The following is a 55,726-nucleotide window of genomic DNA, read 5'->3' on the forward strand; positions in this document are numbered from 1 at the left end:
CTCGGGGCTCCGCCCCGGACCCCGCTGCTCAATCGCCGCAGGGGCTTGAAATACCAAGCCCCGCGGGGAGTTGGTCTATCAAGCCCCGCCGGCGTTTGAGGCGCGGGGTCCGGGGCGGAGCCCCGAGGCGTTCAGAACTGTGGGCGCAACAGGTCCGCCAGCAAAGAGAGCTGCGCCGGGTCCTCCAACGCGGAGCCCACCGCGACGACCCCCGCCCCGGCCTCCAAATACTCCGCCGCGTTCCTCGCCGACATCCCCCCCGTGGCAACGAACGGCACCTCCGGAAACGGCCCCCGCATCGCCCGGAACCACTCCACCCCCAGCACACTCGCCGGAAACGCCTTCAACCACGTGAGCCCGCTCGCCCGCGCCGCCTGCACATCCGTGGCCGTGGCCACACCCGGCAGGTGCGGCAGCCCCGCCGCCACGCTGGCCCGCGCCACCGACACGTCCAACCCAGGGGCCACCGTGAACGCGGCGCCCGCGTCCACCGCCCACCCGAGCCGCTCACCGGAGGTGACCGTGCCCGCGCCGACCGGCTTCCCGCGCTCGGCCCCCGCGGCGACGACGGCGCCAAGGACCCGCGCCGCCTCCTCCGTCTGCACGGGAACCTCGACGCACTCGATGCCCAGGTCCCATGCGCGTACGGCCAGTTCGACGGACTTGTCGGCCGGCAGGCCGCGCAGGATCGCCATCACCGGCACCCCGGCGAACAGCTCATCGAACGTTACGGGCGCCATCCCAGCTCCTTGGAGATCGTGTCGGCGGTGGTCATGAGGTCGGGCAGCACGTCGGATTCGAGCGCGCCCAGGTCCGCCTTGGCCTTGAGCGCGGTCACGGACACCGCGGCGACGACCTCGCCGCTGCTGTCCCGTACGGGTACGGCGACGCAGTTCACGTAGTCCTCGTACTCGCCGTCGTCGACGGCCCAGCCGCGGGCCCTGGTCGTATCGAGGGCCTTGCGGTAGGCGCGGGCGGAGGTGATCGTCGTGCCGGTGTGCGGAGCGAAGCCGCAGTCGGCGAGCAGCGTGTCGGCCCGTTCGCGCGGTACGTGCGCGAGGATCGCCTTGGCGACTCCGGCGGTGTGCAGGGTGACCGGGCGGCCGATCTGCGAGTAGAGGCGCACCCCGTCGACGGGGTCGACCTTGTCGACGTACACGATCCCCTCGCGCTCCAGGGCGGCGAGGTGCACGGTGTGCCCGCAGCGCTCGCCGAGCAGCCGCAGATGTTCGTCCGCGACGTCCTTCAGACCGAACTGTTCCAGCGCGAGATGGGCGAGCCCGGCCAGCCGGTGCCCGACCGCGTACCGGCCGTCGGGGAGCCGGCGGGCGAGGCCGCCGTCGGTCAGGGACTCCAGGATGCGCAGCGCGGTCGAGCGGTGCACGCCGAGGTGCTCGCCGACCTCGGTCTGGGTGCGCGGGCGGCGGGCGATGAACTCAAGGATGTCGATGGCGCGCCGGACGGTCTGTGACATGGGATCAGCGCCCTTCGCCGGTCGTGTCGGGGCGGGTGCCGGGGTCGGTGGCGGGGACGTAGTCCTCGATGCTGCGCAGCGTCCGCCCGGCGAGCCGGTGACCGAGCGCGAGCCGCTCGGCCGGGGCGACTCCGCCCAGCAGCCCGCTCAGGTATCCGGCAGCGAAGGCGTCACCGGCACCGACGGCCTCGACGACGTCGACGGCGGGCGCCGCCACGAACTCGCTTCCCCCATCGGCGAATTCGGTCGCCCCCACGTCCCCGTCCTTGACCACGAGGATGCCGCGCGACGTTCGCGTCGCTCGTGGCGCTCGTGGCGTTCGCGTCGCTCGCGGCGCGAGGTGGTCCCGTACGTCCTCGGCGGTGGCGGTGTCCCACAGCGTCTCGGCCTCGTCGCGCCCGACGAGCACGACGTCGGCGCGGCGGGCGAGTGCCAGCAGTGCATCTGCCGCCGCCTCACGCGAACTCCACAGCGCGGGACGGTAGTTGACGTCGAACGACACCAGCGTCCCGCCGGCCGCGGCCCGCTGCACGAGGGTGTCCACGAGCGCGGCGCAGCTGTCCGACAGGGCCGGGGTGATCCCGGTGAGGTGCAGCAGCCGTACGTCCGTCAGGTCGACGCGGTCCGCGTCGGCCGACGTCATCCGGGACGCGGCCGAGCCCGCCCGGTAGTAGTGCACGCGCGTGCCGTCGGGGCCCGGATCCTTGAAGTACACGCCGGTGGGGGCGGCCGGATCGGCGCGCACCCCGTCGACGCGTACGCCGCGCGAGGCGACCGCCGCGACGATCCGCCGCCCGAACGGATCGTCCCCGACCCGGCTCACCCAGGCGGTCTCGTGCCCGAGGTCCGCGAGGTATTGCGCCACGGTCGACTCGGCACCGGCGACCGTGAGCCGCAGCTCGCGGCTCCGCTCGAGTCCTTCGCCGTCGGCGGGGGTGACCTGCGCCATCGTCTCGCCGAGGCAGACAGTCTTGCCGGACATTCGCCGCCCTTCCCATGACGTTCGTTGGCACCCCACTGGGGCCACGAGGAACAGTAACAGCAGCTACGCAACAGACGTGCATATGCTGCAACACCTGCCCTGCCTGTGCCCATGGCATGGGAATCCAGATGCACGACACATCCGGATCCGGTCATGATGCGGACCATGCCCTTCGACACCAAACCCGCCATCGAGCCCGGCTCCCTGTCCTCGGCCCCACAACCGACGCTCCACTCATCCGACGGCGAACTTCGCCTCCGCACCGCGGAGTTCGGCGACGCCCGGGCCGTCCACGACGCCTTCCAGGACCCGGCCCTGCGCTACTGGCACAGCCGCAGCATGGAGTCCCTGGAGGAAGCGCGCGACTGGATCGGGGCGACGCACACGGGCTGGCGGGAGGAGAAGACGGCCCAGTGGATCGTGGCGCGGGCCAGCGACGACGCCCCGCTCGGCCGGATGGCGCTGCGCGAGCTCAACTTCCTGGACGGGGTGGCCGAGGTCGCCTACTGGGTGATGCCCGAGGCCCGTGGTGTGTCCGTGGCGCCCAGGGCCCTGGAAGCGCTCACGGACTGGGCGTTCGCCCTGGGCTTCCACCGCCTCGACCTCCAGCACTCCACCCGCAACGAACCCTCGTGCCGGGTGGCACTCAAGTCCGGTTACCCGCTGGAGGGCACCCGCCGCAGCTCGGCGCTGCACACGGACGGCTGGCACGACATGCATGTGCACGTCCGGATCAACTCGTAGACCAAATCCCCATGTTGAGTGCCCGAACTGCCCGAAGGACTCTTGACAGCGTGCGTACTGTTTCGCGACCTTTGAGCCCCATGGGGGAAGAGGGGGGCCCATGAGCTGCATGCTCGCGTATCAACGCACCTGTCCGGTTACCGGTCCGAGCGCCGGCCCATGCACCTGCGGCGAAGGGCGGTCGAACCGACGTTGAACATCACGACGTACAGAGCCGATGAGCTCAGCACGTCCCTGCGTACGGCCTGGCACGAGACGATGGAGCACGCTCCGGACTTCCAGAACCCGTTCCTGTCACCGGAGTTCGCGGCGGGCGTCGCCAGGTTCAGGGGCCGCGCGCACGTGGCGGTGTTGCGCGAGGGCACCGAACCCGTCGGCTTCTTCCCGTACGAGAAGGGGCCCGCGGGCATCGGCCGTGCCATCGGCATGGGCCTGTCCGACTGCCAGGCCCTGGTGCACCGGCCCGGGGTCACCTGGGACACGCGGCAACTCCTGCGCGCCTGCGGCCTGTCGGTCTTCGAGTTCGACCACCTCGTCGAGGAACAGAGACCCTTCGGCCGCTACGTCACAGGAACCTTCGCCTCTCCCGTCCTCGACCTGAAGGACGGCAGCCACGAGACGTACGAGGAATGGCTGAAGGCGACGTACCCGGGCCAGGCCAAGACGACGCTCAAGAAGGAACGCCGCCTGACCCGCAACGTCGGGGAGATGCGTTTCGTCTACGACGAGCGCGACCCGGCGGTCCTGCGCCAGCTGATGCGCTGGAAATCGGCCCAGTACCGCCGCACCGGCCGCATGGACCGGTTCGCCCGCCCGTGGATCGTGCACCTGACCGACCACCTGTTCAAGGTCCGCGAGGACCACTTCACCGGCGTCCTCTCGGTGATCTACGCGGGTGACCGCCCGGTGGCGGCCCACTTCGGCCCGACGTCCAAGACCGTCTTCGCGGCCTGGTTCACCGCGTATGACCCGGAGTTCAGCTACTACTCGCCCGGCCTCCTCATGCATCTGCGGATGGTCGAGGCGGCGGGCCGCCAGGGGATCCGGCTGATGGACTGGGGCCGCGGCGAGAAGGAGTACAAGGACTGGCTCAAGACCCGCGAACTCCGGGTCTCCGAGGGCTTCGCGACCCGCCCCCACCCGGCCGCGACCGCCCACCGCCTCTGGCGCCGCCCGGTCCGCGGCCTCCGCAACACGGTGCTCGCCCACCCGGAACTCCGGGAACGGGCGGACCGCCTGCTACGGACGGTGGGCTCACTGCGACAGAGGCCGTAGGCGGGTGTTCCGGCTGGGGGCTGCTTCTTGCCTCGGCTACTTCTTGCTGAGCTGCAGCGCGCCAGGGCCCTGTACGAACAGGTCGGGTGCACTCCCAATCCGGTGGCTGTGTACTTCCGGCGGCCGTAGCTCCGGCTCGTTGGAAGAGTGGGGGTGGACACCTGAGGAGGGGGAGCTTGCGTGACTGATTCCTGCGTCATTCTCGATATCGGCGGCGTACTGGAAATCACTCCGGAGACGGGGTGGGCGCAACGGTGGGAACAGCGGCTGGAGTTGCCGCAGGGCACTGTTCATGAGCGGATGCGCGACGTGTGGCGGGCCGGGAATGTCGGGAGCATCGGCGAGCGAGAGGTGCACCAGCAGGTGTCGGCTCGCTTGGGGCTCGACGCCTCGCTGGGCGAAGCCTTCATGGCGGATTTCTGGGCGGAGTATCTGGGGACGTCGAACGATGAGCTCATCAATTATGTGCGAGGGCTGCGTGGAACCTGCAGGCTCGGCATCCTGAGCAACAGCTTCGTCGGCGCCCGGGAACGGGAGACGGCGCTCTACCACTTCGACGAACTGGTGGAACAGATCGTCTACTCACACGAGATCGGCATCGAGAAGCCCGACTCGCGAGCGTTCGAGACCGCATGTGCCGACTTGGCCGTGCGCCCGGAGAACTGTCTGTTCATCGACGATCTCGCAGTCAATGTCGACGCGGCCCGGGCCGCCGGTATGCAGGCGCATCTGTTCGAGGACAACACACGGACCGTCGCGCGCATCGCAGCTCACCTGGGCGCCGGGCCCGTGGCCCCCGACCGACACCCGCTCGGATGACGTCGGCCCGGGCGATCTTTTGGTGGGCGTACCAACGGCGCCTGGTCGAGCAGGCCTTGCCTGTGCTCAACGGGCCTACGGGTCCTCGCGGAAGGCGTCCGGCGAGATGTCAGGGGCAGTGCGTGACATGGCCGCGAACTCGGCACGGGGAACGAAGCGGCGACGGCTACGGAGCGGGATCAGCTCGCCGACACGATGCCCGTCGCGGGTGACGGTGAACGCCTGTCCTCCCTGGACGGCGTCCATGATCTCTTTGGAGCGAGTGCGCAGATCGCGCTGAGTGACCTCGGGCTGCGCCGGCATTCTGACCACGATAGCGAGGTGTGCTGCGAGGTGCTACGTGGTTCTCCGAGCGTGGTTGCCGACGAGGCCGAGCCCATGACGCGGCTGAGCGCTTGCGGCACAGCTCCGAGGAGACCTCCCGACCTCGGGAAGTGCGTGGCAATATCGCGTGATGGCGAACGAGTACGTGCGGTTTCAGTCGGCCTTGCCCGACGAGCGGAATCAGTTCAAGGGCGTGTTCGGGCTGGTCAACAACCTTGCCCGCGACGGACGACTGACGGCTGACCAGGAACGGTTCCGAAGCGAGAGCAACGCTTGGTACGACGCCGCGTACACGGACCCGTCCACCGTCGACCCGAGCGTGTACGACCCAGCTGTGAATCCCGGGGCCACGGCCTGGTTCAAGCCCTCGGCGGCTCATCTCGTGGAGCGTGTGGCGGGTTACCTGGAGATTCTGGCCACGCATGACGTGGAGTGTCACGAGGTGAAGTCGACCGACCCGGGGCGCGTGATCTACGAAGACGATGTCCAGATCGTGGTCGTCCCTCACACGCGCTGACCCGCGGGCCACCCCGATGCGACCACCCCGGCCCCGGGCCGGCGGATCCCCCGCAGCACAGGAGCTCCGGCGCGGGAGTGGCCGTCGCCTTTGGAAGCGAGGACTCCCAGCTCAGGCTGTGGACCACTCACAAGGAGCCGCGCTGCCATCGGCCCGAGTGGCCGGGCCCGAGCGTCACATCTCGTCGAGTCGCCGCGTAGTACGCCTCGCGTGACGCGCGCTGGTTTCCGACAAGAGCCGACCATGCGATCGGATCGTGGGTCCGGTCTCGGACAAACCGCTCCATCGTGGCGACTGTCTCTGCCCAGGCACGGCCCGCTTCCACTACCTCCAGGGAGCCGAGTAACAGCATCTCCTCCCAGGCCAGGTCGCGGGCCTCCGAGGCGTCGCCCAGTCGATGACCCGCTTCCTGCGGTGACAGCGGATTGGGGTTGCTGTCGTTGCCGACGTGGGCAGCGACTCTGAACAGGAGACTGACGGTCATCTTCACCGACCGGGCGTAAGCCTGATACGTGGCAAGGCGTCGGTCCTCCCAACGGATGGTGCGCTCACGGCGGAACCGCACCCGCTCGCCGTGCATGACCGCCGCGTACGAACCCAGGGCTCCGATCACCACGCCGATCAGCGCGGGCAATTGCTTCGTGAACTCAGGCACGCCGCACCGTATCGGCTCGGACTCAGATGGCGCTCAGAGTGTTGCGGAAGCTTCACGAGCCCGCGACCTTGACGTTCGATACGCACGGCCATCTGTTCCCGGACCGTATGGACGAGGTCGCGCGGGCCACCGACGAGGGGGCTGACCTGGAAGGCTCCGCAGCGTGACGTGTGCCTTACCCGTACCCGACTGCCGAGACACGGTTGACGCTTGGTGTCACGTCGTCGCGCGGACGAGCATCGTGCCGACGTTCTGCCCCTCGGGGGGTTCGATGATCTCGGCCTGAACGTCCCGGAACCCGTAGTCGTGCAGCAACCCGGTCCACTCGTCGGCTGTGTGGTCGTGACGCATACCCGCTTTGCCCGGCTCGAGTTCCTGGCCGGCGGCCGGAAGGTGGGAGAAGGCGAGCGCGTCGCCGTCATTGAGGCGGGCCCGTACGAGGGGCAGCAGCTCGTCGGGGTCCATGAACCAGACCGCGCCGAAGATGGACAGCACAACGTCGAACGTGGCGGCCTCGGCCGTCACGGGCCGCCCCCATTGAGTCGCTCGGGTTCGCGCTCGCCGTGCAGTCCTCCCGCGTCCACGAGGACGGCGCAGGCGGCCACGACATGGAAGCCGGGGCGTCCGGTGTCGCGGAGGCGTCCGGAGCGCCCGAGACGGCGCCGGATGCTCAGGAGGTGGACTACTCGGGGATCTGGCTGAGCCGCTAGGAGTTCTACTCGTCGGGCCGTGACACCACGTACGAGGGCCAACACCACGTCCTCGTCGTACACCGGGGCAACCGGCTCACGGCGGAGTCGCTGCCAGGTGCGTCCAGCAACCCCGACAGCCCTCTGCACCTCGACCTCACGACGGACCGGAACATCGTCACCGGGTCCTGGATCGAGCAGACGGCCACCGATGGCTACTACCGGGGCGCCCGCTACCACGGAGCGATCCAAATGCTCATCGAGCCGACCGGGCGCCGGATGGCCGGCAAGTGGGTCGGCTTCGGCAAGGACTTCGACGTGAACACGGGCCCGTGGGAACTGCGGCTGCTCGACACGTCGACGGCAAGGGCCGTGGTGGAGCGCTACTCCCGGCCACCGAAGTAGGCGGCCATCGGTCGCAACAACGGGGATTCTGGGCGCTGGGATCGTCGGCATGGTTGTCGCTCCGAACCCTGCTGAATGCCGGATTCCCCCTGTACGCATGTGGATCGACTGGCGAGCCGGACGTTCCGGCGTCCGTGCAAGGAGGGCTTTCATGCGTACTCGCACCGCCGTGGCCTCTGCCGTTCTGGTCCTGTGCGCCGTGTTGGGCTCGGCGGGCTGCTCAGCGTCCTCCGAGAGCGCTCCGTCGACCGGAAGCTCGACACCGGCCGAGGAGAATTCGAGTCAGCACCCGTCGGGCAGGGCCAAGCCCGAGGTCGATCCGTCGAAGTGCGCGACCTCCGCCGACAAGATGCCCAAGGGGTGCGAGGTCGACATCCATGTCTCGGAAATCTCTGAGGGCACGCCTGCCACGGAGGCTCCGTCGACCAAATGACGTTCCGTGGAGGGGCCTGTAGGAGCGGGCTGTGGTCAGAGCGAAGGGCCGGGTCGGAGGGGGATTGCCCCTGTGGCCCGGCCCTTGGCGTTGTGCCCCGGCAGATTCGAACCTGCGACACCCGCTTCAGGAGACAGCATCTGTTCCGTAGCTCTATGTGGTGCCCATACCGTTCACTGCTGTCCGCCCGGTTCTGAAATCGAGCCGGTAGGCGGCCACCCCACGATGCCGTCGAGGACCGGTGGCTGATAGCTGGGGCCTTTGAGTACCTTGCCGTCGGCTCGGCGAAGGACCCGGCCATCCGCGTCCAGCTTGCTCATGTTGGACCGATGGACTTCTGTGAAGACGGACGGCAGATCGATCTTCAGCGCATCAGCGGCGCCATAAGTGACGTAGAGGACGTCTGCCAGTTCCTTGGCCACCGCCTGGTACGCAGTGAGCGGGTCATCGTCGGTCTGCAGAGCCTCAGCAAGGTTGGCGAGGGCCTCGGCGGCTTCGTGTGCTTCTTCGACCAGCAACGTCCTTCGGTGTGCCGGCAGTTCGGGGCTTTCGGCCTTGGCCTCACCGTCGAACACTTCGCGGAATTCGGCGACCTGCCGCATCGGGTCATGATCCATGCCTTGACCCTAGAGCGCCCAACGGGTGAGGGAGCCCGACTCACGCTCCAAGCCTGGGAAACGCAGTTGATCTAGGGGGAGTTGGGAGTCTGACCTGCGAGAGAGCGTCTTAACGGCTCCTCGATGTGGCCGACTTCGTACCTACTGTTCCCCGTGGCCCCTCGTCCATCCGGCACGGATGTGGCACGGCTGATCCGAGTAGGGGCAGGCGGAGGGGTCGCATACTGGCGTCATGCCCTCGCCGCAGAGGTTTCGAGACGCCCGGCACACGAAGTACCACTTCATTGATCATATTCTCGTGCGCTGTCCGAAGTGCACTGGAATTGCTCATGTTGCCCCGGTGGTGCCAGCGGCGCAGGACGCGGGTATTTCGGTGTTCGCGCGTCGACGCTTTGTCTGTCGGTCGTGCGGTCTGTCGCGAGATGCGGCCGGAGGTGGGTTCAGTCTCTATCGGGGGCGAGGTGAAGCGACAGATCCCTACTTCCGCTTGCCGCTGTGGTTGCAGGCGGAGACGCGACATGGCCGGCTGTGGGCTTATGGCCCGGAGCACCTGGAGTTGATCCGGCAGTTCGTGCAGGCGCCGTTGCGGGAGCGAGCCCCTTGGGATGCGCAAGTCAAGAAGATGACGCTCGTCGCTCGGCTACCAACCTGGATCAAGAGTGCGAAGAACAGGAATGAGGTTCTGCGTGTCATCGGCCGGATCCGGTCGTCGCTTGCCTGACCATCGCGACCACCCGCGGACCCGCACCCGACAGAGTCGACGTCGGTCATGTGCTTGACCGCCCCGTGGGGGCGTCAGCCGCTCCACGGCTGACACTCAGGGGGACGCTGCGTCGGTGAGGTCAGGTCTGGATGTGATGTCAGAAGGGCCCCACCTCCGGAAATCCGGAGGTGGGGCCCTTCTGAACTGGTGCCCCCGGCAGGATTCGAACCTGCGACACCCGCTTTAGGAGAGCGGTGCTCTATCCCCTGAGCTACGAAGGCGCGTGAACAGCGTAGCGGATCGGGTTCGGGGCGTGGGTCACGCCAATGGGGGACGTAGGGCGGCCGGGGGCGGCTGGGGCTGTTAAGCCGGAGGGACGCAGGAAAACGAGGGGGGACACGTCTCGTCGGGCGCGGCCTCGCGGCGTCCGGCCCCACGAGTGGAGGTCCACTCATGATCCAGAATCTCAGTTCTCCGGACGGCGCAAGCATCCTGGCCGTCAACTTCACTCAAGGGCTGAACGACGCGTGGTCGAAGGTCGCCCAGTTCGTACCGAAGCTGCTCGGCTTCATCGTCGTCATGGTCATCGGCTGGTTCGTGGCCAAGATGATCACCAAGCTCCTCGACCGGGGCCTTCGGAAGATCGGGTCGGAGAAGCTCGCCGAACGGGCCGGTTCGGCGAAGATGCTCGAAGGGTCGAAGTACGACACGACCGCGATCCTCTGCAAGGTCGTCTACGTCGCCCTGATGCTGATCGTGCTCCAGCTCGGCTTCGGGGTCTTCGGCCCCAACCCCGTGTCGGACATGATCAACGCCATCGTCGCCTGGTTGCCGCGCGGCATCGTCGCGGTGGTCCTGATCGTGGTGGCCATGGCCGTCGCCAACCTGGTGCGCGACATCATCACCAACGCCCTGTCCTCCGTCTCGTACGGGAAGACCATCGGCACCATCGTGTGGGCCTGCATCGTGGTCCTGGGCGCCTTCGCCGCGCTCGGGCAGGCGGGTATCGCCACGACCGTCACGCAGCCGGTGCTCATCGCCGCTCTCGCGGCCGCGGCCGGGATCCTGGTCGTCGGTGTCGGCGGCGGGCTCATCGGGCCGATGCGACAGCGCTGGGAGCGGTGGCTGAACACGGCCGAGGAGGAGACCGCCAAGGCGAAGGGGAAGGTCGGGAACGGTGGCGCGGGCGCAACCGCTTATCAGGCGGGGCGTGAGGATGCCTTGACCCATCAGCCCGTGCAGGAGCGGGAGCGGTTCGACAATCAGTGAGCCCGTGAGCCCGTGAGCCCGTGAGCCCGTGAGCCCGTGAGCCCGTGAGCCCGTGAGCTACACCAGGTCCAGCAGGTCGTGCCGTCTCACCAGCCAGCTGATGGCGGTGAGGCGGCACACCGCGTAGTCGTGGCCCACGGGTTCGAGCCAGCCGGTCTCGGAGAGCGCGTCGATGAAGCCGAGCGCGTAGTCGCCGAGGGCCTCGGCGTCGGGTGCCGGCGGGTGCAGCGCGGCCGAGCCGGCCTCCAGGCGGTCGCGGACCTCCGCCACATGCTGGTCCACCGCGGCCAGGAAGGCGGGCTCGAAGGCGAATTCGGCGAAGCGCGGACCGTACGCCTCGCTCACCCGGGCAAGAGGGGACATCCGTCCAACGTATGGGCGAAGGCGGGCGATTGGCGGTGACTGGTGGGTGCTGTTGCTCACAAGCGCCCTGTTTGTGGTGACTTGTTCGTCACACCCCTCGTCGCATCGGTGGGGTCTACGTGATCGGTGAGACTGGGGGCATGGAGTTTTCCGCGTCCGGCAGGCCGCAGCCCGAGAATCCCGCTTCGGGCGGGGGCCCCACGTTGGCGCAGGTCGTCGACGTCGTTGGGCGGGACATCGTCCAGGTCGTACGGGCGCCGTGCGGGACGGACCTGACCGTGGGCGGGGTCGGGGTGTTCGACGCGGGGGAGAGCCTGCAGGAGCGGGGGCGGGTGCTTATCGCGGTGGGGGTCGATACGTCCGATCCGGCTGCTGCTGAGGTGTTGCGGGCCGCCGACCGGGCGGGGGCCGCGGCGCTCGTGGTGCGGCGGGGGGCCGAAGGGGTCGCGCCGCTGCTCGGGGAAGTGGCCGACGGTGTGTCCACCGCGCTGCTCGCCCGTGCCCCCTGGGTCGACTGGGGCGAGCTGATCGGGTTGCTGCGGGCCGCGCTCGCGGCCGGTGGGGCGCGGGTGCCGGAGCCCGGGGTCGACGTGGGGCTCGGGGATCTGCCGGCCCTGGCGTCCGCGCTCGCCGCGCTCGTCGGGGGTGCGATCACCGTCGAGGACCCCGAGTCCAACGTGCTGGCGTACTCGCCGACCGCCGATACCGCCGATCCGCTGCGGCGGCTCACCATCCTCGGGCGGCGGGTGCCGCGGTGGCGGGTCGCCGAGCTCGCGGAGAGCGGGTTCCTCGCCGCGTTGTGGGCGGGGGACGTTGTGCATCGGCCGGCTGATGGGCGGTTTCCTGAGCGGCTGGCTGTTGCCGTACGGGCAGGGGAGGAGGTTCTCGGGTCGCTGTGGGCCGCCGCCGACGGGGAGCCGTTGCCGGAGGGGGCGCGGGAGGCGTTGCGGCAGGCCGCCACCATTGCGGTGCCGCATCTGCTGCATCACCGGTTGCGGTCGCGGTCCGCGGAGGGGCGGCGTCGGCATGCGGTGCGGGCGTTGTTCGAGGACGGGGCGCCTGATGTGGGTGCGGCGGCTGCCGCGCTTGGTGTGGATCCGGGTCGGCCGTGTGCGGTGCTTGCCGTGGGGGTTGTGGGGGTTGTGGCGGCGGAGGTGCGGGAGAGGGCGGTGCGGGCGGGGGTGTTGCGGGTTGCTGCGGCTGGCGTGCCCGCGTTTGCCTACCGGGTGGAGGGTGGTTTGGCCCAGGCGCGTGGGGCGGCAGCCCGTGCCCAGGACGCGGGGCTCCGCCCCGGACCCCGCTCCTCAATCGCCGGAGGGGCTGGAAATGCGAACGTCGGCGGGGCTGGAGATGCAGGCGTCGGTGGGGCGGCAGCCCGTGCCCAGGACGCGGGGCTCCGCCCCGGACCCCGCGCCTCAATCGCCGGCGGGGCTGGAAATGCGAGCGTCGGCGGGGCTGGAGATGCGAGCGCCGGCGGGGCTGAATTTGGTGACCGGTTCGACGTGTTGATTGCTGACACCCGGTCCGACGCCGCCGAGCGGCTCGGTCGGGATCTCGCGGCCGTATTGCGGGGCGCCGGGGTCGAGCCGTTGGTCGCGGTGGGGCCGGTCGTCGGTGGCCTGAAGGACGTGGTGGACTCCCGGGTCGGGGCCGTCGAGGTGTTGCGGGTGCTGTGCGAGCGCGGGGAGCCCGAGGTGGCGGGCGCCGACGACGTGCGGTTCGCGTTGGACGCGCTGCGGGTGTCGGACGCCGTCGCCGCGCAGGTGCCCTCGGTCGGGGACGCCGTGGCGGCGCTCCTCGCGCACGACGAGCGGCACGGGACGGATCTGCCGCGCACCGTGGCCGCGCATCTGGCGTTCTTCGGGGACGCCGGGGCCACCGCCCGGTATCTGGGGATCCACGTGAATACGTTGCGGTACCGGTTGCGCAGGGCCCGCGAGTTGGGCGGATTCGACCTGGCGGACCCCGACGTACGTCTCGTCGTCGAGCTCGGGCTGCGGCGGGCCGGGCTGATTCCGCTGCGGTGACCTGACGGTGGGTGGTGCGCCGCCACCATGTCGGGCGGGTGGTCTTCGTGCGTACGCACTACGCGGGCGCCGTCGCCTGCCGCTCCTTGTGCCTGGCCACAGCGTCCACCCGCCGTACTTCGTGTCGGCGCACGCAGACACGCCGCCCCGCCGCGCTGCACAGTGACGAGTGCACGAGTGCCCCGCGCACCACCCCGTACGAAGCCATACGAAGCCAAAGGCAGGACACCCCCCGATGCCGCAGCCCGCCGCCTCCGCCCACGTCTCCGCCGCCCGCCGCGACGCCGCCCTGCGGGCCGCCGTCGGGCAGGGGCTCGTCGGGCCCGACGCCCCCGTGCTCGGGCTGCTCGACGTTGCCGGGGTCCGGGAGGCGGCGCGTGCGCTCAAGGCGGCGTTCGAGGGGGTCGACGCGCGGCACACCTTCGCCGTGAAGGCGGCCTCGCTCGTCCCCGTGCTCGCGCTCCTGAACGAGGAGGGCATCGGCGCGGAGGTCGCGAGCCCCGGTGAGCTGGCGCTCGCGCGGGCGGCCGGGGTGCCCGCGGAGCGGATCGTCTTCGACTCGCCCGCCAAGACGGTCGGGGAGCTGCGGGACGCGCTCGCGGCAGGCATCGCCGTGAACGCCGACAACCCGCAGGAGCTGGACCGGATCGACGAGATCGTCGCCGAGTTCGCGGCGAACCCCACCGCCTCGCCCGTCGGGCTGCGCGTGAACCCGCAGGTCGGCAGCGGGTCGATCGGCGCGATGAGCACCGCGACCGCCACCTCGAAGTTCGGTGTCGCCCTGCGTGACGAGGGCGCGGAGCAGTGGGTCCTCGGCGCGTACAAGGCGCGGCCGTGGATGACCCGCCTGCACACCCACACCGGTTCCCAGGGCGTCGCCCTGGAGCTGATGGCCGAGGGGGTACGGGCCGCGTACGACCTGGCCGAGAAGATCAACGCGCATGTCGGGCGGCAGCAGATCGACACCCTCGACATCGGCGGCGGACTGCCGGTGAACTTCGAGTCGGACGACGTCACACCCGGCTTCGAGGAGTACGCGAGCATCCTGCGCCGAACCGTTCCCGGGCTCTTCGACGGCCGGTACACGCTCGTCACCGAGTTCGGGCGCTCGCTCCTCGCCAAGCAGGGGTTCATCGCCGCGCACGTCGAGTACACCAAGACCTCCGGCGGCCGCCGGATCGCCGTGACGCACGCGGGCGCGCAGGTGGCGACCCGTACCGTCTTCGCGCCCGAGTCGTGGCCGCTGCGGGTCGGGGCGTACGACGCCGAGGGCCGGCCGCGGACGGGCGCGCCGCTGGTGCAGGACGTGGCCGGGCCCTGCTGCTTCGCGGGCGACCTCGTGGCGCGCGGCCGGGAGCTGCCCGAGCTGGCGCCCGGCGATCTCGTCGCGCTGTACGACACCGGCGCGTACTACTTCTCAACTCACTTCCACTACAACAGCCTTCCTCGTCCCGCTGTGTATGGATATGTCCGAGATGAGGGTGGGGCGGAAGCGGGCGATGTGACCTTCGCCCCCGTGCGGTCCGCGCAGTCCCTCGACGAGGTGCTGGCCGAGTCCGGTGCCCAGTACGCCGGTTCGCTGCTCGGGCTCGGCTCGGAGCTCGACTCGGGCCTCGTGGATTAGTTGCCCCCGCGAACGGTTTAAGGTGGCGTGTCGTCGCGCGTTACTGCCGCGGCACACTCCACCGGGATCCGTTCCGATCTCGGTGTTCGCCGGATCCGGCGGACCAGTCCTGTCCAACAGGTACGTCGCACACGCCTGCGCGTCTTCGCGCTCGCGTGTGTGCGGCATGCCGTTTTGCACGTACGTCGGAGAACCATGGAGCACACAGCAGAAGCCGAGTCGGAGACGACTCGGCCCGCGACCGCCCCTGCGGCTGCGACCGAGGGCAGTGTGACCACGGGCGGCAAGGCCACGACGGGAGCCCTCCGTGAGGGGGGTTACTCGGCCGGCCTGCGCAACCGTCAGGTCCAGATGATCGCGGTCGGCGGCGCCATCGGCACCGGCCTCTTCCTCGGTGCGGGGGAGCGGCTGCACACCGCGGGCCCGTCCCTGGTGATCATCTTCGCCATCACGGGACTGTTCGCCTTCTTCATCGCGCGCGCCATGGGCGAGCTGGTGATGCACCGGCCGAGCTCGGGCTCGTTCGTCTCGTACTCGCGTGAGTTCCTCGGTGAGAAGGCCGCGTACACGGCGGGTTGGGTCTACTTCCTGCACTGGGTGTGCAGCGGCATCGCGGAGATCACCGCGGTGGCGATGTACCTGCACTACTGGGCCGCCTTCCGCGACATCCCCCAGTGGACGCTCGCCCTGGTGGCGCTGCTCGTGGTGCTCGGCGCCAACCTGATCTCGGTGCGCTGGTTCGGCGAGTTCGAGTTCTGGTTCTCGATCATCAAGGTCGCCGCGATCCTCGGCTTCCTCGCCATCGGCTGCTGGTTGCTCGCGAGCCGCCACCCCGTCGACGGCCACAGCACGGGCCCGCAGCTGATCACCGACCACGGCGGCATGCTGCCGAACGGGCTGCTCCCGGCGATCGTCCTGATCCAGGGTGTCGTCTTCGCGTACGCGGCGATCGAGATGGTCGGCATCGCCGCCGGCGAGACCGAGAATCCGCGCAAGGTGATCCCGCGCGCCATCAACTCCGTGTCGTGGCGCATCGTGCTGTTCTACGTCGGGTCGGTGCTGCTGCTCGTGCTGCTGCTGCCGTGGAGCGCGTACAAGGCCGGCGAGTCGCCGTTCGTGACGCTGCTCGGCAAGCTGGGCGTGCCCGGCATCAGCGGCATCATGAACTTCGTGATCCTCACGGCCGCCCTGTCCAGCTGCAACTCCGGCCTCTACTCGACCGGTCGCGTGCTGCGCTCGATGGGCCTTGCGGGATCCGCGCCCGCGTTCACCACGAAGATGAACAAGAGGGGCGTGCCCTACGGTGGCGTGCTGCTGACGGCGACCTGCTACATCGCGGGCATCATCCTCAACTACATCGTGCCCGAGCGGGCGTTCTCGATCGTCATCAACTTCTCCGCGATCACCATGATCGGCACTTGGGCCATGATCATGGTCTGCCAGATGGTGCTGCGCCGTAAGGCCCTGCGCGGCGAGGTGGAGCGCCCCGCGTTCCGGCTGCCGGGCGCGCCCTTCACGAGCTGGCTGACGATGGTCTTCCTGGTCGCGGTCGTGGTGTTGATGGTGGTCGGCGGCGGTGACTCGGCGGTCTCGGTGTACTGCTCGCCGCTGATCGTGGTCGGCCTTGTGATCGGCTGGTTCCTGACCCGTAAGCGGGTGGCGGAGCACGCGAAGGCCGCGGAGTAGCCGCGGAGTCGCGTTCCGTCGCGTTGTGCGGGTGCCCTGTCCGGCCGTTGGCCGGTGCACGTACCTTGACGGGGGTCGGTCCGACGGACGTACCGTCCGACCATGGACGCTGATGCCGTGGATTCCGTGGAAGCGCTGCTGACCGCTCCGGGCGCCCCCTTCGCCGTCGTACGCGGCGAGGACGGGCGCCTTTCCTATGCCGACGGGCCCCGTACGCTGCGCGAGTTCTGCGAGACGACGTGGGCGTTCGGCGACACCCCCTTCGTCATCTCCGAGAACGGGCGCATGACCTACGGGGAGTTCTTCGCGGCGGCGTGCGCGCTGGCCCGCCGCTTCGCCGACGACGAGAGCGCGGGCGGCTACGGGCTGCGGCCGGGCGACCGCGCCGTCATCGCGATGCGCAACCACCCGGAGTGGCAGGTCGCCTTCTGGGCCGCGCAGTTGGCGGGCCTGGTGGCGGTGCCGCTGAACGCGTGGTGGACCGCCGACGAGTTCGCGTTCGCCCTCGACGACTGCGGGCCCGCGGTGCTGGTCGTCGACGGGGAGCGTTACGAGCGGGTCCTGCCGTGGCTGTCCGAGGCGCGGGAGCCCCGCCCCTGGACCCTGGTCTGCCACGAGGAGGGCCGGGAGGCGAGCGGTGACCGGGTCGAGCGGTACGCGGATCTGCCCACGCCCGACCCCCAACTCGGCCCGCCCGACGTGGACATCGACCCGTCCGCCGATGCCACGATCCTCTACACCTCCGGTACGACGGGCCGCCCCAAGGGCGCCGTCGCCACCCACCACGCCCACATGGGCGCCGTCACGGGACCCCGCTACGCCGCGGCCCGCACGGCGCTGGCCCGCGGCATCGTGCCCGGCCAGGGTCCGACCCCCATCGGCCTCCTGACCTTCCCCTTCTTCCACGTCGCGGCGTTCACCGGCTTCTACGCGGCGATGGGGGTGGGCGGCACGATCGTGGTGCTGCGCAAGTGGGACCCGGACGTCGCGCTCGCCATGATCCGTGAACACGGCATCACCAGCTTCGGCGGCGTTCCGGCCACGGCCCTCCAACTCCTGGAACGCGCAAAGGAGTTGGGTGACGAACTCCCCTCTCTTACGGGGTTCAGCACGGGCGGCGCCGCGGCCCCTCCCGGCATCGTCGCCCGCCTCACCGACCGGTACGGCGAGCGCATCGAGCCCCGCAACGGGTACGGGCTCACCGAGACGCTCGGCGGGGTGCTCTCCAACGCCGGTGAGGAGTACCGGAGTTGGCCGGGGAGCGTGGGCCGTCCGGCGCCCGCCGTGGAGGTACGGATCGCGGATCCGCTCGGCGAGCCGTTGCCCGACGGGGAGGTGGGCGAGCTCTGTCTGCGGGGCCAGCCGATGATCCGTGGTTACTGGAACGCTCCGGAGGCCACCGGGGCGGTGTTCACGGCGGACGGGTGGTTCCGGACGGGGGACCTGGCGGTGTGCTCCGAGGGGCGGGTCAGTGTGGTCGACCGGATCAAGGATCTGGTGATCCGGGGTGGCGAGAACGTCCACTGTGTCGAGGTGGAGGCGATCCTCCACGACCACCCCGACGTCCTGGAGGCGGCGGTCGTCGGCGTCCCGCACCCTGTCCTCGGCGAGGAGGTCGCGGCGGTCCTGCGCACCCGCCCCGGCTCCACGGTCACCCCGGACGACATCCGCACCTTCACGGCGAAGTCCCTGGCGGCCTTCAAGGTCCCGGCACACGTGCTCCTCCAGGAATCCGAACTCCCCCGCAACGCGACGGGAAAGGTCCTGAAGCGAGAGCTGCGCGCAACGTTCCCCGGCGGGTCGTAAAAGACCGGGGCTCCGCCAGCGGGGTCCGGGGCGGAGCCCCGTGGCGTCAACTGCGGGTGACGTAGACCTGGTAGGCGCCGGAACCACTGATCCCGCCAACCGTCACCCGCACACCCGCGGATTTGTCGCGGAAGACGTCACCCGACTGGTACGCCGCATCGGAGAGCTCCGCATGGACGTTGGGCTGCCGCGTGCACCCCCCACTGTCCGGCGTCGCATCCTCGACCTTGATGGGCCCCTGACCCGTGTCCACATCCGCGTCGACCTTGTAGACCAGCACCCCGGCCCGGCACACCGCCTCGTCGTTGCCCTCCTGCGTACGCACCTCGATCGCGTACCCCGTCTTCCGGGTCAGGGGCACGAACACCAGCTTCGACCCGCCGTCGTTCCGGGCCAGCGGCGACAGCCGGTACTCGGTCGTGCCGGGCTGCGCGGCGCAGCCGACCTGACTGTCGTCGAGCCACCCGAGCTTCCACTTGTGCCAGCCCAGCAGGTCGTTCCCGGCCCCCCAGTCCTCGCTCATGATGTCCCAGTGCCCGGCGGCCGCACCGCCGTCCTGCGTGTAGAGGTCAGGCAGCCCGAACACGTGCCCGTTCTCGTGCGGCAGCACCCGGTATCCGGTCTTCGCGTACGACCCGGAGCCGTCGTCCTGCCGCGAGTACACGAACGAGGCGTTGGAGAGCGGCACCCCGTCCGCGACCGGCGCCTCGTGGTTGCCCGCGAACGTCACGGACAGCACCGTGTCCAGCGCGGAGGGCCCCGCGTTCGGGGTGACCAGGATGTTCACCACGTCGTACCGGCGGAAGTCCACTTCGGGGTCGGCCGCCGCCGCGATGTCGTCGGCGAGCTTGCGGTAGCCGGGGTCGAAGGGGGCGCCGCGGTCTATCCCGTACGCGGTGAACGGCTTGGGCATCCGCAGCCAGTGGTCGACCGGGGCCTCGGGAACGTAGTCGAGCTTTCCGTAACTGCCGGTGCGGAACCAGTTCTGCGTCTGCGGGAAGAACTCGCCGAGCCGGTCCTTCGCGGAGCCCTGGCCCGGCGCGTCCGGGAAGTCGACCATGAGGTTGAGGGCCCGCACGGTGCCGGTGGAGCGGGCGTAGCCGGGGGCGGTGGGCAGGCCCTCCGACATCTGGACGCCGAACGAGCCGCGGATCATGCAGGGGGCCAGGGAGGTCGTACGCGAGACGGCGACGGGACCGGCCGCGGTCGTCGAGTCGTCGAGGAGCCTGCCGGTGCTCGCGGTCATCGTCACGGTGAGCGCCACGGCCGTGCTCGCGGCGAGCAGCACACCCCGCCGGCCCCTGCCTATCCGACGCACTCGCATCCGCACCGCCTCACGCTCGGATCCCTTTCGATCACCCTGTGTCGAGGCGTGGCGGGCCGCTCGCTGGGTGCGCCGATCGTGGGTTTCCGAGGTCAGGGGCGTGTGAGGCAGGTCACATGGGGGCTGGGAAATAACCGGGGATGGTCTCCCCGTTTAGACCCGTGTCCGCACGAACCGGGGACCAGCTCCCCGCTTCACCCGGAGCCCGTGCACACAGACCCGTTGCACACAGTCCCGTTGCACACAGACCCGTGAAGGAGACCGCCGTGACCACCGCGACCGAGAAGCCGCAGCGCCGCGTCCCGCGCCCGCGGGCCGACGCTGTGCGCAACCGGGAGCGGATCGTCGCCGCCGCGCGCGAGCTGCTCGTGGAGCACGGCCCGGTCCTGCCGCTCGACGAGGTCGCGCGCCGGGCCGGCGTCGGCAACGCCACGCTGTACCGGAACTTCAAGGACCGCGGTGAGCTCATGCACCACGTGGTCCTCACGGTCACCGACACCATCACGGGGCACGCGGAACGGGGCCTCGCCGCCGAGGACGCCGGCGAGGCGACCGCTTTCGGCGCGCTGCGGACGTTCGTGCACGCCGCGGCCGAGGAGCGGATCGGCGCGCTGTGCCCGATGCTCAATGCCACCTTCGACCAGGACCATCCGGAGCTGATCGCCTCCCGCGACCGGCTCACCGGGGCCGTCGAGCAGCTCACCGAACGGGCCCGTACGGCCGGTGAGTTGCGCCCCGACGTCGGCGTCGGGGACCTGATGATCGCCCTCTCCCAGCTCACCCGTCCGCTGCCCGGCACCGGCTGTCTGGACTTCGACCGGTACGTCCACCGTCATCTGCAGCTGTTCCTCGACGGTCTGATGGCACCCGCCCGCTCGGAACTCCCGGGCGCGCCCGCGACCTTGGAGGACCTCCGCCAGGACTGACGTCCGGCCCCCTCCACCTCTTCGTAGAACACCCAGCTTCGTACCAACCCGATTTCTCACGCTTATTCACGACTTGGAGTCCCGCTGTGGGTACCCCCTTGCCGAATACGGCACCTGATTCACGGCGCTGGAAGGCACTCGCCTTCATCGCGCTCGCCCAGCTGATGGTGGTCCTCGACGCCACCATCGTGAACATCGCCCTGCCCGCCGCACAGCAGGACCTCGGCATATCCGACGGCAACAAGCAGTGGGTCATCACGGCCTACGCGCTCGCCTTCGGTGGCCTGCTGCTCTTCGGCGGACGCATCGCGGACCTCTGGGGCCGAAAGCGCACCTTCGTCACCGGCCTGATCGGCTTCGCCCTCGCCTCGGCGCTCGGCGGCGCGGCCGGGGGCGAGGCCATGATGTTCGGCGCCCGTGCGCTGCAGGGCCTGTTCGGCGCGCTGCTGGCGCCCGCCGCCCTGTCGCTGCTTGCCGTCATGTTCACCGACGCCAAGGAGCGCGCCAAGGCGTTCGGCATCTACGGTGCGATCGCCGGTGGCGGTGGCGCCGTCGGCCTGATCCTCGGCGGCTTCCTCACCGAGTACCTGAACTGGCGCTGGACGTTCTTCGTGAACATCCCGTTCGCGATCATCGCCGCCGCCGGCGCGTACTTCGTCATCCGTGAGCCGGCCGGTGGCCGCAACCGCTCGCCGCTCGACGTTCCCGGCGTGCTGCTTTCCACGCTCGGCCTGGTCTCGCTCGTCTACGGCTTCACGCGCGCCGAGACCAACGGCTGGTCGGACGCCACCACCCTCGGCATGTTCGTCGCCGCGGCCGTCCTGCTGGTCTCCTTCGTCGTCGTCGAGGCCAGGGTCAAGCACCCGCTGCTGCCGCTGCGCGTCGTCGCCGACCGCAACCGCGGCGGTGTCTACGCCTCGCTCGGCCTCGCCGTGATCGGCATGTTCGGCCTGTTCCTCTTCCTGACCTACTACCTGCAGATCGTGAAGGGGTACTCGCCGGTCAAGACCGGCTTCGCGTTCCTGCCGATGATCGCGGGCATGATCACGGGCTCCACGCAGATCGGCGCCCGCCTGATGACCCGCGTACGTCCCCGGCTGCTGATGGGCCCCGGCTTCCTGCTCGCGGCGCTCGGCATGCTGCTCCTGACGCAGCTCTCGGTGGACACCTCGTACGCCGGCCTGATCCTGCCCGCCGAACTGCTGCTCGGCCTTGGCATGGGTACGGCGTTCATGCCTGCCATGTCGCTCGCGACGCTCGGCGTCGAGGCGCGGGACGCGGGCGTCGCCTCCGCGATGGTCAACACCTCGCAGCAGGTCGGCGGCGCCATCGGCACGGCCCTCCTGAACACGATCGCGGCCTCGGCCACGACCGCGTACCTGACGGACCACGCGGCCGGCGCCACGAACCAGCGGCTGCTCCAGGCGCAGGCCATGGTCAGCGGCTACAGCCACGCCATCTGGTGGGCCGTCGGCATCCTGGCCGTCGCGTCCCTGATCGCCTTCACGCTCGTCAACACCGCCGCCCCGGGCACGGGACCGGCCGCGGCCTCCGGCGACACGGAGGGCGCGGAGGACGAGCTGCTGGTGCCGGTGGTCGCGCACTGACCACCGCGTACGGGACGGATCTCACCTGAGCCAGGGGAGGTCCGCCCCGGCCTCCTTCGGCTGAAGTCCCTCGGCGACGATCATCATGATCTCGCCGAGGGACTTCTGCTGTTCGGGGGTGAGCCGCGAGAAGAGCGCCTGGCGGACGGTCTCGACATGCCCGGGCGCGGTCCTCTTCAGGACCTCCAGGCCTTCGTCCGTGAGGATCGCGAACTGCCCGCGCTTGTCGGAGGGGCAGTCCTCGCGCCGCACCCACCCGCTCTTCTCCAGGCGCGCGATCGCGTGCGAGAGCCGGGAGCGGGTGATCTTCGTTTCCCGCGCCAGCTCGGTCATCCGCAGCCGGCGCCGGGGCGACTCGCTCAGCTTGACCAGGAGCCCGAAGTAGACGTGCGGCATCTTCGCGTCGCGCTGGAGTTGCCGGTCGAGGTGGTCCTCCAGGAGCGTGGTGGCATGGAGGTACGCGCGCCAGGTGCGCTGCTCGTCCTCGCTGAGCCAGGTGGCCTCCGCTGCCTCCGCGTCGCTTTCGCTGTGATCGATGTGCTCCATACATCCCATCGTAGGCCCCCTTCTTGAAGATTAAACAAAGAAGGGTTACTTTTGTCGGTGGCAAGAGCTTGAAACTTCAAGGAGGTCGTCGTCGTGAACCGGATGCCCGCGCTCTACCTCTCCCACGGTGCCCCGCCGCTCGCCGACGACGCCCTGTGGACCGGCCAGCTCGCCGCCTGGTCGGCCGAGCTGCCGCGCCCCAAGGCGATCCTGATGATCTCCGCGCACTGGGAGAACGCGCCGCTGGCCCTCGCCGCCACCGAGACCATGCCGCTCGTCTACGACTTCTGGGGCTTCCCCGAGCACTACTACCAGGTGACGTACGCCGCGCCGGGCGCGCCCGAACTCGCCGAATCCGTACGCAAGTTGCTGCGCGGCCCCGGTATCCCGGTCCAGGACGTGCCGGACCGCGGGCTCGACCACGGCGCGTACGTCCCGCTCGTCGAGATGTACCCGGACGCCGACATCCCCGTCCTCCAGGTCTCCATGCCGACACTCGACCCGGCCCGCCTCATGGACATCGGCCGCCGCCTCGCGCCGCTGCGCGACGAGGGCGTGCTGATCGTCGGCTCCGGCTTCTTCACGCACAACCTCGCCGCGCTGCGACAGGGCGGGATCCCGGCGTGGTCCTCGGAGTTCGACGACTGGGGGCACCGGGCGCTTGAGGCGGGGGACGTGGACGGCCTCCTGGACTTCACCCACAAGTCCCCGGCGGGCGCGCTCGCGCATCCGCGCACCGAGCACTTCGCGCCGCTGTTCGTGACGATGGGCGCGGCGGATGCCTTCGGCGAACTGGCGGGTCAGCGGAGCGTGATCGACGGGTTCTGGATGGGGTTGGCGAAGCGGTCGGTTCAGTTCGGCTCTTCAAGCCCCGCCGGCGTCTCCCTTTAAGCCCCTGCGGCGATTGAGCAGCGGGGTCTGGGGCAGAGCCTCAGGGCCTACGAGGGCGACGGCCGCAACACCTTCTCGTACCAGGCCACGTCCCAGTAACGCCCGAACTTCCGGCCCACCTCCCGGTAGGTCCCCACGTAGGAAAAGCCGAAGCGGAGGTGCAGCCTCGTGGACGCCTCATTGGGCTGCGCGATCCCCGCGTACGCCCGGTGTACATCCTGCTCCGCGAGGGACTCGAAGAGCGCCTTGTAGAGGAGCGTGCCGATGCCATGTCCCCCCGCGTCGGGCGCCAGGTAGACCGTCACCTCGACCGACGTGTCGTACGCGGCCTTGGGGCGGAACGCGCTGGCTGTGGCGTACCCGAGGATCCGGTTCGAGGTCGTTTCGTTCGCAACCAGGAGCGGGTGTCGTTCGTCTTCAAGGTGGGAGAGCAGCCAAGGACGTCGCTCTTCAGGGGTGAAGGTGGCCGTGTCGAACGTGATCGGCGTCTCACGCACGTAGTGGTTGTAGAGGTCCGTGAGGGCTGTGAGGTCGCCCTCGACCCCTGGCCTGACCTGCACCTCTATGGACTCTGCCACCATCTTGTGCCTCCAGTTCGCGCGGTGTGGCGCGCAGGGTACTGCATGATCAGAAAAAAGATGGGCGGCTTGGGAATTCTGTCCGGATTCCAGTCGTTGATTCCATCGGATGCAGGGCACCCGTAAGGCCCCGGGAGGGGCGTACAGCCGACCTACCACCGCAAGGGAGCACGCATGGCAACCCGTGCCGTAGCCCGTCGTAAGTCCGCCGCGTCCGGCGAGACTGACGCGGCACGCAGTGTTCGCGCCGTAGGCGGGGAGATCGCCGACCGCGACCTGGTCGGCATGTACCTCGACGAGATAGCGCGCACACCGCTGCTCGACGCCGCCAAGGAAGTCGAGCTGTCCCAGACCATCGAGGCGGGCGTCTACGCCCAGCAGATCCTCGACGGTACGGTCTCCGACAGCAAGGTCGCCGTCGAGGCGTCCCGCGAGGAGCTGGAGGCTCTGGTCGCGGCGTCGGAGAACGCGAAGGACGTCTTCATCAAGTCGAACCTGCGGCTCGTCGTGGCGGTCGCCCGCCGCTACCCGCGGTCCGGCCTGCCCCTGCTCGACCTGATCCAGGAGGGGAACGCGGGGCTGGTGCGCGCGGTCGAGAAGTTCGACTACCGCAAGGGCTTCAAGTTCTCCACGTACGCGACGTGGTGGATCCGCCAGGCCATCACGCGCTCGATCGCCGACCAGTCCCGCACGATCCGCCTCCCCGTCCACCTGGTCGAGGAGCTGGGCCGGATCCGCCGCGTGCAGCGTGAGTTCAACCGCGAGCACGGCCGGGAGCCGGAGCCCACGGAGATCGCCGCGGAGCTCGGTGCGAAGCCGGAGCGCGTCGTCGACGTACTGGACTGGGCCCGCGACCCCGTCTCGCTGAACATGTCGGTGGACGACCAGGGCGAGACGCAATTCGGTGACCTGCTCGAGGACACGTCTGCCGTGTCGCCCGAGCAGTCTGTGCTCACGCTGCTGCGCAGCGAGGAGCTGGACGACCTCATCGGCCGGCTCGACCAGCGCACCGCGTCGATCATCAAGATGCGGTACGGGATCGATGACGGGCGGGAGCGGACGCTCACGGAGGTCGGTAAGGAGCACGGGCTCACGCGTGAGCGGATTCGGCAGATCGAGAAGCATGCGCTTCTTGAGCTGAAGAAGTTGGCGCGGGACACGGGGTTCGACGCGGCGGCCTGACATTCCAGCCCCGCCGGCGTTTGAGGCGCGGGGTCTGGGGCGGAGCCCCGGGCCGCAACCACGGCGCCGTTCGTGACGCCTCGGGGCTCTGCCCCGAACCCCGCTGCTCAATCGCCGCAGGGGCTTAAAGGATCTGCTCAATCGCCGCAGGGGCTTGAAAGGCCTGCTCAATCGCCGCAGGGGCTTGGTTGGGTTGATTGGGTCAGTCGGGTGCCCAACTCGCGTATCGCCGTGGTCAGTTCCTCCGGGCCGCGGACCGTGAACGCGTAGCCCGTCATCGCCAGGCGGACCGCTGTCCACTGGACCGGGTCCGTCGACGTCGCTCGTAGGCGGCAGCGGTTGTCCGAGAGTGCCTCCGGCGTGCCCAGCGTCGGGGGCATTTGTGTGGCCACCTGGTCGGCCGGGGCCGCGAACTCCACGTCGAGTTCGTACGCGTCGGCCACGGCCCACGAGGACGTCGATCGGCGCACGTACTCCGCCGCATCCCCCTCTGGCACCTCCCGCGGAGCGAACCTCGCACCGGTGGCGAACGGGTCCGCGATCCGGTCGACGCGGAAGGTGCGCCAGTCGTCGCGGTCGATGTCGTAGGCGACCAGGTACCAGCGGCGGCCCGTCGACACCAACCGGTGCGGCTCCACCAGGCGGCGCGACTCCGAGGTGTCGCGCGCCCGGTAACCGAAGCGCAGACGTTCGCTGCCCGCGGCCGCCGAGGCGATCACGGTGAGCGTCTCGGGTGCGATCGTCGCGCCGTCGCCCGAGGTCAGCGGAATGGTGGCCGCCTGGAGCGTGGCCACGCGGTGGCGCAGGCGCGAGGGCAGCACCTGTTCGAGTTTGGCCAGCGCCCGCACCGAGGCCTCCTCGACGCCCTCCACCGCGTGCCCGGCGCCGGCCCGCAGGCCCACCGCGATCGCCACCGCCTCCTCGTCGTCGAGCACGAGCGGCGGCAGCGCCTTGCCCGCGACGAGCCGGTACCCGCCGTCCGCGCCGAGCGTGGCCTGCACCGGATAGCCGAGGTCGCGCAGCCGGTCGATGTCGCGGCGCACGGTGCGCCGGGAGACCCGGAGCCGGGCGGAGAGCTCGCTGCCCGGCCACTCGCGCGGGGTCTGGAGGAGGGACAGGAGGGAAAGGAGCCGGGCCGGGGTGTCCGTCGGGGACGGCGTCATGTTCTCCATGGTTCTATGATGCCGCCGATCTAGGACATGTTCCGGCCTAGATGACTTCTAGCGTTTCCGTATGACCTCAACCGCAGACCTCACAGCCGACCGCAGGCGCTGGTTCGCCCTCGCCATCGTGATGACGGCGGCCTTCATGGACCTCGTCGACGTGACGATCGTCAACGTCGCCCTGCCGACCATCCAGCACGACGAGGGCGCCTCGACCGGGCAGATCCAGTGGATCACCGCCGGTTACGCGCTCGCCTTCGCCGCCCTGCTGATCACAGGCGGCCGGCTCGGCGACATCTTCGGCCGCAAGCGGCTCTTCCTGCTCGGCGTCGGCGGATTCACCCTCGCCTCCGCGCTCTGCGGCTTCGCCGCGAACCCCGAGATGCTGGTCGCCTCGCGGATCCTCCAGGGCGGCATGGCGGCGATGATGGTGCCGCAGGTGCTCTCGATCGTGCACGCGACGTTCCCCGCGCACGAACGCGGAAAGGTCTTCGGCCTGTTCGGCGCGATCGTCGGCCTGGGCGCCGTGTCCGGGCCGCTGCTGGGCGCGCTGCTGACCGAGTGGAACATCGCGGGCCTGGAGTGGCGCCCCATCTTCCTCATCAACCTGCCCGTCGGTGTCGCGGCCCTCGTCCTCGGTTCGCGCGTCATCAGCGAGTCCAGGGCTCCGAAGGCGCTGAAGCTGGACATCGTCGGCGTCGTCCTCGTCACACTCGCCATGCTGGCCCTCGTCTACCCACTCACCCAGGGCCGCGAGAACGGCTGGCCGCTGTGGGGTTACGTGATGATGGCGGCGTCCGTCGGACTCGTCGGCGTACTCGTCGCGTACGAGCGGGCGAAGGCGCGGCGCGACGGGTCGCCGCTGATCGAGCTGTCGCTGTTCAAGGTGAAGAGCTTCGCGGCGGGCATCGCCGTGCAGACCGTCTTCGGCCTGGTCATGGGCGTCTTCTTCCTGACCTGGACGCTCTACATGCAACTCGGCCTCGGCTGGAGCGCGTTGCGGGCGGGCGTCACCGGGGTGCCGTTCTCGATCGCCGTCTCGGTCGCCGCGAGCATCTCCGTGCAGAAGCTGGTGCCGCGCTTCGGGCGCAAGGTGCTTCAGGCGGGTGCGCTCACGATGGCGGCCGGTGTCCTGATCTACGTCGTCGAGGCCGGGCACTACGGACTCGGCATCGCCTCCTGGCAGATGGCGCTGCCGCTGGTCGTGATGGGGCTCGGCATGGGCCTGATCGTCGCGCCGCTGACCGACGCGGTGCTCTCCGAGGTGCCGCGTGAGCACGCGGGTTCGGCGTCCGGGCTCATCAACACGGTGATGCAGATGGGCAACGCGCTCGGTCTCAGCCTGGTCTCCGTCGTCTTCTTCAACGTGGTGGAGGACGGGTTGGCGCGGGGTGTCGGCGACGCGGCGTTCGTGGAGGGGTTCCGGAGTGCGCTGGTGTGGGTGGCGGCGGTCCTGGTGGGGATCTTTGCGCTGATGTTCGCGTTTCCGAAGGCCTCGGGAGGGGCGGGTGGGGTTGTTTCGGGGGGCGTTGAGGACGTGGTGGTGGAGCGGGAGCCGGAAGGGGAGCGGGAGTTGGTGTGACGGTTGCGGGGCTCTGCCCCGGACCCCGCGCCTCAAGCGCCGGCGGGGCTTAAATGGGGCTCACGTTGTCCAGAGATTCCAGGACCTGGGCGGGGCTGCCGCCGGGGGTCACCGATTCGCCGATCCGCTGCCGCACCGCCGAGCGGACCTTGGGCCAGGAGCGCAGGCCCACCGGGTGGAACTCGGCGTCCGGCAGCTGGTCGACGAACTTCCACAGCTTCCGCTGCGAACGGTCGGCCCGCAGGGCGTCGGAGGCCGTCACGGTCACCGGCAGTGTGGCCTGCGCGCCGCCGTACGTCTTCGCGGAGCCGGTGCCGTACAGGAACGTCAGGAACTTCCCGGCCTGCTCGGCATGGCCGCCGCTCTTGAACGCCATCATCCAGTCGTTGAGCCCCACCGGGGGCGCCGCCTCGTTCCCCTGCTTGAGCGGGAACGCGGCGTGCGCGTACGGCAGTCGGGCCTTGTCGGCGGCGCCGAGCAGCACCGGGTGGGCGATGAGCATGCCGGCCTTGCCGCCGAGGAACTGGGTGTACGCCTGCGTCCTGGTGAGCTTCGCCGGGGCGGCGCCCGCGAGGCCGGGCTCGACCAGTTTGTCGCGCAGCCAGGTCAGGGTCGCCTTGTTCTCGGCGGAGCCGAAGTCGTAGCCGTCGATCGCCGAGTACCCGCCGCCGCCCGAGAGCAGCCACGAGAGGAGTTCGTCCTCCGCGGCCTCGGGGCCGAGCTGCAGGGCGTACGGGGTGGGGATGCCGATGGTCTTCAACGCCTGTGCGGCGGCGTGGAGTTCGGCCCAGGAGCGGGGCGGGCCCGTGAGCCCGGCCCGCTCGAAGAGGCTTGTGTTGTAGAAGAGGCGCGGGGTGCTGGCGATGATCGGGATGCCGTACTGGACGGAGTCGACCCGGCCCGCGTCGGCGAAGGAGCGGATGAAGTTCGCCTGCGTGGGCACGTCGAAGAGCCGCTCCGCCGGGTACAGCAGGCGGTCCTCGGCGTACGGGGCGAAGAGGTGGCCCTGCGCGATGTCGGGGGCGCGGCCGTCCTTGACGCGGCGGGCGAGGACGGCGTCGATCTTCAGGAACGGGACGCGCTCCACCTCGACGTGGATGTCCGGGTGCTTCTTCTCGAAGGCCCGTACGACGTCGTCCCACTGGTCGCCGATGGAGGCGCCGACGCTTTTGTCGTAGCTCGGTACGAGGAGGCCGAGCGTGACCTTGTCGCCGTCGGCGCCGTCGCTTCCGTCGCCCGAACCGCAGGCGGTCAGGGCGAGGGCGCCCGCCCCTGCTCCGGCCAGGCCCGCGCCCGTCGTCCTCAGAAAGTGCCGCCGCCGCACTGCTCTCCCCCGCTCACGTGGTGATCGGTGGCATATTGTGCCACAGAGACATACCATGTCCGCATGGCAGGAACTGCGATGACGACGCCGCCGTCGACTCCGACGTTGACGCTGACGGAACGACGCAAGGCGGCCACCCGCCTGGACATCGCCCGCGCCGCGGCCGAACTGTTCACGCGGGACGGGCTGCGGGCCACGCGCGCCGAGGACATCGCGCGGGCGGCGGGCGTCGCGCCGCGCACGTTCTACCGGTACTTCGCGACCAAGGAGGAGTCGGTCGCGCCACTCCTCGAGGCCGGGGCCCGCCAGTGGGCGGAGGCGGTCCGCGAGGCGCCCGCGGACCTGCCGATCCCCGCCGCGCTGCGGCACGCCGTGGTGCACGCACTCACCGGCGACGACCCGGCCAACGCGGCGTCCCTCGGCTGGGTCCGCGCCCTCCTCCGTCTCACCGGGGAGAGCCCGGCGCTGCGAGCCGTCTGGAGCGACACGTGCCGGGTCTCGGAGGCGACCCTCCTCACGGTCCTCGCGAACCGCACGAACGATCCGGCCCCTCCAGACCTCCACCTGCGCCTGCTCGCCGGACTGGCGACCACGGCGGTCCGCGTCGCAGTCGAAACCTGGTCCCTCTCGGACGCCCCACCAACGGGCCCAACGGGCCCGGCAGCACTGGCCCTGAAGTGCCTGACCGCCACCTCAATCCCTGCCGGCGGGTGAGCAATTCAAGCCCCTTCGGCAAGTGGGCAATTTAGGCCCCCGCGGCGGGTGGGCAATTCAAGCCCCTGCGGCGTTTGAGCAGCGGGGTCCGGGGCGGTGCCCCGATCTTTAAAGCCCCGCCGGCGCTTGAGGCGCGGGGTCCGGGGCAGCGCCCCGAGTCGTCAACCACGGGGGACCACAACCTAAGGGAGCCGCAATGAACAACCTCACCGGCAAGACCATCCTGATCACCGGAGGTGCCCGCGGAATCGGCGCCGAAATCGCCCACCTCGCCACCACCGCCGGCGCCGCCACCGTCATCGCCGACGTCCTCGACGAAGAAGGCAACGCCCTCGCCACCGAACTCGGCCCAAAGGCCCGCTACACCCACCTCGACGTGACGTCGGAGGACGACTGGCAGGCCGCCCTCGCCTACACCACCACCGAGTTCGGCGGCATCGACGGCCTGGTCAACAACGCCGGTATCTCCACCGGCATGCCCTTCGAGACGGAGAGCGTGGAGCGCTTCCGCCAGGTCCTCGACGTCAACCTCGTCGGCGTCTTCGCGGGCATGAAGACCGTCGTCCCGGCGATGAAGGAGGCCGGCGGTGGCTCGATCGTCAACATCTCCTCCGCGGCCGGCCTGATGGGCCTCGCGCTCACCTCCTCGTACGGCGCCTCGAAGTGGGGCGTGCGCGGCCTCAGCAAGATCGCGGCGGTCGAGCAGGGCACCGCGCGGATCCGCGTGAACTCCGTGCACCCCGGCATGACGTACACCCCGATGACCGCGCAGGTCGGCATCCAGCAGGGCGAGGGGAACTACCCGAACACCCCGATGGGCCGCGTCGGCGAGGCCGACGAGATCGCGAAGGCGGTGGTCTTCCTGCTGTCGGACGACTCCTCGTACGTGACGGGCGCGGAGCTGGCCGTGGACGGCGGCTGGACCACGGGTCCGACGGTGAAGTACGTGATGGGTCAGTAATCAGCACACGAGTACAAGGGCCCGGTCTCCTGGGGAGGCCGGGCCCTTCGCACTGCCCGACCCGATCCGCCCTCCAACCGTATGCCTGTTTGTGTCTGCGCAACGCCCGAACCTGTTTACTTTCCGGAAATCCAGCCGTAGCCTCACGGAAGAGCAACACATTCGGGCACGTTCGCAGAAGAGGCACAGGTAAACGGACATGTACGCACCCGAGCGCCAGCAGGAGATCCTCCGCCTCGCCCGCGACGGCGGCCGGGTCGACGTGCTGTCGCTGGCCGAGGAGTTCCAGGTCACCGCCGAGACCGTCCGGCGCGACCTGAAGGCCCTCGACCGCGCCGGCCTCGTCCGCCGCGTGCACGGCGGCGCCATCCCGGCAGGCCGCCTCGACTTCGAGCCCGACCTCGCCGAGCGCGAGGGCACCGCTGCCGACGAGAAGGACCGCATCGCCCACGCCGCGCTCGCCGAGCTGCCGGCCGAGGGCAGCGTGATCCTCGACGCCGGGTCGACGGTCTCCCGGCTCGCGACCGCGCTGCCGCTGGAGGCCGAACTGGTCGTGGTCACCCACTCGTTGCCCACCGCCGCCCGGCTCGCGGACCACCCCGGCATCCAGCTCCACCTCGTCGGCGGCCGTATCCGCCACCGCACCCGCGCCGCCGTCGACGCCTGGTCCCTGCGCGCGTACGGGGAGATCCGCGCGGACGTCCTCTTCCTCGCGGCCAACGGTTTCTCGGCGGAAGCCGGACTCACCACGCCCGACCTGGCCGAGGCGTCCGTGAAGCGGGCCACCGTCGCCGCGGCCCGCCGCGTCGTGCTGCTCGCCGACTCCGGCAAGTGGGGCCAGGAGCACTTCGCCCGGTTCGGCGACCTCGCCGACGTGGACCTGCTGATCACGGACACCGGACTCGCCCCCGAGGACGCGGCGGCGATCGAGGCGGGCGGCACGGAGGTGGTCCGCGTATGACCCGCACGTCCCGCACGACCGGCACCGGCCACTCGCACCACCCCGAGCACGAAAGCAACGGCACGCGCATGATCGTCACCGTCACCCCCAACCCCTCCCTCGACCGCACCTACGAGGTCCCCGGCCTCGACCGCGGCGAGGTCGTCCGCGCGAGCGGCGAGCGCATGGACCCGGGCGGCAAGGGTGTCAACGTGTCGCGGGCCGTGGCCGCCGCCGGGGCGCCCACGCTGGCCGTCCTCCCGCTGGGCGGCGCCCCCGGCGCCCTGGTCGCCGAACTCCTCGACGGACAGGGCATCAAGGTCGCCCCGGTCCCGGTCGAGGGCCACACCCGCTCGAACGTCGCGCTCGCGGAGCCGGACGGCACCCTCACGAAGATCAATGCCCCCGGCCCCGAACTGTCCGCCTCGGAAGCCGAGTTGCTGATGTCCGTCGTGGGGGAGCGATCGGTCGGCGCCGACTGGATCGCCTGCTGCGGGAGCCTGCCGCGCGGCCTGGAGCCCTCCTGGTACGCCGAGTTGGTGGCCCGCGCGCACGCCGCGGGCGCCCGGATCGCGCTCGACACGTCCGGGCCCGCCCTGTTGGCCGCCCTCCGCGAACGCCCCGACGTCGTCAAGCCCAACGCCGAGGAGCTCGCCGAAGCGGTCGGCCGCCCGCTCGCCACGGTCGGCGACGCGGTCAAGGCGGCGGAGGAACTACGGGAGTCGGGCGCGGTCGCCGTGCTCGCCTCCCTCGGCGCGGACGGCCAGATCCTGGTCGACGCGAGCGGCGCCTGGTTCGCCTCGGCCCCCGTCGACGCGGTGCGCAGCAACGTCGGGGCGGGCGACTCCTCGCTCGCCGGCTTCCTGATCGCGGGCGGCGAGGGCCCGAAGGCGCTGGCCTCTGCGGTCGCCCATGGCGCGGCGGCGGTCCAGCTGCCGGGCAGCGCCATGCCGACGCCGGGGGACCTCCGCCCGGACGCGGTGCACCTGACGGCCGAGCCCCCGGTGGACCGCGCGCTGAAGGAGCCCGCACGATGACGCCGCCCGTCGCCCATTCAGAAGTCACCCCACCTATACGTAAGCCCATATATAGGCCCATACATAGGCAAAGGAGCCCGCGATGACGGAGATGATCACCGCGGACCTGGTCGACCTCGACCTGTCCGCCCCGACCAAGGACGAGGCCGCCCGTTCCCTCGCGGAGCGCATGGTGGAGCTCGGCAGGGTCACCGACCTCGACGGCTTCCTCGCCGACGTCGCGGCCCGCGAGGCCCAGATGCCGACCGGCCTCGACGGCGGCATCGGCATCCCGCACTGCCGCAGCGCGCACGTCACCGAGCCGACGCTCGCCTTCGGCCGCAGCGCGGAGGGCATCGACTTCGGCGCCCCGGACGGCCCCGCCGACCTGATCTTCCTGATCGCGGCCCCGGCGGGCGCGGACGACGCTCACCTCACGATCCTGTCCTCCCTGGCCCGCCAACTGATGGACGAGGACTTCAAGTCGGCCCTGCGCGCGGCCACCGACGCCGGGGCGGCGGCATCCCTGATACGCGGCGACGAGCCGGCCCCGGAACCCGTAGAGCCGGAAGCGGCGGATACGGCAGGTGCGGCGGATCCGGCAGAGATGGCGGAAGCCGAAGCCCCCACCGAGCAGCCGGTCACATTCAAGATCGTCGCGGTCACCTCCTGCCCCACCGGCATCGCCCACACCTACATGGCGGCCGAGTCCCTGGAGAACACCGGCCGCGACACCGACGGCGTCGAACTCGTCGTCGAGACGCAGGGATCCTCCGGCTTCACCCGCCTCGACCCGGCCGTCATCGCGGCCGCCGACGGCGTGATCTTCGCCCACGACGTCCCCGTCCGCGAAAAGGAACGCTTCGCCGGAAAGCCCACGGTCGACGTCGGCGTCAAGGCCGGCATCAACCGCCCCGCCGAACTCATCACCGAGGTACGGGAGAAGGCGTCCCGCGGCGAGATCACGGGCCACGCCGATCCGTCATCCACACCTGTGGACAACTCTGGCGATTCCACGGACGGTTACGGCACAAAGCTCCGCAAGTGGCTGATGTCGGGCGTCAGTTACATGGTGCCGTTCGTGGCGGCGGGGGGTCTGCTGATCGCGCTCGGCTTCGCGATCGGCGGCTACGAGGTCGCCGACGTCAAGGTCCAGACGCTGCTCAACAGCTTCGACTGGGGCTCGACGACGAGCTGGGCCGCGCTCCTCTTCTACACCGGCCAGGCGGCCTTCGCCTTCCTGGTCCCGGTCCTCGCCGGCTACATCGCGTACGGCATGGCGGACCGGCCGGGACTCGTGCCCGGCTTCGTCGCCGGTTCGATCGCGGTGACCACCAACGCGGGCTTCCTGGGCGGCCTGATCGGCGGCCTCATCGCGGGCGCCGTGGTCATGGCGATCCAGAAGGTGAACATCCCGGCCGTGCTGCGCGGCATCATGCCGGTGGTCGTGATCCCGCTGCTCTCCTCGATCGTCGTCGGCTTCCTGATGTTCGTGGTGATCGGCAAGCCGATCGCCTCGCTGCAGAGCGCGCTGACGGACTGGCTGAACTCCCTGTCCGGAGCCAACGCGATCGTCCTCGGCGTCATCCTCGGCCTGATGATGTGTTTCGACCTCGGCGGTCCATTGAACAAATGTGCCTATGCCTTCGCGGTCGGCGGTCTCGCCAACCCCACGGACGGTTCGCTCAAGGTGATGGCCGCGGTGATGGCAGCGGGCATGGTGCCGCCGCTGGCGATGGCCCTCGCCACCAGCGTGCGCGGCAAGCTCTTCACCAGGACCGAGCGGGAGAACGGTAAGGCGGCCTGGGTCCTCGGGGCCTCGTTCATCACCGAGGGTGCCATCCCCTTCGCCGCGGCCGATCCGCTGCGCGTGATTCCCGCCTCGATGGCGGGCGGCGCGGTCACCGGCGCCCTGTCGATGACCTTCGACGCCACACTCCGCGCTCCGCACGGCGGCGTCTTCGTGGTCCCGCTGATCGGCAACGCCTGGCTGTACCTGGTGGCGATCGCGGCCGGTACGTGCGTCACCGCGGCGTTGACCGTCGTCCTCAAGTCGCTGCGCAAGCAGCCGGCCGCCGCCGGTCGGTCGGAGACCGTGCACGCCCCGTCGCGGACCGTGGCCGCCGCGGAGCCCTCAGCGGCGCAGCCCGCGAAGGTGTGAGGCTTGGTGCGATTGACGTTGTTGGCATGGTTGGCGAGGCGTTAGGAGCCTTGCGAGATACGTCACGGTCCGGGACCAAAGGCCCGGACTGTGGTGTTCACTGGAGCGCATGCCTGAGCACGTGTCGATCCTTCAGCAGCTGGGCCTGGCTCTGGTCGCTCTCGCGGCCGTGGCCTGGGTGGTCGGACTGGCCCGCCTGGTGCGCACTGTCGTCTTCGCCCCGCCGGAGCAGCGGACACAGCTGCCGCTGGGCGTGCTGCCGGCGCAGTCCCGGTCGCCCGCGCTCGAGTCGGTGCCGCTGACGGCCGACGAGCAGGACGCGTTCGCGGGTCTTGTACGGGAGTTCAGTCGCCGGTAGTCAGCGCCGGGCCCGTGGGTGGGAGGCCGCGCGGCGCTCCATCGTCGCTCTCGCCGCCTCTTGCGTCGCGTACACCTCGCACATGTGCCGACCGTCCGGCGTCGCCGTGTGCTCGACCTCCCAGAGGCTGACCTCGCGGCCGTCGCGCAGCAGAAACGCGTGCTCGTACAGCGTGAAGCCGTGGCTGACGCGGCAGCCGAAGGCCTGGGTGATCTGGTGCGCGCACGCCTCCCGCAGCAGTCTCGCGGTGCCGGGGCCGGGCCGCGTCGACCCGTCCGGGTTCTCCGCGCGGCGCAGCAGGCGGCGCGCGTGGTCGGCGGAGCTGTGCGGGTCGCCGGCGCCGAAGGTGCGGCGCATCGGCGGGACCGAGGGGAGATTGACCAGGGCCATGGGGACGTGGAGGTCGAACTCCGGCTCGGCCTCCTGGGACAGCGGTAGCCGTCCCGTCGCCAGGTGCAGCTCGTCCTCGGACACGTAGACCTCGTGCTGTGCTGCGCCGTCCCGCCCCGTGTTGTGCACGAGCTCCCAGAGGGTGAGCGAACCACCGTCGACCAGCAGCCAGTTGTGCCGGTATGTCTCGCGGTGGCGGCCCGCGCTGTGGTGGGCCGAGTGCAGGTAGCCCGCGTACGCGAGCGCGCCGTCGAGCCGCTCCAGCGTCTCGTCGGGCAGGTCGAAGGAGTTGAGCGCGCGACCGAGGAGCCGCCCGAGCTGCGCTTCGGGTGCCGCGTCCGACTCGGTCCCTAATCCGACACAGGGCTCGGAGTCATGCGGAAAGCTCAAGGCACCTCCCAGTATTGCTTCGTGTCACCTCGTGGGTGCATACCGTAGTCCTTCGCTCGGACATCGTGTCCGTGAAATGACAAACGGGGAGCGGGATTTGAGCGACGTGCCTGGTACCTGGTGCCTGGACAACGCTTGGGCCGCGCGGTGGGTTCCCGCGCGGCCCGTGTCGGTGCAGCCGGATGGTCAGCCGGCGCTGCCCGCCGTCCACTGGTCCCACGCCATGTTCCAGCCGTTGAGGCCGTTGTCGGGCGCGACCGTCTTGTCGGGCGAGTTCTTCATGACCACGACGTCGCCGACGAGCGAGTTGTCGTAGAACCACTTGGCGGTCGTGTCGCCGCCCGCGCCCTTGACGTCCCGCATGCCGACGCAGCCGTGGCTGGTGGCCTGCGAACCGAAGATGCCGGGCGAACTCCAGTAGTTGCCGTGGATGAACGTCCCGGACTGGGACAGGCGCATCGCGTGCGGCACGTCCGCGATGTCGTACTCACCGCCGAAGCCGACCGTGTCGCCGTTCATGCGCGTCTGCACGAACTTCTCCGAGATCACCATCTGCCCGTTGTACGTCGGGTGTTGGGCGCTTCCGGTGGACACGGGCACCGTCTTGATCGTCTTGCCGTCGCGGACGACGGTCATCTCCTGCGTGTTCGCGTCGACGGTGGAGACCTGCGCGCGGCCGACGGTGAAGCTCACCGTCTTGTCCTGCACGCCGTGCACCCCGTTGGCCCCCTCGACGCCGTCGAGGTCGATCTTCATCGTGACCTTGGAGCCGGCCTTCCAGTACTCCTGGGGCCTGAAGTCCAGGCGCTGGGCGCCGAACCAGTGCCCGACGACCTTCTGGCCGCCGCTGGACGTCACCGTGATGTGCGACTGCACATCCTTCTTGTTGGTGATCGCCTTGTCGAACGTGAAGGAGACCGGCATCCCGACCCCGACCGTCTTCCCGTCGTCCGGCGTGTACGTCCCGATGAAGCTCTTGGCGCTGGAGACCGTCGTGAAGATGGAGTTGGCGGCGGCCTTGTGCCCGCTGTCGTCCTTGGCGGACGCGGAGATCCGGTACTTGGTGCCGCGCTCCAGCTGCTCCTTCGGCTTCCACGTCGCGCCGCTCGCCGTGATCGATCCGGGTACGGCCTTGCCGCTCCCGGACTCGGTCATCTTCACGCCGGTCAGCTTGCCGTCGCTGACCTTCACACCCGTCGCGTTGATCGACGCGCCGGTCGACCCGTCCTTGGCGGAGATGGTGATCTTCGGGGCGTCGCCACCCTTGTCGTCACTGGCGGTGGCGTCGCCTCCGCAGGCCGTGAGGGTCAGTGCGCCGACGGCGAGTGCCGCGCACACGACGGCTGTGTTCTGCCTGCTCACGGTCTGCTCCTTTTTCGTGGTTTCTGCTGTTCCGCTGCTTCTCTACCGATGTGAGGGAAGAGCGCGAGACGACCGGAAGGGTTCCGTCCGTTTGTTGTGAACGCAGCCACAGGGACAGTCCTGTTACGTGGCGGTGGATCTCTGTTACGCGGCCGCTACTCGGCGTCGGAACGGCTCCCGGAGACGTCGCCGTAGAGGTCGCCGTACGAGAGGTGGGTGCGGCCGCCGGCCGACACGGACTCCGCCGAGCGCAGGGCCCGCACGATCGCCCGCGTCACGAGGTCGGCGCCGGCCGCGAGGATCTCGTTGAGCGCGAGGGGGTTCGCGGCGTCGAGCGGTCGTTCCCCGGTGGCGAGTGCGAACACCGTGTCCCCGTCGTTGAGCAGGTGCACGGGGCGTACGGCCCGCGCGATCCCGTCGTGCGCCGTGCCGGCGACCTTCTGCGCCTGGGCACGGGTGAGGTCGGCGTCGGTGGCGACGACGGCGAGGGTGGTGTTGAGGGGCTGCGCGCCGTTGGCCGCGGACACCTCCGCGATCCGCTTGCCCGCCGCCTCGTGCGTCTGCGGCGTGGGGTACGTCACCGGGCCGCGCCCCGCGAAGAACTCGCCGTACAGCGCGCCGGTGGCCGGGTCCACGGCGGAGCCCGCGGCGTTCGCGACGACCAGGGCGGAGACCGTGATCCCGGAGTCGAGGACGGTGGACGCGGTGCCGATGCCGCCGCGCAGTTTCCCGACGAGCGCGCCGGTGCCCGCGCCGACGTTGCCCTCCTGGACCGGGGCGCCGGGTTCCGTCGCTGCGGCGGCCTCGACCGCGGCGCGGCCGGTCCCGGCGTCGGGCCGGGCCCGCCAGTCGCCGCCCCGGCCGAGGTCGAACACGCACGCCGCGGGCACCACCGGCACGACCTCCCCGGGGCGGGTGCCGGCCGGGACTCCGCGCCCCTGGTCCTCCAGCCACGCCATCACCCCCGACGCCGAGTCGAGCCCGAACGCGCTGCCGCCCGTGAGTACGACGGCCTCGATCCGCTGCACGAGGTTGCGCGGGTCGAGCGCGTCGGTCTCCCGGGTGCCGGGACCACCGCCCCGTACGTCCACGGCGGTGACCGCGCCGCCTTCGGGGGCGAGCACGACCGTCGTACCGGTCAGGAACCCGTCCCCGACACGGGTGACGTGTCCGACGCGCAGGCCGTGGACATCGGTGAGGGCATCGTTGCGTGTCGTCATGTCCCATGCCTACCACGGCAGTTGGCGCCCGATCGGGGCGGTCATGGCTCGGCGGATGGGTGGGGACGGTCGGAAGCCGTCAGGCGGCCCGCGCCTCGCCCGCCCGCGAGGTCAACGTCACGCCGACCACCACCGTGAGCGCCGCGACGATCCCCGCCGCGAGCACCGCCCAGTGCCCCGCGAACGTGCACGCGAGCACCAGCAACGCGCTGACCGGCAATGCCAGTTGTTGCACGGCCCCCACCTTGAAGTACCGGGAGTGCAGCGCCCACACCAGCAGCAGGAACACCGCTGACGGGACGGTCACGGCGGCGGAGGCCACGACCGTGGAGATGTGCGCCTCGCCCACCGCCTGCTCGACGGCGACCTCGATGCCCGCGCCGATCGACGCCGCCGACGCGAGGATGAAGAAGTGGCCGTAGCCCCACACGAACGCCTGCCGGTTGCTGCGCAGCCGGTCGTGGATCGGCACCGCGAAGTAGATCCACCAGGCGGCGAAGACGACGAGGAGGCCGCCCGCCGCGATCGGCAGGAGCTCGCCGAGCGCGTCGTTCTCCTCGATGCCGGACTTCACCGCGACCGTCGCCGCGGCGATCGACTCGCCGAGCACGATGATCGTGAACAGGCCGTAGCGCTCGGCGATGTGGTGCGGATGCCAGGACGTCCGCCGGTCCCGCTCCGCGTACACCGGCACGCACATCTCCAGGATGGCCATCGCCAGGAACACCCAGCCCTGCGCCGCCGTGGGCGTGAACAGCAGCGCCAGCCAGCCGATCTGGCAGGCGAGCACCCCGCCGGCGTACCGCAGCGCCACCCGGCGCTCGGCCCCCGTGGTGGAGGCGGCGGCCCGCAGCCAGTGCGTGGCCATGGCGACCCGCATGATCAGGTAGCCGAGAAAGACCACCAGGTAGTTGTCGTGGGCGAACGCCTGGGAGACCCCGGCCGCGAGCACCAGCACGCCCGCGATCTGGACGAGTGTGATCAGACGGTAGAGCGCGTCGTCGTTGTCGTAGGCCGAGGCGAACCAGGTGAAGTTCATCCACGCCCACCAGATCGCGAAGAAGACGCGCGCGTAGTCGATCACGCCGGCGCCCGAGTGCCCCTCCGCGATCGCGTGCACCAGCTCCGCCCCGCCCTGTGCGACGGCGACGACGAAGCACAGGTCGAAGAACAGCTCCAGTGGTGAAGCGGCCCGGTGCTCCTCGTCGCGCCCCCTCTCGACCATGCGGCGGATGGGGGAGCGCTTGTCTGGCGTGGACGTCATGGTCCCACCCCAGCAGATCGGGTCGTTCCGTGGGGGATTCGGCACGCAGCCCACGCATCCGCGGCGGACGCCGCAGGTACCACGGAAATTCGGCACATTTCTTGTGAATACATTCACAAGCGAACATGGGTCGAAAGTCCCGAAGAAAACCCCAGGTCAACCCCGGAGCGCCAGTGGATTCCGGCCCGAAGTAGGGCCCAATGGTCCTGAACTCAGGACCATTGCCGCCCCTTTGTCGCGCCCCGCGGGAGTGCAATGAACTCGTAGTAACCCACCGGTCGAAGAGATGGGGAAGGTGCCGCAGATGACTGCCACTCCCGCGGAAAAGACGACGCACGGCGAGGCCTGGGACGGCTTCAAGGGAGGGCTGTGGCGGGACGCCGTCGACGTCCGGGACTTCGTCCAGCAGAACTACACCCCCTACGAGGGGGACGGCTCCTTCCTCGCGGGACCGACCGAACGCACCACCGCCGCCTGGGACAAGCTCCTCGGGATGTTCCCCGCGGAGATCGAGCGCGGCGTCCACGACGTCGACGTGAAGACCCCGTCCCGTATCGACGCCTTCCGCCCCGGCTACATCGACGGCACCGCCGCCGATCACACCGACCTCATCGTGGGCCTCCAGACCGACGCCCCGCTGAAGCGCGCGATCATGCCCAACGGCGGCTGGCGGATGGTCGAGGGCGCCCTCGACGCGTACGGCTACGAGGCCGACCCCGAGGTCCGCGAGATCTACACCCACCTGCGCAAGACCCACAACGAAGGGGTCTTCGACGCCTACACCCCCGAGATCCGCGCCTGCCGCTCCTCCGGCATCATCACCGGCCTCCCGGACGCCTATGGTCGCGGCCGCATCATCGGCGACTACCGCCGCGTCGCCCTCTACGGCGTCGACCGCCTCATCGCCGCCAAGCAGTCCGACAAGGACGAGCTGAGCGCCGCCTGGCCCACCGAGCACGTCATCCGGGACCGCGAGGAGATCTCCGAGCAGATCAAGGCGCTGAACGAGCTCAAGGCCATGGCCATGTCGTACGGCTACGACATCGCGGGCCCGGCCACCACGGGCCGTGAGGCCGTGCAGTGGCTGTACTTCGGCTACCTCGCCGCCGTGAAGGAGCAGAACGGCGCGGCCATGTCGATCGGCCGCATCGACAACTTCCTCGACATCTACCTGCAGCGCGACATCGAGGCCGGCCGGATCACCGAGTCCGAGGCCCAGGAGTTCATCGACGACTTCGTCATCAAGCTCCGCATCGTCCGCTTCCTGCGCACCCCCGAGTACAACGACCTCTACTCCGGCGACCCGACCTGGGTCACCTGGTCGATGGCCGGCATCGGCGAGGACGGCCGCCCGCTCGTCTCGCGCACCACCTTCCGTGCACTCCAGACCCTCTACAACCTCGGCCCGGCCCCCGAGCCGAACCTGACGGTCTTCTGGTCGCGTGAACTGCCGCGCGGCTTCAAGGACTTCGCCTCCCAGGCCGCCATCGACACCTCGGCCATCCAGTTCGAGTCCGACGAACTGATGCGCCCCAAGTACGGCGACGACACCGCCATCGCCTGCTGCGTCTCCGCGATGGCCGTAGGCAAGCAGATGCAGTTCTTCGGCGCCCGCGTGAACGTCGCCAAGGCGCTCCTCTACGCGATCAACGGCGGCCGCGACGAGAAGTCCGGCAAGCAGGTCGTCGAGGGATTCGAGCCCATCGAGGACGAGTACCTCGACTACGGAGTCGTCGCCGAACGGTACGACGCGATGCTCGACTGGCTGGCGAGGACCTACGTCCACGCGCTCAACGTCATCCACTACATGCACGACAAGTACGCCTACGAGCGCATCGAGATGGCCCTGCACGACCAGGAGATCCTGCGCACCATGGCCTGCGGCATCGCGGGTCTGTCGGTCGCCGCGGACTCCCTCTCGGCCATCAAGCACGCGAACGTCAAGGTCATCCGTGACGAGACCGGCCTCGCCGTCGACTACGAGATCGAGGGCGACTACCCGGCCTACGGCAACAACGACGACCGCGCCGACGAGATCGCCCAGCGCATCGTCCACGGCTTCATGGAGAAGGTCCGCAAGCACCCCACCTACCGGAACGCGGTGCACACCCAGTCGGTGCTCACGATCACCTCGAACGTCGTCTACGGCAAGAAGACCGGCAACACCCCGGACGGCCGCCGCTCCGGCGCCCCGTTCGCCCCCGGCGCCAACCCCATGAACGGGCGCGACGAGCACGGCTACATCGCCTCCGCCCTGTCGGTGGCGAAGCTGCCCTACGACGACGCCGAGGACGGCATCTCGCTGACCAACACGATCACCCCGGACGCCCTTGGCCGCACCCCCGGCGAGCGGATCGGCAACCTGTCCGGCGTGCTCGACGGGTTCATGGCCAGCGACGGCTTCCACATGAACGTCAACGTCCTGAACAAGGCGACGCTCGAGGACGCCATGGAGCACCCGGAGAACTACCCGCAGCTCACCATCCGGGTCTCCGGATACGCGGTGAACTTCGTCCGCCTGACGCGCGAGCAGCAGCTGGACGTCATCAACCGCACCTTCCACGGCTCCCTCTGAGCCGGCCCACCCGACCGAGGCCGTCCGAGGAGGAACGCCATGACCGTGCTGCTCACCCAGCCCGCCGGGAAGCCGGCAGCGAACGACGCCGCCACCCCGGCCGCCGCCGCGACCCACAGGCCCACCGGGGGTTCGGTGCACTCCTGGGACCTGTCGACCGGCGTCGACGGGCCGGGCACCCGCTTCGTGACGTTCCTCTCCGGCTGCCCGCTGACCTGCCTGTACTGCCACAACCCCGACACCTGGAAGATGCGGAACGGGAAGCGCACCTCGGCCGACGACATCGTCGCGGAAGCCGCCAAGTACACCCGGTTCATCGAGGCCGCGGGCGGCGGCGCCACCATCAGCGGCGGGGAACCGCTGCTCCAGCCGGTCTTCGCCGGTGAGCTGCTGCACCGCTTCAAGCACGAGCTGGGCCTGCACACGGCCCTCGACACCTCGGGCTTCCTCGGCGTGCGCGCCACCGACGCCCTGCTGCGCGACGTGGACCTGGTGCTGCTCGACATCAAGTCCTGGGACCGCGCCACCTACAAGCACGTCACCGGGCGCCCGCTGCAGCCCACCCTCGACTTCGCGCACCGCCTCGCCGACCTCGGCAAGAACGTGTGGGTGCGCTTCGTGCTCGTCCCCGGGCTGACCGACGACCCCGCCAACATCGAGGGCGTCGCCGCCTTCGCGGGCTCCCTCGGCAACGTCTCCCGGGTCGACGTGCTGCCCTTCCACAAGCTCGGCGAGGCGAAGTGGCAGGCGCTCGGCAAGACCTTCACGCTGCACGACACCTCCTCGCCCACCCCCGAGCAGCTCGCCTCCGCCAAGGCGATCTTCGAGTCCCACGGCCTCACGGCGGTCTGAGCCAGGGTTCGCCCCCGCGACGTACCCTGGAGCCATGAGCACCGCCCCCGAGCCGGCCGAGCGCGATCCCAAGAAGCGCGATCCCAAGGCCGCGCTGATCTTCGACGATCCGCTGACCGCGCAGTCCTCGGACGACACGGACCGCGGCTGGGGCGAGCGACCGACGGCCGGTGACAACAGCGCCGCCGACCTGGCCCGCTTCCTCGACGAGAAGCCGCCCCACCACATCTGAAGGGCCGCTGCGAGCCCCGCTAGGGCTCGGTGTGCCCCGAGCCGCGCTGCGCCACGAGCGCGTCGCGGATCTCCTTGAGCACCTCCAGCTCGGAGACCTCCAGAACCTCCTGGGTACCTTCCTTCTCGGCCTTCTTCGCGGCCTGCCGGGCGAGGTACTTGGCCATCGGCAGCACCATCAGGAAGTACACGACGGCGGCCGTGATCAGGAAGCTGAGGGCGGCACTGACGACCGTGCCCCACATGATCTCGATGCCGACGGGCTCGCCGTCGACGACCTTGCACGGGCCCTGAAGGCAGTACGAGTACTTGTTCAGGTCCTGTGTCCCGAACGCTCCGACGATCGGGTTGATGACCCCTTCCACCACCGTGTTCACGACGCTGGTGAACGCGGCGCCGATGACCACGGCGACCGCCAGGTCGACCACATTGCCTCGCATGAGGAAGGCCTTGAAGCCTTCCCACAGGCTCGGTTCGTTGTTCTCGCTCACCAGAAGGCCTCTCTTCACATGTCCAGGTTGTGGAGCAAACGCCTCCGCAACCTACGACAGTTCGGGTCAGACCTGTCCAATTCGGTAGCTCGAACGAGGGACTTGACGAGATATACGTCACCACACCGTCACCGCCAACCGAGAAGCGGCTCCGGCGCCCGCGAGTCGCGCAGCGGTCGCCCGCTCCACCGTCAGCACCACCAACGCCCCGCCCGTCGTCGAGGTTTCGCCGAGAGCGTCGCCTTGACCGAGAGTTGGCCTCGGCTTCGGGACGGATGCCACGCGGGCGCCGGATGCAAGCACCCGCACCCCGGCCCTGCCGTCCGCCCGCGCCGCCACCACATCGACCCGGTCGCCCGGTCGCAGCAGCCGCACCGCCCCCGCGTCCGCGATCCGTACCGGCGCCGACACCGTCACGGCGGGCGCGGCGGCCCGCCCACCCGGCCCCGCCCCCGCGTGCGGAGGCTCGGGCCCGCCTCCCGCCCCGGACGAGGGCACGGCGGCCGCCAGCGCCGCCGCGGTCAGGACGAGGCCCGCCGCCACGGCAGGCCGGCGCCGGCGCCTGCCCGCGCGCCCCGGCCGCCACCGCGTGCCGCGTACGTGCACGGGAGGGAAGGGCGGCACCTCGGACGTCGGGGGAATGCTGAGCTGGTACGGGACAGGGACAGATACGGACATGGTCGCCACCGCCTGCGGATCGGTCGGATCGGTCGGGCCGGACGGGCACCGAGCCCGTCTCGCCGACCACGTTCCGCCTTCGCGACTCGTCCCGCTGAGCCCCGTGCACTACCGAGCGGTTGTGGACAACTCCCTCACCCGAAGGGGAGATTCAGGCACTCGGCCCCCCGCCGGTCTCCGTCACGGCAGCCGGAACCCCGGATCCATCCCGCCCAACGCCTCGCCACACCCGCAGTCCCGCTCCGCGTCCGCCGGCAGCCCCGCCACCGCGTCGAACAGCACCGTCCGCAGCCGGTCCACGTTGGCCGCGAACACCTGGAGCACCTCGTCGTGCGAGACGCCCTCGCCGCTCTCCGCGCCCGCGTCCAGATCCGTGACGAGGTTCAACGACGTGTAGCAGAGCTCCAGTTCACGGGCGAGGATCGCCTCCGGGTGACCGGTCATCCCGACCACCGACCAGCCCATGGCGGCATGCCACCGGGACTCGGCACGGGTGGAGAACCGCGGCCCTTCCACCACCACGAGCGTCCCGCCGTCCACCGGTTCCCAGCCCTTGCCGCGCGCGGCCTTCACCGCGACCCTGCGCCCCGCGGGGCAGTAGGGGTCGGCGGGCGAGACGTGCACGACGTTCGGCACGGTCCCGTCCGGGAGCGGCAACCCGTCGAAGTAGGTCTGCGCCCGCGACTTCGTACGGTCCACGAACTGGTCGGGCACGAGCAGCGTCCCCGGCCCGTACTCGGGCCGCAGGCCGCCCACCGCGCACGGGCCGAGGACCTGGCGTACGCCCACGGAGCGCAACGCCCACAGGTTGGCGCGGTAGTTGATGCGGTGCGGTGGCAGATGGTGGCCGCGGCCGTGCCGGGGCAGGAAGGCGACGCGGCGCCCCGCCACCTCACCGAGGAAGAGCGAGTCGCTCGGCGGCCCGTAGGGGGTGTCGACGCCGATCTCTGTCACGTCGTCCAGGAACGAGTAGAAACCGGAGCCGCCGATCACGCCGATCTCGGCGGTGGCGCTTGCGTTCACGTTGCCTGAGTTGGTCGCCATGGAGCAGCACAGTAGTCATGCCGGGAACGCCGAAGACCCTGTCGTCGGATGACGACAGGGTCTCGTAAGAATTCGCGGCGTTGCTTACGCGGCAGAGGACGCCGAGGAACTCGACGAGCTCGACGACGACGTCGAAGAAGAGGACGAAGACGAAGAAGACGTCGACGGCTTCGAGTCGGTGGACGGCTTCGAGTCAGTGGACTTCGACTCCGAGCCGGACGACGAGCCCGAGGACGACGCCGGGCTGCTGCTCGACGCGGAGCCGCGGCTGTCGTTGCGGTAGAAACCGGAGCCCTTGAACACGATGCCGACGGCCGAGAACACCTTCTTCAGGCGGCCCTGGCAAGCGGGGCACACGGTCAGGGACTCGTCGGTGAACTTCTGCACCGCCTCGAGGCCCTCGCCGCACTCGGTGCACTGGTACTGGTAAGTCGGCACTGTGTCTTCCTCCTGGCACTCTCACTCGATGAGTGCTAACGACGATCCATAGTGACCTATTCCGCGGGATCAGTCCACTGCCACGGGCTCGCGGTGACCCACACCACGTGCCACGGTCCGCCCCGCCGAGGGCGGCGCGAGCCGCGAGCGCAGCAGGAACATGACCACCAGGGCGAGCACCGTGCCGCCCATCGGGACGAGGAATCCGGCGCCGTCCCAGAGGCGGTCCTCCAACTGTCCGGACACCGACACGGCGGCCGCCTGGCCGAGCGCGACGGCCCCGGTCAGCCAGGTGAAGGCCTCGGTTCGGGAGCCCGCGGGGACGATCTTCTCGACCAGCGTGTAGCCCGTGATCAGGGACGGCGCGATGCACACGCCGACCAGCAGACCGAGCCCGGCGAGCAGCACCACGGACTGTGCCGCCCACAGCCCTGAGGCCATGACGGCGAGGGCCGCGTAGCCGACGAGGAGCCGGCGCTGCGGGGCGATCTTCCACGCGATGGCGCCGCACACCAGGCCCGAGAGCATGTTGCCGGCGGCGAAGATCCCGTAGAGGACGCCGTTGAGGCCGGGTTCGCCGATCGACTCGGTGTACGCGGCGAGCGAGACCTGCATGCCGCCGAAGACGGAGCCGATGCCGAGGAACGTGACGATCAGGACGCGCACACCGGGGACGCGGAGCGCGGAGGTGTGCTGCACGCGTGCGTGCCCCTCCAGGCCTGCCACAGGAGGCTGGGTGCCCTTCTGGGCGGCGAACAGGAGGCCGCCGACAAGGGTGAGCGCCGCCTCGGTGAGCAGGCCCGCGGCCGGGTCGATGCCGGTGCACAGGGCCGTCGCGAACAGTGGGCCGAGCACGAACGTGAACTCGTCGGTGACCGACTCGAACGCGGCGGCCGTCTGCATCAGGGGCGAACCCTGCAGCCGCACGCCCCAGCGGGCGCGCACCATGGGCCCGATCTGCGGTGTCGAGGCGCCTGTGGGTACGGCGGCCACGAACAGCGCCCACGTGGGCGCTCCGGAGAGTGCGAGCGCGGTGAGCGTGAGCCCGGCCGCGGAGTGCACGAGCACGCCGGGCAGCAGCACGGCACGCTGCCCGAAGCGGTCGGCCAGCTTGCCGCTGTAGGGCGCGAAGAGCGCCATGGCGACACCGGTCGTCGCGGACACCGCGCCGGCGGTGCCGTAGGAGCCGGTGGTGTGCTGCACGAGCAGCACGATGGAGATCGTGAGCATCGCGAACGGCTGGCGCGCCGCGAAGCCGGGAAGCAGGAATGTCCAGGCCCCGCGGGTGCGCAGGAGCTGCCCGTAGCCGGGGCGCTCGGCCCGTTGGGTGCCGGGTTCGGCGACCGTGTCCTTCTGTGGCACGGTCCTTGCCTTTCTGCCGCCTGGTAGCGCGGTCCTCCTGGTCGAGGAGTGCGCGCCGAGAGCCGTCCTCATGCGCCGGGAACCGAGTGATACCTACGGTCCGCGCCAGGAGAGGCCCTGGGCCAGGCAGGTCGCTGTGAAGCACAGCGCCGCAAGGGGACCGCGGCCGCTTTGCGGTCGCGCCGGCTCTACTTCAGGCAGAGTCGGTCGTACATGGTCTGTGCATCCATGCTAACGGGCTTCCGGGCCCGCGGTACCCAACCAACCGGCCAGCTTGCCGCCGAGGGCGACGGCCCGCAGGCGTGCCTCCGCGGCGTCCCGCACCGGGTCCGTGGCGACCACCAGGAGCTCGTCGCCCCGGCGGAGCACGGTGGTCGGGGCGGGCACGGAGGAGGTGCCGTCGCGGACGACGAGCGTGACGGCCGCGCCCTTGGGCAGTCGCAGTTCGCCGACCTCCACGCCGTGCATCCGCGAGCCCTCCGGGATGGAGACGGACAGCAGGTGCCCGCGCAGCCGCTCCAGGGGCGCCGATTCGATGCCGAGGTCGGCGGTGTCGGAGGAGCCGGCCAGGTGCAGCTTGCGGGCGAGCCACGGCAGCGTGGGTCCCTGGATGAGGGTGTAGACGACGACCAGGACGAAGACGACGTTGAAGATCCGCTGGCTGTCGGCGACGCCCGTGACCATCGGGATGGTCGCCAGGATGATGGGCACGGCGCCGCGCAGCCCGGCCCAGGACATGAGGGTCTTCTCGCGCCACGGTATGCGGAAGGGCAGCAGGCTGGTGAAGACCGACAGGGGGCGCGCGACCGCGGTGAGGGCCAGGCCGATGAGGAGCGCGGGCACGATGTCGTCGGCCAGTTCGTGCGGGGTGACCAGCAGGCCGAGCAGGACGAACATGCCGATCTGCGCGATCCAGCCGAGGCCTTCGGCGAAGCCGCGGGTGGCGGGCCAGTGCGGCAGCTTGGCGTTGCCCATCATCATCGCGGCCAGGTAGACGGCGAGGAATCCGCTGCCGTGGGCCATGGCGCCCGCGGCGTACGCGGACGTGGCGATGGCCAGGACGGCGATCGGGTAGAGGCCGGATGCGGGCAGGGCCACGTGCCGCAGGCCGAAGGAGCCGAGCCAGCCGACCGCGAGCCCGATGGCGGCGCCGATGGCGAGCTCCAGGGCGATCTCGCCGATGAGGACGTACCAGTGCTCTATGGGGCCCGCGGCGGAGAACGCGACGACAAGGATGACGACAGGGGCGTCGTTGAAACCGGACTCCGCCTCCAGGACGCCGGTCACGCGTGCCGGAAGCGGCACTCTACGTAGAACGGAGAAGACCGCCGCCGCGTCCGTGGAGGAGACCACGGCGCCGATGATCAGTGCTTGTCGCCATTCGAGGCCCACCAGGTAGTGCGCGCACGTGGCCGTCACCCCCACGCTGACCGCGACGCCCACGAGTGACAGGGCGGCGGCGGCGGGGAGCGCGGGTTTGATCTGCTTCCACTTCGTGCCCAGGCCGCCTTCGGCGAGGATCACGACGAGTGCCGCGTAGCCGATGACCTGGGTCATTTCAGCGTTGCTGAAGTCGACGTGGCCGAGGCCGTCCTGGCCCATGACGACGCCGATGCCGAGGTAGAGCAGGAGGCTCGGCAGTCCACTGCGTGAGGAGATGCGGACGGCTGCGACCGCCACGAGCAGCACGAGTGCGCCGACGAGCAGGAGCTGGTTGAGCTGGTGGACAGTCAGGGGCTGTTCCTTCCAGGAGGGACATGCGACAGGGGAAGTTACTTCGTTACCTTACCTAATCGTTAACGCTTTCTTGATGCCGGTTTCGTCACGGCGCTCTACGTAGAACCCCGCTTCCCCACTCCGCGTCCGGGGCCGCACCCCACTGCTCGTAAGGTTGCTCTCGCCCCTCCCGCCCGTCACCCACCGCCACCCTTGAACGAAGGCCCTTCGGGCCAGCCCCATTCGTCTGCGAAGGACAGCAAGGACCGCGATGCCCTCCACTACGAACGCCTCTGCCGGCAGCCCGCCCGGTAAGAAGAAGGGGCGTCGAGCCCGACTGATCGTGATCGTCCTCGTGTTGGCCGTTCTTGCGGGCCTTGGATTCGGGGCCTACTGGGGCGTCGACAGCGTGCGCGCGTCGATGCCGCAGACGACGGGGTCCATCCAACTCGACGGGCTCGACGGGCCGGTGCAGGTCAAGCGGGACAGCTACGGGATCCCGCAGATCTACGCCTCCACGGATCACGACCTGTTCATGGCACAGGGCTATGTGCAGGCGCAGGACCGGTTCTACGAGATGGACGTGCGGCGCCATACGACCTCCGGTCGGCTCTCCGAGATGTTCGGCAAGGGCCAGGTCAAGACCGATGAGTTCCTGCGCACCATGGGCTGGCGCCGGGTGGCACAGAAGGAGTACGACTCCAAGCTGTCGCCCTCGACCAAGAAGTACCTCCAGGCGTACTCCAAGGGGGTCAACTCCTACCTCGGGGGCAAGAGCGGCAAGGAGATCTCCGCGGAGTACGTCGCGCTCGGCTTCGAGAACGACTACAAGCCGCAGGAGTGGTCGCCGGTGGACTCGGTGGCCTGGCTCAAGGCGATGGCCTGGGACCTGCGCGGCAACATGCAGGAGGAGATCGACCGCTCGCTGATGACGAGCCGGCTCGGCCCGAAGCAGATCGCCGACCTGTACCCCGACTACCCGTACACGCGGCACAAGCCGATCGTGCAGGAGGGCGGGTACGACAGCGTCACGAAGTCGTTCGACGCGTCCTCGGGCGGCGGCACGGGCACGCAGACGGCCGGGGCGGCGGGCACCGGCCTGGCGGGCGACACAGGGGCCCCCAGCAGCCTCCAGAGCCAGCTGGGCGGTCTCTCCAAGGTCCTGGACGAGATTCCCGACTCCGCGGGCCTCGGACCCAACGGCAACGGCATCGGCTCCAACTCGTGGGTGGTCTCGGGCGACCACACCATCACCGGCAAGCCGCTGCTCGCCAACGACCCGCACCTGGCACCGCAGCTGCCGTCCGTCTGGTACCAGATGGGCCTGCACTGCACGAGCGTCTCCAGCAAGTGCCAGTACGACACGTCCGGTTACACCTTCGCGGGCATGCCGGGCGTGGTCATCGGCCATAACCAGAACATCTCCTGGGGCCTGACCAACTCGGGCGTCGACGTCACCGATCTCTACCTGGAGAAGTTCAGCGGCGACGGCTACCTGGTCGACGACAGGACGGTGCCCTTCAAGACCCGCAAGGAGACCATCAAGGTCGCCGGCGGTGACGCCAAGACGATCACGGTGCGGGAGACCGACAACGGACCGCTGCTGTCCGACCGCAACTCCGAACTCGTGAAGGTCGGCAAGAAGGCCGGCGTGGACGCGGCGGCCCCCGACAGAGGCGACGGCTACGGCATCGCGCTGCGCTGGACCGCGCTGCAGCCGGGCAACACCATGGACGCCGTCTTCGGGCTCGACAAGGCGTCCAACTGGTCCGAGTTCCGCAAGGCGTCCGCCGACTTCCAGGTGCCCTCGCAGAACCTCACCTACGCCGACACCGAGGGCAACATCGGCTACCAGCTGCCGGGCCGGATCCCGACCCGCGGCGAGGGCGACGGCTCGCTGCCGTCTCCCGGCTGGGACTCCAAGTACCGCTGGACCGGCTACATCAAGCAGAACGAGCTGCCCTACGAGTTCAACCCGAAGCGCGGCTACATCGTGACCGCCAACCAGGCCGTGGTCGACGACAGTTACCCGTACACGCTGACCAAGGACTGGGGTTACGGCACCCGCAGCCAGCGCATCACCGACCTGATCGAGTCGAAGATCAAGGACGGCGGCAAGGTCTCCACCGACGACATGCGCACCATGCAGATGGACAACAGCAGCGAGATCGCCAAGCTGCTCGTGCCCTACCTGCAGAAGATCGACGTCAAGGACAAGGATGTCAGGGACGCGCAGCAGCTCCTGGAGAACTGGGACTACACCCAGAACCCGGACTCGGCCGCCGCGGCCTACTTCAACTCCGTGTGGCGCAACATCCTCAAGCTCGCCTTCGGCAACAAGCTGCCCAAGGAGCTGCGGGTCGAGGGCCAGTGCCTGAGCGTCGAGCCGGTCGACAAGACGGGCCCCGCCGACGAGGGCCGCAAGGTCAGCGAGTGCGGCGAGCGGGACACGCACTCGGCGCAGCCCGACGGCGGTGACCGCTGGTTCGAGGTCGTCCGCAAGATCATCAAGGATCCGAAGAACGACTGGTGGAAGACGCCCGGCAGCCGTACGGACGAGTCCACCCACAACCGTGACCAGCTGTTCGATCGCGCCATGGAGGATGCCCGCTGGGACCTCACGGCCAAGCTGGGCAAGGACATCGACACCTGGAGCTGGGGCCGGCTGCACAAGCTGGAGCTGAAGAACCAGACGCTCGGGACCGAGGGGCCCGGTTGGCTGCAGTACGTGCTCAACCGCGGCCCCTGGAAGCTGGGCGGCGGAGAGGCTGCCGTGAACGCGACCGGCTGGAACGCCGCGGGCGGCTACGGAGTCGACTGGGTGCCGTCCATGCGGATGGTGGTCAACCTGGCGGACCTCGACAAGTCGAAGTGGATCAACCTCACGGGCGCTTCGGGGCACACCTTCAGCGACCACTACACGGACCAGACCGAGAAGTGGATCAAGGGTGACCTGCTGCCCTGGAACTTCTCCGAGAAGGCCGTCGGCGACAGCACCGAGGACTCGATGGTCCTGAAGCCGTAGACGTAGCCGGACCGACACCGAAAGGGGCCTCCACGCACGCGTGGAGGCCCCTTTCGCATGCGCGGTGCCGGGTCAGAACCGCCGTACGCCCGAGGGCGTCACCACCGCGTCCACGGCCTTGTCGTGCGCCTCCTGGGGGAGCTGCGCGACGACCTCGCTGTCGTGGAGCAGCACGACCAGCGCGGGCCGCGCACCGGCCGCCTCCAGGCGCGCGAGCACCCGGTCGTACGAGCCGCCGCCACGGCCGAGCCGCATCCCGTGCGCGTCCACGGCGAGCCCCGGCAGCAGCACGACGTCCGACTCCAGGACGGCGGCGGGCCCGAGCCGATCGCCGCCCGGCTCCAACAGGGCCATCTTTCCCGGGTGTCGCACTGTGGTGAGCGAAGCCGCCCCGTCGTACGCGCCCCAGTCCAGGTCGTTATCGGGCAGCAGGGCCGGCAGTAGTACGCGCGTCCCGCGCGCGCGAAGGGCGTCGAGGAGCGCGCCGGTCCCCGGCTCGCCGCCCACGGAGACATACGCCGCCACAGTGCGGGCCTTCGCCAACTCGTCGAGTTCGAGAGCCCGACGGGCCACGGCCCGCTCCGTCTCCCGTATGACATCCTCCGTCAACGCGTTCCTCACTTGGAGGAACTCCCTGCGCAATGAACGCTTGTCAGGGTGGGCGCCGCGCGGGAAATCTGCGGGCTCATTGGTGTGCGAACTCATAGCCGGGTCACAAACCTTTCCTATTCGACGCATATATGTGCCTACAAAGCGGACCCACAGATTCCGCCCATAGCAGCCGGATATGGTGACCCGCATGACTGACGCGCACACCAGGATCACCAAGGCTGTCATCCCCGCCGCGGGCCTCGGCACCAGGTTCCTGCCCGCCACGAAGGCGACCCCCAAGGAGATGCTCCCGGTCGTCGACAAGCCGGCGATCCAGTACGTGGTCGAGGAGGCCGCGTCCGCGGGGCTCGGCGACGTACTGATGATCACAGGCCGCAACAAGCGCCCGCTGGAGGACCACTTCGACCGCAACCACGAGTTGGAGGCGGCCCTTCAAAAGAAGGGCGACGCGAACCGGCTGGCCAAGGTCCAGGAGTCCAACGACCTCGCCACCATCCACTACGTGCGCCAGGGCGACCCCAGGGGCCTCGGTCACGCGGTCCTGTGCGCCGCACCCCACGTGGGCGACGAGCCGTTCGCGGTGCTGCTCGGCGATGACCTGATCGATCCCCGTGACCCGCTGCTCCAGAAGATGGTGGAGGTCCAGGAGGAGCACGGCGGCAGCGTCATCGCGCTCATGGAGGTGGAGCCCTCCCAGATCCACCTCTACGGATGTGCCGCGGTTCAGTCCACGGCGGACGGCTCCGTCGTCCAGGTCACCGACCTGGTGGAGAAGCCCGATCCGGCCGACGCCCCCTCCAACTACGCGATCATCGGCCGCTACGTGCTCGACCCCGCCGTCTTCGACATACTGCGCAAGACCGAGCCCGGCCGCGGCGGCGAGATCCAGCTCACCGACGCGCTCCAGCAGCTCGCCGCGGACGAAAAGATCGGCGGCCCCGTGCACGGCGTCGTCTTCAAGGGCCGCCGCTACGACACCGGCGACCGCGGCGACTACCTCAAGGCGATCGTCCGCCTCGCGTGCGAACGTGAGGACCTGGGCCCGGAGTTCCGCGCCTGGCTGCGCGGCTACGTCGCCGAGGAGATCTGACACCCCGCTCCCCGGCGGACCTGCGCCCCGGTACGGCACACCACGTCCGGGGTGTCACCCATGGCCCGTGGTAGTAACACCTGAGGCCACCGGGGAATCAGCACACCGGCACGAGGAGCAGGGGAGCAGCAGTGAACACTTTCAGTGCCACGACGGACCGGGCGCAGATCTGGTCGGTGGACGAGCATCTGGAGGACATCCTCGACACCGTCCGTGCGCTCGACCCCATCGAGCTCCAACTCCTCGACGCGCAGGGCTGTGTGCTCGTTGAAGAGGTGACGGTCCCGCTGTCGCTGCCGCCGTTCGACAACAGCTCGATGGACGGGTATGCGGTGCGCGTCGCGGACATCGCGGGTGCGAGCGAGGAGTTCCCCGCCGTGCTCACGGTGATCGGTGACGTCGCCGCGGGCCAGGCCGAACAGCCCACCGTCGGCCCCGGCGAGGCAGCCCGCATCATGACGGGCGCGCCGCTGCCGCCCGGCGCCGAGGCCGTGGTCCCCGTGGAGTGGACCGACGGAGGGCTCGGTGCGGGCCCCGTCACCACGATGGCCGCCCACAGCGCGGCTCCTGAGGGGGCCTCAGGGGAGGTCAGGGTGCACCGCCCCGCCGAGGCACGCGCGCACGTACGCGCGCAGGGCAGCGACGTGCAGGCGGGCGACCGGGCGCTCTCCGTCGGCACGGTCCTCGGCCCGCCGCAGATCGCGCTGCTCGCCGCCATCGGCCGCGGCACCGTACGCGTGTGCCCGCGCCCGCGCGTGGTCGTCGTCTCCACCGGCACCGAACTCGTCCAGCCCGGCGAGCAGTTGGCACCTGGCCAGATCTACGACTCCAACAGCTTCGCCCTCACCGCCGCCGCCCGCGACGCCGGGGCCATCGCCTACCGGGTGGGCGCGGTCTCCGACGACGCGGAGACGCTCCGCTCCACCATCGAGGACCAGCTGATCCGCGCCGACCTCATCGTGACGACGGGCGGCGTCAGCGTGGGTGCGTACGACGTGGTCAAGGAGGCGCTGAGCGGCATCGGCGCCCCGGAAGACCCGGAGGACCCGGAAGAGGCGACGGGCATCGGGGCCGGCAGCGGCGTCGAGTTCCGCAAGCTCGCCATGCAGCCCGGCAAGCCGCAGGGCTTCGGGTCCATCGGCCCCGACCACACCCCGCTACTGGCGCTGCCGGGCAACCCCGTGTCGTCGTACGTCTCCTTCGAGCTGTTCGTACGCCCCGCGATCCGCGCCCTGATGGGCCTGCCCGAGGACGCCGTGCACCGCCCGAAGGCCCGCGCGACCCTCAGTGCCGACAAGGCG

General features: G+C 70.0%; 54 protein-coding genes and 1 tRNA gene (1 of these 55 cut by a window edge). 30 read left to right on the forward strand and 25 right to left on the reverse strand.

Features of this window, described 5'->3' with window-relative positions:
* Positions 1 to 131: 131 nt before the first annotated feature.
* From ABT004_RS14480 to ABT004_RS14490, 3 genes are read right to left on the reverse strand one after another with little or no spacing between them, the layout of a single operon-like run.
* Entirely contained in the window at positions 132 to 740 is a 609-nt protein-coding gene (locus ABT004_RS14480) for a bifunctional 4-hydroxy-2-oxoglutarate aldolase/2-dehydro-3-deoxy-phosphogluconate aldolase (protein WP_351335822.1), read from the reverse strand.
* Positions 728 to 1,474, reverse strand: coding sequence for an IclR family transcriptional regulator (locus ABT004_RS14485; protein WP_351335825.1), 747 nt, complete (start codon positions 1,472 to 1,474; stop codon positions 728 to 730). The genes ABT004_RS14480 and ABT004_RS14485 overlap by 13 nt, the downstream gene beginning before the upstream one ends.
* Before the next feature lie 4 nt (positions 1,475 to 1,478).
* The gene (locus tag ABT004_RS14490) at positions 1,479 to 2,456 is read right to left on the reverse strand and encodes a sugar kinase (RefSeq protein WP_351335828.1); all 978 of its coding nucleotides are present in this window, start codon (positions 2,454 to 2,456) and stop codon (positions 1,479 to 1,481) included.
* Positions 2,457 to 2,621: 165 nt separating this feature from the next.
* Here ABT004_RS14490 and ABT004_RS14495 point away from each other — a divergent pair, with 165 nt between their 5' ends.
* From ABT004_RS14495 to ABT004_RS14505, 3 genes are all read left to right on the forward strand, one after another.
* Positions 2,622 to 3,200, forward strand: a complete 579-nt coding sequence (locus ABT004_RS14495; RefSeq protein WP_351335831.1) for a GNAT family N-acetyltransferase — start codon at positions 2,622 to 2,624, stop codon at positions 3,198 to 3,200.
* Between the two features lie 159 nt (positions 3,201 to 3,359).
* On the forward strand, positions 3,360 to 4,475 hold the full coding sequence (locus tag ABT004_RS14500) for a GNAT family N-acetyltransferase (RefSeq protein ID WP_351335834.1): 1,116 nt from the start codon (positions 3,360 to 3,362) through the stop codon (positions 4,473 to 4,475).
* A gap of 180 nt (positions 4,476 to 4,655) precedes the next feature.
* On the forward strand, positions 4,656 to 5,294 hold the full coding sequence (locus ABT004_RS14505; RefSeq protein ID WP_351335837.1) for an HAD-IA family hydrolase: 639 nt from the start codon (positions 4,656 to 4,658) through the stop codon (positions 5,292 to 5,294).
* A 75-nt stretch (positions 5,295 to 5,369) separates the two neighbouring features.
* Here the strand turns inward: ABT004_RS14505 and ABT004_RS14510 are convergent, their stop codons facing one another.
* The gene (locus ABT004_RS14510) at positions 5,370 to 5,597 is read right to left on the reverse strand and encodes a type II toxin-antitoxin system Phd/YefM family antitoxin (protein WP_351335840.1); all 228 of its coding nucleotides are present in this window, start codon (positions 5,595 to 5,597) and stop codon (positions 5,370 to 5,372) included.
* A 151-nt stretch (positions 5,598 to 5,748) separates the two neighbouring features.
* Between ABT004_RS14510 and ABT004_RS14515 the strand changes: the two genes are divergently transcribed.
* A complete protein-coding gene (locus ABT004_RS14515) occupies positions 5,749 to 6,135 on the forward strand; it encodes a hypothetical protein (protein ID WP_351335843.1) in 387 nt (128 codons plus the stop codon).
* 127 nt (positions 6,136 to 6,262) lie between these two features.
* On the opposite strand, the gene ABT004_RS14520 is transcribed toward ABT004_RS14515, so the two are convergent.
* The gene (locus ABT004_RS14520) at positions 6,263 to 6,790 is read right to left on the reverse strand and encodes a hypothetical protein (RefSeq protein ID WP_351335845.1); all 528 of its coding nucleotides are present in this window, start codon (positions 6,788 to 6,790) and stop codon (positions 6,263 to 6,265) included.
* Between the two features lie 216 nt (positions 6,791 to 7,006).
* Complete coding sequence (locus ABT004_RS14525; RefSeq protein WP_351335848.1) at positions 7,007 to 7,315, reverse strand: class I SAM-dependent methyltransferase; 309 nt, start codon at positions 7,313 to 7,315, stop codon at positions 7,007 to 7,009.
* A gap of 38 nt (positions 7,316 to 7,353) precedes the next feature.
* Between ABT004_RS14525 and ABT004_RS36390 the strand changes: the two genes are divergently transcribed.
* The 3 genes from ABT004_RS36390 to ABT004_RS14535 all read left to right on the forward strand — a co-directional run bounded on the left by ABT004_RS36390 (position 7,354) and on the right by ABT004_RS14535 (position 8,317).
* Positions 7,354 to 7,500, forward strand: coding sequence for a hypothetical protein (locus tag ABT004_RS36390; RefSeq protein ID WP_451192013.1), 147 nt, complete (start codon positions 7,354 to 7,356; stop codon positions 7,498 to 7,500).
* 231 nt (positions 7,501 to 7,731) lie between these two features.
* Positions 7,732 to 7,884: a hypothetical protein gene (locus ABT004_RS36395; RefSeq protein ID WP_451192010.1), complete on the forward strand. Its 153-nt coding sequence runs from the start codon at positions 7,732 to 7,734 to the stop codon at positions 7,882 to 7,884.
* Between the two features lie 151 nt (positions 7,885 to 8,035).
* Positions 8,036 to 8,317, forward strand: a complete 282-nt coding sequence (locus ABT004_RS14535; RefSeq protein ID WP_351335850.1) for a hypothetical protein — start codon at positions 8,036 to 8,038, stop codon at positions 8,315 to 8,317.
* Positions 8,318 to 8,490: 173 nt separating this feature from the next.
* On the opposite strand, the gene ABT004_RS14540 is transcribed toward ABT004_RS14535, so the two are convergent.
* The gene (locus ABT004_RS14540; protein WP_351335853.1) at positions 8,491 to 8,934 is read right to left on the reverse strand and encodes a pyrophosphohydrolase domain-containing protein; all 444 of its coding nucleotides are present in this window, start codon (positions 8,932 to 8,934) and stop codon (positions 8,491 to 8,493) included.
* A 232-nt stretch (positions 8,935 to 9,166) separates the two neighbouring features.
* On the opposite strand from ABT004_RS14540, the gene ABT004_RS14545 reads away from it, so the two are divergent.
* Positions 9,167 to 9,655, forward strand: a complete 489-nt coding sequence (locus ABT004_RS14545; protein ID WP_351335854.1) for a hypothetical protein — start codon at positions 9,167 to 9,169, stop codon at positions 9,653 to 9,655.
* A 187-nt stretch (positions 9,656 to 9,842) separates the two neighbouring features.
* Here the strand turns inward: ABT004_RS14545 and ABT004_RS14550 are convergent.
* Positions 9,843 to 9,918 (reverse strand) — tRNA-Arg (locus ABT004_RS14550).
* Positions 9,919 to 10,090: 172 nt separating this feature from the next.
* On the opposite strand from ABT004_RS14550, the gene ABT004_RS14555 reads away from it, so the two are divergent.
* Positions 10,091 to 10,906 (forward strand): mechanosensitive ion channel family protein, encoded by an 816-nt coding sequence (locus ABT004_RS14555; protein ID WP_351335857.1) that lies wholly within the window; start codon positions 10,091 to 10,093, stop codon positions 10,904 to 10,906.
* A 57-nt stretch (positions 10,907 to 10,963) separates the two neighbouring features.
* On the opposite strand, the gene ABT004_RS14560 is transcribed toward ABT004_RS14555, so the two are convergent.
* Positions 10,964 to 11,269, reverse strand: coding sequence for a DUF6401 family natural product biosynthesis protein (locus tag ABT004_RS14560; RefSeq protein ID WP_351335860.1), 306 nt, complete (start codon positions 11,267 to 11,269; stop codon positions 10,964 to 10,966).
* A gap of 140 nt (positions 11,270 to 11,409) precedes the next feature.
* On the opposite strand from ABT004_RS14560, the gene ABT004_RS14565 reads away from it, so the two are divergent.
* The 4 genes from ABT004_RS14565 to ABT004_RS14580 all read left to right on the forward strand — a co-directional run bounded on the left by ABT004_RS14565 (position 11,410) and on the right by ABT004_RS14580 (position 18,412).
* Positions 11,410 to 13,296 carry a PucR family transcriptional regulator gene (locus ABT004_RS14565; RefSeq protein ID WP_351335863.1) on the forward strand — a complete coding sequence of 629 codons (1,887 nt, stop codon included), beginning with the start codon at positions 11,410 to 11,412 and terminating at the stop codon, positions 13,294 to 13,296.
* A 235-nt stretch (positions 13,297 to 13,531) separates the two neighbouring features.
* Positions 13,532 to 14,920, forward strand: coding sequence for a type III PLP-dependent enzyme domain-containing protein (locus ABT004_RS14570; RefSeq protein ID WP_351335866.1), 1,389 nt, complete (start codon positions 13,532 to 13,534; stop codon positions 14,918 to 14,920).
* Between the two features lie 195 nt (positions 14,921 to 15,115).
* Positions 15,116 to 16,606: an amino acid permease gene (locus ABT004_RS14575; protein WP_351335867.1), complete on the forward strand. Its 1,491-nt coding sequence runs from the start codon at positions 15,116 to 15,118 to the stop codon at positions 16,604 to 16,606.
* 102 nt (positions 16,607 to 16,708) lie between these two features.
* Positions 16,709 to 18,412, forward strand: a complete 1,704-nt coding sequence (locus ABT004_RS14580) for a class I adenylate-forming enzyme family protein (RefSeq protein ID WP_351335869.1) — start codon at positions 16,709 to 16,711, stop codon at positions 18,410 to 18,412.
* A 46-nt stretch (positions 18,413 to 18,458) separates the two neighbouring features.
* Here ABT004_RS14580 and ABT004_RS14585 read toward each other — a convergent pair whose 3' ends face one another.
* Complete coding sequence (locus ABT004_RS14585) at positions 18,459 to 19,736, reverse strand: M6 family metalloprotease domain-containing protein (protein WP_351335872.1); 1,278 nt, start codon at positions 19,734 to 19,736, stop codon at positions 18,459 to 18,461.
* Between the two features lie 266 nt (positions 19,737 to 20,002).
* On the opposite strand from ABT004_RS14585, the gene ABT004_RS14590 reads away from it, so the two are divergent.
* Both ABT004_RS14590 and ABT004_RS14595 read left to right on the forward strand, forming a co-directional pair.
* Positions 20,003 to 20,662 (forward strand): TetR/AcrR family transcriptional regulator, encoded by a 660-nt coding sequence (locus tag ABT004_RS14590; RefSeq protein WP_351335875.1) that lies wholly within the window; start codon positions 20,003 to 20,005, stop codon positions 20,660 to 20,662.
* 86 nt (positions 20,663 to 20,748) lie between these two features.
* A complete protein-coding gene (locus tag ABT004_RS14595; protein WP_351335877.1) occupies positions 20,749 to 22,269 on the forward strand; it encodes an MFS transporter in 1,521 nt (506 codons plus the stop codon).
* Positions 22,270 to 22,290: 21 nt separating this feature from the next.
* Here ABT004_RS14595 and ABT004_RS14600 read toward each other — a convergent pair whose 3' ends face one another.
* Positions 22,291 to 22,815 (reverse strand): MarR family winged helix-turn-helix transcriptional regulator, encoded by a 525-nt coding sequence (locus ABT004_RS14600; protein ID WP_351335880.1) that lies wholly within the window; start codon positions 22,813 to 22,815, stop codon positions 22,291 to 22,293.
* Positions 22,816 to 22,917: 102 nt separating this feature from the next.
* On the opposite strand from ABT004_RS14600, the gene ABT004_RS14605 reads away from it, so the two are divergent.
* Positions 22,918 to 23,706, forward strand: coding sequence for a dioxygenase family protein (locus ABT004_RS14605; protein ID WP_351335999.1), 789 nt, complete (start codon positions 22,918 to 22,920; stop codon positions 23,704 to 23,706).
* A gap of 47 nt (positions 23,707 to 23,753) precedes the next feature.
* Here the strand turns inward: ABT004_RS14605 and ABT004_RS14610 are convergent, their stop codons facing one another.
* The gene (locus ABT004_RS14610; RefSeq protein WP_351335883.1) at positions 23,754 to 24,287 is read right to left on the reverse strand and encodes a GNAT family N-acetyltransferase; all 534 of its coding nucleotides are present in this window, start codon (positions 24,285 to 24,287) and stop codon (positions 23,754 to 23,756) included.
* Positions 24,288 to 24,458: 171 nt separating this feature from the next.
* On the opposite strand from ABT004_RS14610, the gene ABT004_RS14615 reads away from it, so the two are divergent.
* On the forward strand, positions 24,459 to 25,466 hold the full coding sequence (locus tag ABT004_RS14615) for a sigma-70 family RNA polymerase sigma factor (protein WP_351335886.1): 1,008 nt from the start codon (positions 24,459 to 24,461) through the stop codon (positions 25,464 to 25,466).
* Positions 25,467 to 25,633: 167 nt separating this feature from the next.
* On the opposite strand, the gene ABT004_RS14620 is transcribed toward ABT004_RS14615, so the two are convergent.
* Positions 25,634 to 26,629 (reverse strand): helix-turn-helix transcriptional regulator, encoded by a 996-nt coding sequence (locus ABT004_RS14620; RefSeq protein ID WP_351336002.1) that lies wholly within the window; start codon positions 26,627 to 26,629, stop codon positions 25,634 to 25,636.
* Positions 26,630 to 26,699: 70 nt separating this feature from the next.
* Between ABT004_RS14620 and ABT004_RS14625 the strand changes: the two genes are divergently transcribed.
* Complete coding sequence (locus tag ABT004_RS14625; protein WP_351335888.1) at positions 26,700 to 28,211, forward strand: MFS transporter; 1,512 nt, start codon at positions 26,700 to 26,702, stop codon at positions 28,209 to 28,211.
* A 49-nt stretch (positions 28,212 to 28,260) separates the two neighbouring features.
* Here ABT004_RS14625 and ABT004_RS14630 read toward each other — a convergent pair whose 3' ends face one another.
* Positions 28,261 to 29,535 carry an ABC transporter substrate-binding protein gene (locus tag ABT004_RS14630; RefSeq protein ID WP_351335890.1) on the reverse strand — a complete coding sequence of 425 codons (1,275 nt, stop codon included), beginning with the start codon at positions 29,533 to 29,535 and terminating at the stop codon, positions 28,261 to 28,263.
* A gap of 63 nt (positions 29,536 to 29,598) precedes the next feature.
* Between ABT004_RS14630 and ABT004_RS14635 the strand changes: the two genes are divergently transcribed.
* The 6 genes from ABT004_RS14635 (at position 29,599) to ABT004_RS14660 (ending at position 35,685) form a co-directional block, all read left to right on the forward strand.
* Positions 29,599 to 30,249 carry a TetR family transcriptional regulator gene (locus tag ABT004_RS14635; RefSeq protein WP_351335893.1) on the forward strand — a complete coding sequence of 217 codons (651 nt, stop codon included), beginning with the start codon at positions 29,599 to 29,601 and terminating at the stop codon, positions 30,247 to 30,249.
* 196 nt (positions 30,250 to 30,445) lie between these two features.
* The gene (locus ABT004_RS14640) at positions 30,446 to 31,210 is read left to right on the forward strand and encodes a glucose 1-dehydrogenase (protein ID WP_351335895.1); all 765 of its coding nucleotides are present in this window, start codon (positions 30,446 to 30,448) and stop codon (positions 31,208 to 31,210) included.
* Positions 31,211 to 31,409: 199 nt separating this feature from the next.
* Complete coding sequence (locus ABT004_RS14645) at positions 31,410 to 32,171, forward strand: DeoR/GlpR family DNA-binding transcription regulator (RefSeq protein WP_351335898.1); 762 nt, start codon at positions 31,410 to 31,412, stop codon at positions 32,169 to 32,171.
* A gap of 68 nt (positions 32,172 to 32,239) precedes the next feature.
* Entirely contained in the window at positions 32,240 to 33,187 is a 948-nt protein-coding gene (gene pfkB, locus ABT004_RS14650; RefSeq protein WP_351336004.1) for a 1-phosphofructokinase, read from the forward strand.
* Between the two features lie 82 nt (positions 33,188 to 33,269).
* On the forward strand, positions 33,270 to 35,327 hold the full coding sequence (locus ABT004_RS14655) for a PTS fructose transporter subunit IIABC (RefSeq protein ID WP_351335901.1): 2,058 nt from the start codon (positions 33,270 to 33,272) through the stop codon (positions 35,325 to 35,327).
* Positions 35,328 to 35,436: 109 nt separating this feature from the next.
* Positions 35,437 to 35,685 (forward strand): hypothetical protein, encoded by a 249-nt coding sequence (locus ABT004_RS14660; RefSeq protein ID WP_351335904.1) that lies wholly within the window; start codon positions 35,437 to 35,439, stop codon positions 35,683 to 35,685.
* Here ABT004_RS14660 and ABT004_RS14665 read toward each other — a convergent pair whose 3' ends face one another.
* From ABT004_RS14665 to ABT004_RS14680, 4 genes are all read right to left on the reverse strand, one after another.
* Positions 35,686 to 36,465, reverse strand: coding sequence for a DUF6227 family protein (locus ABT004_RS14665; RefSeq protein WP_351335906.1), 780 nt, complete (start codon positions 36,463 to 36,465; stop codon positions 35,686 to 35,688). It abuts the gene before it with no gap.
* Between the two features lie 186 nt (positions 36,466 to 36,651).
* Positions 36,652 to 37,827 carry a L,D-transpeptidase gene (locus ABT004_RS14670; RefSeq protein ID WP_351335908.1) on the reverse strand — a complete coding sequence of 392 codons (1,176 nt, stop codon included), beginning with the start codon at positions 37,825 to 37,827 and terminating at the stop codon, positions 36,652 to 36,654.
* A 155-nt stretch (positions 37,828 to 37,982) separates the two neighbouring features.
* Positions 37,983 to 39,047: a P1 family peptidase gene (locus ABT004_RS14675; RefSeq protein ID WP_351335911.1), complete on the reverse strand. Its 1,065-nt coding sequence runs from the start codon at positions 39,045 to 39,047 to the stop codon at positions 37,983 to 37,985.
* Between the two features lie 79 nt (positions 39,048 to 39,126).
* Positions 39,127 to 40,311: a low temperature requirement protein A gene (locus tag ABT004_RS14680; RefSeq protein ID WP_351335913.1), complete on the reverse strand. Its 1,185-nt coding sequence runs from the start codon at positions 40,309 to 40,311 to the stop codon at positions 39,127 to 39,129.
* Between the two features lie 304 nt (positions 40,312 to 40,615).
* Here ABT004_RS14680 and pflB point away from each other — a divergent pair, with 304 nt between their 5' ends.
* From pflB to ABT004_RS14695, 3 genes are read left to right on the forward strand one after another with little or no spacing between them, the layout of a single operon-like run.
* Positions 40,616 to 42,886 carry a formate C-acetyltransferase gene (gene pflB / locus ABT004_RS14685; RefSeq protein WP_351335916.1) on the forward strand — a complete coding sequence of 757 codons (2,271 nt, stop codon included), beginning with the start codon at positions 40,616 to 40,618 and terminating at the stop codon, positions 42,884 to 42,886.
* Positions 42,887 to 42,925: 39 nt separating this feature from the next.
* Positions 42,926 to 43,738 carry a pyruvate formate-lyase-activating protein gene (gene pflA / locus ABT004_RS14690; RefSeq protein WP_351335919.1) on the forward strand — a complete coding sequence of 271 codons (813 nt, stop codon included), beginning with the start codon at positions 42,926 to 42,928 and terminating at the stop codon, positions 43,736 to 43,738.
* 34 nt (positions 43,739 to 43,772) lie between these two features.
* Positions 43,773 to 43,970 carry a hypothetical protein gene (locus ABT004_RS14695; protein WP_351335922.1) on the forward strand — a complete coding sequence of 66 codons (198 nt, stop codon included), beginning with the start codon at positions 43,773 to 43,775 and terminating at the stop codon, positions 43,968 to 43,970.
* A 19-nt stretch (positions 43,971 to 43,989) separates the two neighbouring features.
* On the opposite strand, the gene mscL is transcribed toward ABT004_RS14695, so the two are convergent.
* From mscL to ABT004_RS14725, 6 genes are all read right to left on the reverse strand, one after another.
* Positions 43,990 to 44,463 (reverse strand): large conductance mechanosensitive channel protein MscL, encoded by a 474-nt coding sequence (gene mscL, locus ABT004_RS14700; RefSeq protein WP_351336007.1) that lies wholly within the window; start codon positions 44,461 to 44,463, stop codon positions 43,990 to 43,992.
* A 114-nt stretch (positions 44,464 to 44,577) separates the two neighbouring features.
* A complete protein-coding gene (locus ABT004_RS14705; RefSeq protein WP_351335925.1) occupies positions 44,578 to 45,138 on the reverse strand; it encodes an RcpC/CpaB family pilus assembly protein in 561 nt (186 codons plus the stop codon).
* 180 nt (positions 45,139 to 45,318) lie between these two features.
* Positions 45,319 to 46,182 carry an S-methyl-5'-thioadenosine phosphorylase gene (locus ABT004_RS14710; RefSeq protein WP_351335928.1) on the reverse strand — a complete coding sequence of 288 codons (864 nt, stop codon included), beginning with the start codon at positions 46,180 to 46,182 and terminating at the stop codon, positions 45,319 to 45,321.
* Positions 46,183 to 46,266: 84 nt separating this feature from the next.
* Positions 46,267 to 46,620, reverse strand: a complete 354-nt coding sequence (locus ABT004_RS14715) for an FmdB family zinc ribbon protein (RefSeq protein WP_351335931.1) — start codon at positions 46,618 to 46,620, stop codon at positions 46,267 to 46,269.
* Between the two features lie 69 nt (positions 46,621 to 46,689).
* Positions 46,690 to 47,982 (reverse strand): MFS transporter, encoded by a 1,293-nt coding sequence (locus ABT004_RS14720; RefSeq protein ID WP_351335934.1) that lies wholly within the window; start codon positions 47,980 to 47,982, stop codon positions 46,690 to 46,692.
* Between the two features lie 231 nt (positions 47,983 to 48,213).
* Complete coding sequence (locus ABT004_RS14725; RefSeq protein WP_351335936.1) at positions 48,214 to 49,671, reverse strand: potassium/proton antiporter; 1,458 nt, start codon at positions 49,669 to 49,671, stop codon at positions 48,214 to 48,216.
* Between the two features lie 298 nt (positions 49,672 to 49,969).
* On the opposite strand from ABT004_RS14725, the gene ABT004_RS14730 reads away from it, so the two are divergent.
* Complete coding sequence (locus ABT004_RS14730; protein WP_351335937.1) at positions 49,970 to 52,723, forward strand: penicillin acylase family protein; 2,754 nt, start codon at positions 49,970 to 49,972, stop codon at positions 52,721 to 52,723.
* A gap of 72 nt (positions 52,724 to 52,795) precedes the next feature.
* Here the strand turns inward: ABT004_RS14730 and ABT004_RS14735 are convergent, their stop codons facing one another.
* Positions 52,796 to 53,428, reverse strand: a complete 633-nt coding sequence (locus tag ABT004_RS14735; protein ID WP_351335939.1) for a 5-formyltetrahydrofolate cyclo-ligase — start codon at positions 53,426 to 53,428, stop codon at positions 52,796 to 52,798.
* A gap of 94 nt (positions 53,429 to 53,522) precedes the next feature.
* Between ABT004_RS14735 and galU the strand changes: the two genes are divergently transcribed.
* Complete coding sequence (gene galU, locus ABT004_RS14740; protein WP_351335941.1) at positions 53,523 to 54,425, forward strand: UTP--glucose-1-phosphate uridylyltransferase GalU; 903 nt, start codon at positions 53,523 to 53,525, stop codon at positions 54,423 to 54,425.
* Between the two features lie 131 nt (positions 54,426 to 54,556).
* Positions 54,557 to 55,726, forward strand: the 5' portion of a protein-coding gene (gene glp / locus ABT004_RS14745) for a molybdotransferase-like divisome protein Glp (protein ID WP_351335943.1). It continues 195 nt past the right edge of the window; the window shows 1,170 of its 1,365 coding nt (coding positions 1-1,170); it begins with the start codon at positions 54,557 to 54,559; its stop codon lies off the right edge, out of view.

Source organism: Streptomyces sp. NPDC002790 (genome assembly GCF_040295505.1).
Lineage (GTDB): Bacteria > Actinomycetota > Actinomycetes > Streptomycetales > Streptomycetaceae > Streptomyces.

Coding starts and splice junctions, on each gene's coding strand:
- ABT004_RS14535 (WP_351335850.1), top strand. CDS start 8,036: ATGCGTACTCGCACCGCCGTGGCCTCTGCCGTTCTGGTCCTGTGCGCC.
- ABT004_RS14540 (WP_351335853.1), bottom strand. CDS start 8,934: ATGGATCATGACCCGATGCGGCAGGTCGCCGAATTCCGCGAAGTGTTC.
- ABT004_RS14640 (WP_351335895.1), top strand. CDS start 30,446: ATGAACAACCTCACCGGCAAGACCATCCTGATCACCGGAGGTGCCCGC.
- ABT004_RS14560 (WP_351335860.1), bottom strand. CDS start 11,269: ATGTCCCCTCTTGCCCGGGTGAGCGAGGCGTACGGTCCGCGCTTCGCC.
- ABT004_RS14645 (WP_351335898.1), top strand. CDS start 31,410: ATGTACGCACCCGAGCGCCAGCAGGAGATCCTCCGCCTCGCCCGCGAC.
- ABT004_RS14600 (WP_351335880.1), bottom strand. CDS start 22,815: ATGGAGCACATCGATCACAGCGAAAGCGACGCGGAGGCAGCGGAGGCC.
- ABT004_RS14615 (WP_351335886.1), top strand. CDS start 24,459: ATGGCAACCCGTGCCGTAGCCCGTCGTAAGTCCGCCGCGTCCGGCGAG.
- ABT004_RS14565 (WP_351335863.1), top strand. CDS start 11,410: ATGGAGTTTTCCGCGTCCGGCAGGCCGCAGCCCGAGAATCCCGCTTCG.
- pflB (WP_351335916.1), top strand. CDS start 40,616: ATGACTGCCACTCCCGCGGAAAAGACGACGCACGGCGAGGCCTGGGAC.
- ABT004_RS14555 (WP_351335857.1), top strand. CDS start 10,091: ATGATCCAGAATCTCAGTTCTCCGGACGGCGCAAGCATCCTGGCCGTC.
- ABT004_RS14585 (WP_351335872.1), bottom strand. CDS start 19,736: ATGCGAGTGCGTCGGATAGGCAGGGGCCGGCGGGGTGTGCTGCTCGCC.
- ABT004_RS14675 (WP_351335911.1), bottom strand. CDS start 39,047: ATGACGACACGCAACGATGCCCTCACCGATGTCCACGGCCTGCGCGTC.
- ABT004_RS14510 (WP_351335840.1), bottom strand. CDS start 5,597: ATGCCGGCGCAGCCCGAGGTCACTCAGCGCGATCTGCGCACTCGCTCC.
- ABT004_RS14680 (WP_351335913.1), bottom strand. CDS start 40,311: ATGACGTCCACGCCAGACAAGCGCTCCCCCATCCGCCGCATGGTCGAG.
- pfkB (WP_351336004.1), top strand. CDS start 32,240: ATGATCGTCACCGTCACCCCCAACCCCTCCCTCGACCGCACCTACGAG.
- ABT004_RS14480 (WP_351335822.1), bottom strand. CDS start 740: ATGGCGCCCGTAACGTTCGATGAGCTGTTCGCCGGGGTGCCGGTGATG.
- ABT004_RS14625 (WP_351335888.1), top strand. CDS start 26,700: ATGACCTCAACCGCAGACCTCACAGCCGACCGCAGGCGCTGGTTCGCC.
- ABT004_RS14580 (WP_351335869.1), top strand. CDS start 16,709: ATGGACGCTGATGCCGTGGATTCCGTGGAAGCGCTGCTGACCGCTCCG.
- ABT004_RS14660 (WP_351335904.1), top strand. CDS start 35,437: ATGCCTGAGCACGTGTCGATCCTTCAGCAGCTGGGCCTGGCTCTGGTC.
- ABT004_RS14570 (WP_351335866.1), top strand. CDS start 13,532: ATGCCGCAGCCCGCCGCCTCCGCCCACGTCTCCGCCGCCCGCCGCGAC.
- ABT004_RS14705 (WP_351335925.1), bottom strand. CDS start 45,138: ATGTCCGTATCTGTCCCTGTCCCGTACCAGCTCAGCATTCCCCCGACG.
- ABT004_RS14575 (WP_351335867.1), top strand. CDS start 15,116: ATGGAGCACACAGCAGAAGCCGAGTCGGAGACGACTCGGCCCGCGACC.
- ABT004_RS14500 (WP_351335834.1), top strand. CDS start 3,360: ATGCACCTGCGGCGAAGGGCGGTCGAACCGACGTTGAACATCACGACG.
- pflA (WP_351335919.1), top strand. CDS start 42,926: ATGACCGTGCTGCTCACCCAGCCCGCCGGGAAGCCGGCAGCGAACGAC.
- ABT004_RS14655 (WP_351335901.1), top strand. CDS start 33,270: ATGACGGAGATGATCACCGCGGACCTGGTCGACCTCGACCTGTCCGCC.
- ABT004_RS14730 (WP_351335937.1), top strand. CDS start 49,970: ATGCCCTCCACTACGAACGCCTCTGCCGGCAGCCCGCCCGGTAAGAAG.
- ABT004_RS14490 (WP_351335828.1), bottom strand. CDS start 2,456: ATGTCCGGCAAGACTGTCTGCCTCGGCGAGACGATGGCGCAGGTCACC.
- ABT004_RS14610 (WP_351335883.1), bottom strand. CDS start 24,287: ATGGTGGCAGAGTCCATAGAGGTGCAGGTCAGGCCAGGGGTCGAGGGC.
- ABT004_RS14495 (WP_351335831.1), top strand. CDS start 2,622: ATGCCCTTCGACACCAAACCCGCCATCGAGCCCGGCTCCCTGTCCTCG.
- ABT004_RS14620 (WP_351336002.1), bottom strand. CDS start 26,629: ATGACGCCGTCCCCGACGGACACCCCGGCCCGGCTCCTTTCCCTCCTG.
- ABT004_RS14710 (WP_351335928.1), bottom strand. CDS start 46,182: ATGGCGACCAACTCAGGCAACGTGAACGCAAGCGCCACCGCCGAGATC.
- ABT004_RS14515 (WP_351335843.1), top strand. CDS start 5,749: ATGGCGAACGAGTACGTGCGGTTTCAGTCGGCCTTGCCCGACGAGCGG.
- galU (WP_351335941.1), top strand. CDS start 53,523: ATGACTGACGCGCACACCAGGATCACCAAGGCTGTCATCCCCGCCGCG.
- ABT004_RS14605 (WP_351335999.1), top strand. CDS start 22,918: ATGCCCGCGCTCTACCTCTCCCACGGTGCCCCGCCGCTCGCCGACGAC.
- ABT004_RS14635 (WP_351335893.1), top strand. CDS start 29,599: ATGGCAGGAACTGCGATGACGACGCCGCCGTCGACTCCGACGTTGACG.
- ABT004_RS14545 (WP_351335854.1), top strand. CDS start 9,167: ATGCCCTCGCCGCAGAGGTTTCGAGACGCCCGGCACACGAAGTACCAC.
- ABT004_RS14695 (WP_351335922.1), top strand. CDS start 43,773: ATGAGCACCGCCCCCGAGCCGGCCGAGCGCGATCCCAAGAAGCGCGAT.
- ABT004_RS14485 (WP_351335825.1), bottom strand. CDS start 1,474: ATGTCACAGACCGTCCGGCGCGCCATCGACATCCTTGAGTTCATCGCC.
- ABT004_RS14735 (WP_351335939.1), bottom strand. CDS start 53,428: ATGAGTTCGCACACCAATGAGCCCGCAGATTTCCCGCGCGGCGCCCAC.
- ABT004_RS36395 (WP_451192010.1), top strand. CDS start 7,732: ATGCTCATCGAGCCGACCGGGCGCCGGATGGCCGGCAAGTGGGTCGGC.